Source organism: Streptomyces sp. HUAS MG56, from assembly GCF_058673395.1.
The window spans coordinates 1,356,875-1,412,792 of record NZ_CM178722.1 but is presented as its reverse complement, the minus strand read 5'-3'; the positions used below and the strand labels follow the sequence as shown (position 1 = coordinate 1,412,792).

51 protein-coding genes and 3 pseudogenes (1 of these 54 only partly in view) are annotated in these 55,918 nt (G+C 71.0%); 26 read left to right on the top strand and 28 right to left on the bottom strand.

From position 1 onward, the window contains the following. Nucleotides 1–127: 127 nt before the first annotated feature. On the top strand, nt 128–319 hold the full coding sequence (locus AC4OXY_RS07025) for a hypothetical protein (RefSeq protein WP_356031226.1): 192 nt from the start codon (nt 128–130) through the stop codon (nt 317–319). Nucleotides 320–487: 168 nt separating this feature from the next. Here AC4OXY_RS07025 and AC4OXY_RS07020 read toward each other — a convergent pair whose 3' ends face one another. The 5 genes and pseudogenes from AC4OXY_RS07020 to AC4OXY_RS07000 all read right to left on the bottom strand — a co-directional run. Next, complete coding sequence (locus tag AC4OXY_RS07020; RefSeq protein WP_491993453.1) at nt 488–2,761, bottom strand: transglycosylase domain-containing protein; 2,274 nt, start codon at nt 2,759–2,761, stop codon at nt 488–490. Between the two features lie 475 nt (nt 2,762–3,236). After that, entirely contained in the window at nt 3,237–4,487 is a 1,251-nt protein-coding gene (locus tag AC4OXY_RS07015; protein ID WP_491993452.1) for a permease, read from the bottom strand. Nucleotides 4,488–4,668: 181 nt separating this feature from the next. After that, nucleotides 4,669–5,565 (bottom strand): SgcJ/EcaC family oxidoreductase, encoded by an 897-nt coding sequence (locus tag AC4OXY_RS07010; protein ID WP_356031222.1) that lies wholly within the window; start codon nt 5,563–5,565, stop codon nt 4,669–4,671. 5 nt (nt 5,566–5,570) lie between these two features. Continuing rightward, nucleotides 5,571–6,260, bottom strand: a complete 690-nt coding sequence (locus AC4OXY_RS07005) for a hypothetical protein (protein WP_356031220.1) — start codon at nt 6,258–6,260, stop codon at nt 5,571–5,573. A 324-nt stretch (nt 6,261–6,584) separates the two neighbouring features. Further along, nucleotides 6,585–6,875, bottom strand: a pseudogene (locus AC4OXY_RS07000) (MBL fold metallo-hydrolase); the annotation flags it as partial. 289 nt (nt 6,876–7,164) lie between these two features. Between AC4OXY_RS07000 and AC4OXY_RS06995 the strand changes: the two are divergent. From AC4OXY_RS06995 to AC4OXY_RS06970, 6 genes are all read left to right on the top strand, one after another. Next, nucleotides 7,165–8,307 carry a substrate-binding domain-containing protein gene (locus tag AC4OXY_RS06995; RefSeq protein WP_356031218.1) on the top strand — a complete coding sequence of 381 codons (1,143 nt, stop codon included), beginning with the start codon at nt 7,165–7,167 and terminating at the stop codon, nt 8,305–8,307. 112 nt (nt 8,308–8,419) lie between these two features. Then, nucleotides 8,420–9,772 carry an ABC transporter substrate-binding protein gene (locus tag AC4OXY_RS06990; protein ID WP_491993451.1) on the top strand — a complete coding sequence of 451 codons (1,353 nt, stop codon included), beginning with the start codon at nt 8,420–8,422 and terminating at the stop codon, nt 9,770–9,772. 29 nt (nt 9,773–9,801) lie between these two features. Beyond that, nucleotides 9,802–10,785, top strand: coding sequence for a carbohydrate ABC transporter permease (locus AC4OXY_RS06985; protein WP_491993450.1), 984 nt, complete (start codon nt 9,802–9,804; stop codon nt 10,783–10,785). Further along, nucleotides 10,782–11,645, top strand: coding sequence for a carbohydrate ABC transporter permease (locus tag AC4OXY_RS06980; RefSeq protein WP_491993449.1), 864 nt, complete (start codon nt 10,782–10,784; stop codon nt 11,643–11,645). Before AC4OXY_RS06985 ends, AC4OXY_RS06980 begins: the two co-directional genes overlap by 4 nt. 23 nt (nt 11,646–11,668) lie before the next feature. Continuing rightward, entirely contained in the window at nt 11,669–12,649 is a 981-nt protein-coding gene (locus tag AC4OXY_RS06975; RefSeq protein WP_491993448.1) for a hydroxyacid dehydrogenase, read from the top strand. Then, a complete protein-coding gene (locus tag AC4OXY_RS06970) occupies nt 12,646–14,532 on the top strand; it encodes a DUF2264 domain-containing protein (protein WP_491993447.1) in 1,887 nt (628 codons plus the stop codon). Before AC4OXY_RS06975 ends, AC4OXY_RS06970 begins: the two co-directional genes overlap by 4 nt. A 255-nt stretch (nt 14,533–14,787) precedes the next feature. Here the strand turns inward: AC4OXY_RS06970 and AC4OXY_RS06965 are convergent. Further along, nucleotides 14,788–15,225: pseudogene (locus AC4OXY_RS06965) on the bottom strand (hypothetical protein); the annotation flags it as partial. Then, nucleotides 15,176–15,409, bottom strand: a pseudogene (locus AC4OXY_RS06960) (hypothetical protein); the annotation flags it as partial. The pseudogenes AC4OXY_RS06965 and AC4OXY_RS06960, both read right to left, overlap by 50 nt. Between AC4OXY_RS06960 and AC4OXY_RS06955 the strand changes: the two are divergent. Both AC4OXY_RS06955 and AC4OXY_RS06950 read left to right on the top strand, forming a co-directional pair. Next, nucleotides 15,381–15,839 carry a type 1 periplasmic-binding domain-containing protein gene (locus AC4OXY_RS06955; RefSeq protein ID WP_491994801.1) on the top strand — a complete coding sequence of 153 codons (459 nt, stop codon included), beginning with the start codon at nt 15,381–15,383 and terminating at the stop codon, nt 15,837–15,839. The pseudogene AC4OXY_RS06960 and the gene AC4OXY_RS06955 sit on opposite strands and share 29 nt — an antisense overlap. A 338-nt stretch (nt 15,840–16,177) precedes the next feature. After that, on the top strand, nt 16,178–16,855 hold the full coding sequence (locus AC4OXY_RS06950) for a LysM peptidoglycan-binding domain-containing protein (protein ID WP_356031208.1): 678 nt from the start codon (nt 16,178–16,180) through the stop codon (nt 16,853–16,855). A 484-nt stretch (nt 16,856–17,339) separates the two neighbouring features. On the opposite strand, the gene AC4OXY_RS06945 is transcribed toward AC4OXY_RS06950, so the two are convergent. Together AC4OXY_RS06945 and AC4OXY_RS06940 are read right to left on the bottom strand one after the other, a co-directional pair. After that, nucleotides 17,340–18,371 carry a medium chain dehydrogenase/reductase family protein gene (locus tag AC4OXY_RS06945; RefSeq protein WP_362822297.1) on the bottom strand — a complete coding sequence of 344 codons (1,032 nt, stop codon included), beginning with the start codon at nt 18,369–18,371 and terminating at the stop codon, nt 17,340–17,342. A 163-nt stretch (nt 18,372–18,534) separates the two neighbouring features. Beyond that, the gene (locus AC4OXY_RS06940; RefSeq protein ID WP_356031205.1) at nt 18,535–19,863 is read right to left on the bottom strand and encodes an alpha/beta fold hydrolase; all 1,329 of its coding nucleotides are present in this window, start codon (nt 19,861–19,863) and stop codon (nt 18,535–18,537) included. A gap of 66 nt (nt 19,864–19,929) precedes the next feature. On the opposite strand from AC4OXY_RS06940, the gene AC4OXY_RS06935 reads away from it, so the two are divergent. Then, nucleotides 19,930–20,547, top strand: a complete 618-nt coding sequence (locus AC4OXY_RS06935; RefSeq protein WP_491993446.1) for a TetR/AcrR family transcriptional regulator — start codon at nt 19,930–19,932, stop codon at nt 20,545–20,547. Between the two features lie 94 nt (nt 20,548–20,641). Here AC4OXY_RS06935 and AC4OXY_RS06930 read toward each other — a convergent pair whose 3' ends face one another. Next, nucleotides 20,642–22,336: a hypothetical protein gene (locus AC4OXY_RS06930; protein WP_491993445.1), complete on the bottom strand. Its 1,695-nt coding sequence runs from the start codon at nt 22,334–22,336 to the stop codon at nt 20,642–20,644. 195 nt (nt 22,337–22,531) lie between these two features. Here AC4OXY_RS06930 and AC4OXY_RS06925 point away from each other — a divergent pair, with 195 nt between their 5' ends. Next, entirely contained in the window at nt 22,532–23,437 is a 906-nt protein-coding gene (locus AC4OXY_RS06925; RefSeq protein WP_491993444.1) for a polysaccharide deacetylase family protein, read from the top strand. 53 nt (nt 23,438–23,490) lie between these two features. On the opposite strand, the gene AC4OXY_RS06920 is transcribed toward AC4OXY_RS06925, so the two are convergent. Then, nucleotides 23,491–23,673, bottom strand: coding sequence for a hypothetical protein (locus AC4OXY_RS06920; RefSeq protein WP_402068100.1), 183 nt, complete (start codon nt 23,671–23,673; stop codon nt 23,491–23,493). Between the two features lie 264 nt (nt 23,674–23,937). Beyond that, the gene (locus AC4OXY_RS06915) at nt 23,938–24,498 is read right to left on the bottom strand and encodes a GNAT family N-acetyltransferase (RefSeq protein ID WP_356031199.1); all 561 of its coding nucleotides are present in this window, start codon (nt 24,496–24,498) and stop codon (nt 23,938–23,940) included. Nucleotides 24,499–24,571: 73 nt separating this feature from the next. Between AC4OXY_RS06915 and AC4OXY_RS06910 the strand changes: the two genes are divergently transcribed. Together AC4OXY_RS06910 and AC4OXY_RS06905 are read left to right on the top strand one after the other, a co-directional pair. Beyond that, nucleotides 24,572–24,715, top strand: coding sequence for a hypothetical protein (locus tag AC4OXY_RS06910; protein WP_491993443.1), 144 nt, complete (start codon nt 24,572–24,574; stop codon nt 24,713–24,715). Between the two features lie 230 nt (nt 24,716–24,945). Continuing rightward, a complete protein-coding gene (locus AC4OXY_RS06905; protein WP_356031196.1) occupies nt 24,946–25,470 on the top strand; it encodes a hypothetical protein in 525 nt (174 codons plus the stop codon). Nucleotides 25,471–25,481: 11 nt separating this feature from the next. Here AC4OXY_RS06905 and pstS read toward each other — a convergent pair whose 3' ends face one another. Next, nucleotides 25,482–26,615 (bottom strand): phosphate ABC transporter substrate-binding protein PstS, encoded by a 1,134-nt coding sequence (gene pstS, locus AC4OXY_RS06900; RefSeq protein ID WP_356031195.1) that lies wholly within the window; start codon nt 26,613–26,615, stop codon nt 25,482–25,484. A 343-nt stretch (nt 26,616–26,958) separates the two neighbouring features. On the opposite strand from pstS, the gene AC4OXY_RS06895 reads away from it, so the two are divergent. Together AC4OXY_RS06895 and AC4OXY_RS06890 are read left to right on the top strand one after the other, a co-directional pair. Continuing rightward, nucleotides 26,959–28,284, top strand: a complete 1,326-nt coding sequence (locus tag AC4OXY_RS06895) for an aminotransferase class I/II-fold pyridoxal phosphate-dependent enzyme (RefSeq protein ID WP_491993442.1) — start codon at nt 26,959–26,961, stop codon at nt 28,282–28,284. A gap of 27 nt (nt 28,285–28,311) precedes the next feature. Further along, entirely contained in the window at nt 28,312–29,205 is an 894-nt protein-coding gene (locus AC4OXY_RS06890) for a dihydrodipicolinate synthase family protein (RefSeq protein ID WP_491993441.1), read from the top strand. Nucleotides 29,206–29,271: 66 nt separating this feature from the next. Here the strand turns inward: AC4OXY_RS06890 and AC4OXY_RS06885 are convergent, their stop codons facing one another. Next, nucleotides 29,272–29,844: a helix-turn-helix domain-containing protein gene (locus tag AC4OXY_RS06885; protein ID WP_402068091.1), complete on the bottom strand. Its 573-nt coding sequence runs from the start codon at nt 29,842–29,844 to the stop codon at nt 29,272–29,274. Between the two features lie 116 nt (nt 29,845–29,960). Between AC4OXY_RS06885 and AC4OXY_RS06880 the strand changes: the two genes are divergently transcribed. From AC4OXY_RS06880 to AC4OXY_RS06870, 3 genes are all read left to right on the top strand, one after another. Further along, entirely contained in the window at nt 29,961–30,797 is an 837-nt protein-coding gene (locus tag AC4OXY_RS06880) for an EamA family transporter (RefSeq protein WP_491993440.1), read from the top strand. A 444-nt stretch (nt 30,798–31,241) separates the two neighbouring features. Then, nucleotides 31,242–31,949 carry a B3/B4 domain-containing protein gene (locus AC4OXY_RS06875; protein ID WP_356031188.1) on the top strand — a complete coding sequence of 236 codons (708 nt, stop codon included), beginning with the start codon at nt 31,242–31,244 and terminating at the stop codon, nt 31,947–31,949. 136 nt (nt 31,950–32,085) lie between these two features. Further along, a complete protein-coding gene (locus AC4OXY_RS06870) occupies nt 32,086–32,472 on the top strand; it encodes a nuclear transport factor 2 family protein (RefSeq protein WP_356031186.1) in 387 nt (128 codons plus the stop codon). 27 nt (nt 32,473–32,499) lie between these two features. Here the strand turns inward: AC4OXY_RS06870 and AC4OXY_RS06865 are convergent, their stop codons facing one another. Next, nucleotides 32,500–33,465 (bottom strand): DUF1152 domain-containing protein, encoded by a 966-nt coding sequence (locus AC4OXY_RS06865; protein ID WP_356031184.1) that lies wholly within the window; start codon nt 33,463–33,465, stop codon nt 32,500–32,502. Nucleotides 33,466–33,899: 434 nt separating this feature from the next. After that, nucleotides 33,900–34,625: an SDR family oxidoreductase gene (locus tag AC4OXY_RS06860; RefSeq protein WP_356031183.1), complete on the bottom strand. Its 726-nt coding sequence runs from the start codon at nt 34,623–34,625 to the stop codon at nt 33,900–33,902. A 106-nt stretch (nt 34,626–34,731) separates the two neighbouring features. Between AC4OXY_RS06860 and AC4OXY_RS06855 the strand changes: the two genes are divergently transcribed. Further along, entirely contained in the window at nt 34,732–35,580 is an 849-nt protein-coding gene (locus tag AC4OXY_RS06855) for a LysR family transcriptional regulator (RefSeq protein WP_356031181.1), read from the top strand. Between the two features lie 60 nt (nt 35,581–35,640). Here the strand turns inward: AC4OXY_RS06855 and AC4OXY_RS06850 are convergent, their stop codons facing one another. Continuing rightward, nucleotides 35,641–36,480, bottom strand: coding sequence for an NmrA family NAD(P)-binding protein (locus AC4OXY_RS06850; RefSeq protein WP_491993439.1), 840 nt, complete (start codon nt 36,478–36,480; stop codon nt 35,641–35,643). Beyond that, nucleotides 36,477–36,905, bottom strand: coding sequence for a nuclear transport factor 2 family protein (locus AC4OXY_RS06845; protein ID WP_491993438.1), 429 nt, complete (start codon nt 36,903–36,905; stop codon nt 36,477–36,479). The genes AC4OXY_RS06850 and AC4OXY_RS06845 overlap by 4 nt, the downstream gene beginning before the upstream one ends. A gap of 93 nt (nt 36,906–36,998) precedes the next feature. On the opposite strand from AC4OXY_RS06845, the gene AC4OXY_RS06840 reads away from it, so the two are divergent. Next, the gene (locus AC4OXY_RS06840) at nt 36,999–37,607 is read left to right on the top strand and encodes a TetR/AcrR family transcriptional regulator (protein WP_402068079.1); all 609 of its coding nucleotides are present in this window, start codon (nt 36,999–37,001) and stop codon (nt 37,605–37,607) included. Between the two features lie 177 nt (nt 37,608–37,784). Here the strand turns inward: AC4OXY_RS06840 and AC4OXY_RS06835 are convergent, their stop codons facing one another. Then, nucleotides 37,785–38,708, bottom strand: a complete 924-nt coding sequence (locus AC4OXY_RS06835) for an NAD-dependent protein deacetylase (protein WP_356031175.1) — start codon at nt 38,706–38,708, stop codon at nt 37,785–37,787. 155 nt (nt 38,709–38,863) lie between these two features. Here AC4OXY_RS06835 and AC4OXY_RS06830 point away from each other — a divergent pair, with 155 nt between their 5' ends. Continuing rightward, entirely contained in the window at nt 38,864–39,526 is a 663-nt protein-coding gene (locus AC4OXY_RS06830; protein WP_356031174.1) for a DUF998 domain-containing protein, read from the top strand. 51 nt (nt 39,527–39,577) lie between these two features. On the opposite strand, the gene AC4OXY_RS06825 is transcribed toward AC4OXY_RS06830, so the two are convergent. Next, nucleotides 39,578–40,450: a phenylalanine 4-monooxygenase gene (locus tag AC4OXY_RS06825; RefSeq protein WP_356031172.1), complete on the bottom strand. Its 873-nt coding sequence runs from the start codon at nt 40,448–40,450 to the stop codon at nt 39,578–39,580. Nucleotides 40,451–40,587: 137 nt separating this feature from the next. After that, nucleotides 40,588–41,856, bottom strand: coding sequence for an MFS transporter (locus tag AC4OXY_RS06820; RefSeq protein ID WP_491993437.1), 1,269 nt, complete (start codon nt 41,854–41,856; stop codon nt 40,588–40,590). Nucleotides 41,857–41,989: 133 nt separating this feature from the next. Between AC4OXY_RS06820 and AC4OXY_RS06815 the strand changes: the two genes are divergently transcribed. Continuing rightward, a complete protein-coding gene (locus tag AC4OXY_RS06815) occupies nt 41,990–42,925 on the top strand; it encodes a LysR family transcriptional regulator (protein ID WP_376294780.1) in 936 nt (311 codons plus the stop codon). A gap of 61 nt (nt 42,926–42,986) precedes the next feature. Here the strand turns inward: AC4OXY_RS06815 and AC4OXY_RS06810 are convergent, their stop codons facing one another. The 3 genes from AC4OXY_RS06810 to AC4OXY_RS06800 form a co-directional block, all read right to left on the bottom strand. Beyond that, nucleotides 42,987–44,717, bottom strand: coding sequence for a DEAD/DEAH box helicase (locus AC4OXY_RS06810; RefSeq protein WP_402068071.1), 1,731 nt, complete (start codon nt 44,715–44,717; stop codon nt 42,987–42,989). Nucleotides 44,718–44,804: 87 nt separating this feature from the next. After that, a complete protein-coding gene (locus tag AC4OXY_RS06805; protein ID WP_071365560.1) occupies nt 44,805–45,008 on the bottom strand; it encodes a cold-shock protein in 204 nt (67 codons plus the stop codon). Nucleotides 45,009–45,180: 172 nt separating this feature from the next. Further along, nucleotides 45,181–47,097: an alpha/beta fold hydrolase gene (locus AC4OXY_RS06800; protein ID WP_491993436.1), complete on the bottom strand. Its 1,917-nt coding sequence runs from the start codon at nt 47,095–47,097 to the stop codon at nt 45,181–45,183. 419 nt (nt 47,098–47,516) lie between these two features. Here AC4OXY_RS06800 and AC4OXY_RS06795 point away from each other — a divergent pair, with 419 nt between their 5' ends. Next, nucleotides 47,517–48,725 (top strand): cytochrome P450, encoded by a 1,209-nt coding sequence (locus AC4OXY_RS06795; RefSeq protein WP_491993435.1) that lies wholly within the window; start codon nt 47,517–47,519, stop codon nt 48,723–48,725. 225 nt (nt 48,726–48,950) lie between these two features. Here the strand turns inward: AC4OXY_RS06795 and AC4OXY_RS06790 are convergent, their stop codons facing one another. Next, nucleotides 48,951–50,273: a carboxypeptidase regulatory-like domain-containing protein gene (locus AC4OXY_RS06790; protein ID WP_491993434.1), complete on the bottom strand. Its 1,323-nt coding sequence runs from the start codon at nt 50,271–50,273 to the stop codon at nt 48,951–48,953. Nucleotides 50,274–50,415: 142 nt separating this feature from the next. On the opposite strand from AC4OXY_RS06790, the gene AC4OXY_RS06785 reads away from it, so the two are divergent. Further along, nucleotides 50,416–50,985 carry a TetR/AcrR family transcriptional regulator gene (locus tag AC4OXY_RS06785; RefSeq protein ID WP_356031160.1) on the top strand — a complete coding sequence of 190 codons (570 nt, stop codon included), beginning with the start codon at nt 50,416–50,418 and terminating at the stop codon, nt 50,983–50,985. Nucleotides 50,986–51,153: 168 nt separating this feature from the next. On the opposite strand, the gene AC4OXY_RS06780 is transcribed toward AC4OXY_RS06785, so the two are convergent. Next, nucleotides 51,154–51,990, bottom strand: a complete 837-nt coding sequence (locus AC4OXY_RS06780) for a maleylpyruvate isomerase family mycothiol-dependent enzyme (protein WP_491993433.1) — start codon at nt 51,988–51,990, stop codon at nt 51,154–51,156. Nucleotides 51,991–52,101: 111 nt separating this feature from the next. Further along, on the bottom strand, nt 52,102–52,755 hold the full coding sequence (locus tag AC4OXY_RS06775; protein ID WP_362822327.1) for a TetR/AcrR family transcriptional regulator: 654 nt from the start codon (nt 52,753–52,755) through the stop codon (nt 52,102–52,104). A 150-nt stretch (nt 52,756–52,905) separates the two neighbouring features. Between AC4OXY_RS06775 and AC4OXY_RS06770 the strand changes: the two genes are divergently transcribed. Both AC4OXY_RS06770 and AC4OXY_RS06765 read left to right on the top strand, forming a co-directional pair. Continuing rightward, nucleotides 52,906–54,264, top strand: a complete 1,359-nt coding sequence (locus AC4OXY_RS06770; RefSeq protein ID WP_491993432.1) for a lanthionine synthetase LanC family protein — start codon at nt 52,906–52,908, stop codon at nt 54,262–54,264. A 58-nt stretch (nt 54,265–54,322) separates the two neighbouring features. Next, complete coding sequence (locus tag AC4OXY_RS06765) at nt 54,323–55,279, top strand: hypothetical protein (RefSeq protein WP_491993431.1); 957 nt, start codon at nt 54,323–54,325, stop codon at nt 55,277–55,279. 15 nt (nt 55,280–55,294) lie between these two features. Here AC4OXY_RS06765 and AC4OXY_RS06760 read toward each other — a convergent pair whose 3' ends face one another. Continuing rightward, nucleotides 55,295–55,918: the 3' portion of a substrate-binding domain-containing protein gene (locus tag AC4OXY_RS06760; RefSeq protein ID WP_491993430.1), read on the bottom strand. Its footprint extends 540 nt past the window's final position; the window shows 624 of its 1,164 coding nt (coding positions 541–1,164); the start codon falls outside the window, past its right edge; its stop codon occupies nt 55,295–55,297.

Genomic DNA, 55,918 nt, shown 5'->3' with positions numbered 1-55,918 from the left:
ACGGTGAGCGTGTCGAAGTTGTGGTGCGTCCCTGTGAGTGATATTCGGCCCCGGTCGGTTCGGCGGGCTGTGAGGCGGTCATCTCCTGAGGCGATCGATCCTTCTGACACAAAGGAGTGTGATGCGCGTGCGTACTGTTCTCGCTGCCGTCGTCCTTGCCGCCGCAGCGGCCTTCGGAGGCGCGACCCCCGCGGCAGCCCACAGCGGCTCCGCCCCGAGCACCACCGACGACGCCTCGGGCTTCCCGCTCCTGGAAACGCCGGTGAGCCTCATCTGCCACGTCGACGACGTGCTCGGCAACGCCCCCGCCTGCGACTGACAGGGGACCAGGAGACCTCGCCGGCTCGCGCACCGCCTACGTCGTGATGGGCGTCCTCACGGTCGTGCAGACGGAGGGCCCGGCCACGGCACCGAGGCCCCGGCTCGGGGGAGCCGGGGCCTCGGTGTCAGGTGTGCGGAGCGCGCAGTTCGTGCCGTCCGGGGGCTGTCAGGGATGCCGGCCGGGCCGGGTGGGGCTGGGCGACGTGCCGCCGTTGGTGCCGCTGGTCGTCCCGCCCGTCGTGCCACTCGTGGTCCCGTCGGTGGTGCCGCCGGTGGCGCCACCGAGCAGGCCGCCGTTGCCTGCGCCGCCGGTGGTGCCGCCGGTGCCGCCGGTGGTGGTGCCGGTGGTGTCCGTCGGGCTCGGGCTGACGCAGTTCTTCTTGTGGTGGCGGCAGGCCCCGTCGGAGGAGCCCGGTGTGCCCTGCTTGGTCGGCTTGGCCGAGGGCTTGGTCGCGGTCGGGGAGGGGGTGGCCGTCGGAGTGCCGAACTCGTTCGCGCCCTGGCCCAGTGTGGGTGCGGGCGGGAACTGCTGGACGGGTTGTCCCTGGAGGGCGTCGGTCATGTAGCCGGTCCACACCTCGGTGGGCATGTCGGCGCCGAAGACCTTGGAGAAGCCGCCGACGCCCTTCATCGACTGGAGGCCGGAGTTCTTCGGGTCCTCCTTGAACATGCTGACCGCCGTGACCATTTGCGGGGTGTAGCCGATGAACCAGGCGGACTTGTAGTCGTCGGTCGTACCGGTCTTGCCGGCCACCGGGCGGCCCAGCGCCTGGGCGTTGGTGCCGGTTCCGCTCTTCACGACACCTTGCAGGACGTTGGTGACGGTGTCGGCGGTCGAGGAGGGCATGGCGGTGATGCCCTTGGGCGCCTCGAAGCCGGGCAGCTGATGGCCGTTGGCGACGACCTTGGTCACCGAGTACGGCTCGTGCTGGACGCCGCTGGCGTCGAAGGTGGCGTACGCGTCGGCCATGCGGATCGCCGAGGGGGTGGAGGTGCCGATGTAGAAGCCCGGGGTGTCGTACTGAAGGCTCTTGCGCAGCAGACCCGCCTTGAGGGCCTCGCCCTCCACATTGTTGTAGCCGACGTACTCGCCGAGCTGGACGTAGGGGGTGTTGACCGACTGTTCCATCGCCTTGCGCAGTGTGATGTAACCCCACTTCGTGGGCACGTCGTTGCGCTGGTGCAGGAGGCCCGAGGGGTCGCTCGGGTCCGGCATCTCCTGGCCCTGCTGGTTCTTGATGGTGATGCCGTCGTCGCCGTTGAACTTGGAGTCCGGGGTGATCGGCGAGGCCGGCTGCCCCGGAGAGAGGACGGCGCCGTGGTCGAGGCCGGCGGCCAGGTCGAAGGGCTTGAAGGTGGAGCCGACCGGCACACCGGTGGCGTCGGCGTTGTTGGTCCAGTGGCCCTTGTTCCAGCCCGCACCGCCGTACAGGGCCACGACCGCGCCGCTGGACGGATCGACGGACGCCGCGCCGACCTGGACGTCCTTGTCGGCCGAGCGGTGCTTCGGGTCGAGGTGCTTGTTCTCCATCGCCGCCACGGACGCCGACAGCGCGTTCACCTTCTTCTTGTTGAAGGTGGTGTAGATCTGGTAGCCGCCGTTGCCCAACTGCTGGTCCGTGAGGGACGTATGGGCTTCGACGTACTTCTCGGCGGTCTGCACCAGATAGCCGGTCTGCCCGGACATCCCCGCCGACGGGGAGTAGGGCTTGGGTGTCGGGAATCCGGCGGCCAGGTACTGCTGTTCCTGCGCGGCGGTGATCTTGTTGATCTTGGCCATGCGGTCCAGCACGTACTTCCAGCGCCCGGTGGCCTGGGCCTTGGCCTGGGGGTCGGTGTCGGCGTGCATGAGCAGGCTCGGCTCGTTGACCGTGGCGGCGATGAAGGCACCCTGGCTGACGGTCAGTTGGGAGGCGTGCTCGTGGTAGTAGGTGCGCGCCGCGGCCTCGATGCCGTAGGCGTCACGGCCGTAGTAGCAGCTGTTGAGATAGCCCTGGAGGATCTGCTGCTTGGACAGCTGGCCACCGATCTTCAGGGAGATCATGATCTCCCTCAGCTTGCGGGTGACCGACTGGTCCTGGGTCAGGTAGGTGTTCTTCACGAACTGCTGGGTGATGGTGGACCCGGACTGCACCTCGCCGCCGGAGGCCATGTGGTACACGGCGCGGAGCATGCCCTGTGTGTCGATGCCGGGGTCGGTGTAGAAGGTGGCGTTCTCCGCGGCGAGGAAGTCCCACTGCACCGGCTTGGGAACCTGGGAGAGGTCGACGTTCTGGCGGTTGGTCGACCCCTGCGTCGTCATGATCGAGCCGTCCGACCAGTAGTACGTGTTGCTCTGCGCCTGTGTGCTGGGGTTCACACTGGGGATCGTCGTCGTGGCGTAGGCGTACCCGAACAGGCCCACCACGCAGCCCAGGAACAGCAGGAACGTGCCGGACACCAGCTTCCACGAGGGAAGCCACCGCCGAAAGCCCTGTCTGTGCGCTTGCGGGTAGTTGATGAAGCGGCGCCGGCCGGAACGCCCGGCCTGTGCACGCCGAGTACCCGCCGCGGCACGCCCTGTGTCCGTCGCACCGCCCGCCTCCGCCGGGCGACGTCGTCGTCCGCCGTCCCCCCGGGCAGCCCTGCGCGCCTCGGCCCGGCCGCCGTACGGCACGCCGTCCGAGCCGGACGGCCCGGTCCTCCCCGACGTCCGGCGCCGGTGTTCACTCATACTCGCCACTCCTCAGCCAGGCGTATGCCCCCACTGCTAGCAGCCGGCCCGTCCCGGCGCAGAGCCTGACGGGGGCTTGACCTGGGGTGGATTGCCGTTCCCGGCATCTCCTACAAGTTGTAAGACTAAGCGGTGCCCGGTGTGCGGGGACAACCGCCCCCGGGCAAAGTCCTGCGACGAGGGGAGATGGCCGTTCGGCGACCTATCCGCGGGGCCCGCCGTGCATGCCCTCGTGTCCATGTCCGTGCCCGTTTCCGCGCCTGTCACCGTGCACTTCTCCGTGCCTGTCCCCGTGCCCGTCGTCGTGTTCCTCTTCCTCGTGGTCCGGCGGGCCGCCCATCATGCGGAGCATCGCCGGACCACCGGTGCGCAGGAAGCGGACGAGCAGGGATGCGGCCAGCAGCAGGAAGGCGATGTTGAGCCAGGTGGTGTAGTTCCAGGTGATCCCTTCCTCGGGGATCCTGGCGTCGGCCTGGTCGGGGATGAGCCCGAGGCCGCCGAAGGCGAATTCCACGACATATCCGGCCACGGCGATCGCCGTGAAGAACGTGACCAGCAGGAAGACGGCCATCCGGGCGCCGTAGTACTTCCGGTAGATGTTCAGGATCGGCAGGATCAGCAGGTCGGCGTAGACGAAGGCGATGACGCCGCCGAAGCTGATGCCGCCCTTCCACAGCACCACGGCAAGCGGCACATTGCCGATGGAACAGACGAAGGTGGCGATTGCCACCAGCGGCCCGATCAGGGGCCCGATCAGCCTGGCCGCCAGTGGGTGGTCGGCCAGGAAGAACGTGCGCCAGAAGTCGTCCGGCACCCACGCCGCGATCGCCCCGGCGATCAGCAGCCCCGCCACCAGGTCGCGCAGGATCGCCGCCCATTCCATGACGAAGATGTGCGACACGGACGTCAGGCCGTCCCGGGAGAAGAGCCGCCGGGCGAATCCGCCCTCACCGCCCACGGACATGTCCATCGCCGCGTGCCCCTCCATGGAGCCCGCCAGTCCGCGCTCGGCCTGCTCCCGCGCCCGGCGCAGCAACCGCTCGCGCAGCAGGACCCGGAACAGCAGGGCGAGCACGACGATCATGATCGGGCCGCCGACGAACTCCGCGGCGGTGAACTGCCACCCCATCAGCAGGGCCAGGATCACACCCAGCTCGATCACCAGGTTGGTGGAGGCGATCTCGAAAGCCATGGCCGCGGTGAAGTCGGCGCCCTTGCGGAACAGCGACCGGGCGAGCGCGACAGCGGCGTAGGAACAGGACGAGGAGGCCGCGCCGAGGCCCGCGGACAGGGCGAGCGTACGGGGCCGGTCGTCGCCGAGGAGCCGTACGACCGTCTCGCGGCGCACCACCGCCTGGACGACCGCGGAGAGGGTGAAGCCGAGGATCAAGGCCCAGGTGATCTCCCAGGTCATCGACCCGGCAAGGGAGAGCGCGTGCCCGATCGCATGCATGGTGCCTGCCCTTCGCTGTCGACCGCCGCCGTCGGGACCGGAGTCTATACCCCCTCGGGGTATTTGAGGCCGGGCGTGTGCTGGTGCAGGGCGTTCGCGCCGTGGTCGGGCGAAGAAGGTGCGGTTCTGGCGCACGATGGTGTTGGCGGGCGATCGGTGGCGGGCGGTCGGTGGCAGCTGGTCAGGTTCCGGAGGGGTCGGGCTTCGGGCGCGGGCCGCCGAAGCCGTGTGCCGAGAGGTCGAACCAGTTTCCCTCCGGATCCATGGCCCGGTACTCGGCGAAGGGGCGGCCGGTGAAGCGTTCCGCGGGTTTCGGAGTGCCCGCCGCAACCAGTGCCTCGGACGTGGCTGCCGTGTCCTCGACGTGGAAGCCGAAGTGGTTCATTCCCACCGGGGTCTCGCCGTCGAGCTGGTGCTTGATCAGGGCGAGGGACAGATATCCGTCGGAGAGGAAGCAACTGCCGTCCGGATCACGGTGGAAGAGTTCCATCGCGAAGACCGAGGAGTAGAACTCGGCGAGCTTCTCCGGGTCGCGGGCCACGATGGCCAGGTGGCGGAGTTTGGGCCGCCCGATGGGTTCGTTCATGGCGGAATCCTTCGCGTCGAGGACGTGCTCGGTCGGGCGGGGTGCGGGGACCATGTTGTGGAACGCCCTGATCAGCCAGCGACGTTCCGGTGTCCGCTCCACGACGGCCAATGCGTGCGTGGAGGTGAGCGGTTCGCCGCTGCGGGCGGTGATGGTCGACTCCGCCTCGACCGTGGCCAGACCGGGGCGCAGGAAGCGGACGGACACGACCTGGGCGTCGAGGAGCGTTCCGGCGAACGGCCCCTGGAACAGGGCCTCGTGTCCCGCCTCGATGCCGCTGCGGCCGGCCGGCTTCTCGCCTCGTACGGTGGTGAAGTCGCAGTCCTCCGTGAAGCTCGCGGCGAAGAGCGCGGCGTCACCCGCCGCCCAGCCACGGGTCATCCGCGACCACAGGGCCCGGATCTCCTGAACGTCGTCCCCGGCACCGCCGTCCCGGGTGTGTTCGCGGGCGCCGTGCGAGCCCGGGGTGTGGGCTTCTTCGGGCTGATGCATCGTTCTCACACCTTCAGCAGGGCGCTCGTTCGGACGAGCAGGGCGAGTTCGGGGCAGCCGGTGTCCTCGGACCGGTGCGGGAAAGGCGGGGCCCAGGCTGCCAGGGAGTGGTAGTACGCGCCGCCGCGGTGCTCCAGGTAGCAGATGAGGTTGAGGGGCCATCCGGTCCGCCCGAAGAGATGGCGGTCCATGGGCGTCGGGCGCTCACTGAGCACCTGACCCCGTTCCGACGGCGGACCCAACCGGTGCCAGTCCGGGTGCATGTGGATGGAGCCGAGCAGATCCATCCCCAGGGCGTCGGCCTCGCGGGACGCGCGGAGGAGGTCGCGGGAGTCCATCCACCAGCCGCGGTGCTCGTTCTCGTAGGCCGGTCCGAACGTCGGCACGATCGTCTCGCGGAACTCCCGTCGGGCCGACGGATCGGTCGTGCGGGCGTTCCGGCCGAAGGTGATGCGCCGTACGTGGTACGTCGTCGTCTCCGCGTGGCCGAGCAGCAGGGCGAAACAGGGCAACGGGGCCTGGGCCGTGATGAGTTGATACTCGCCGACGGCGGCTGCGAGGAAGTCTGCGAGTGCCTGGTCGTCCAGCAGGACGGTGGGAGGAGCGGGGGCAGCGCCGAGATCGGCGGAGCCCTCGGGAGCGCTACATCGGGTGTTCGGTAACGCCGGTTCGGGTGTGTTCGCCGTTACGGACATGGGGGGTGGGTCTCCGTTGAGGTGGGGTGGGGAGGCCGGAGGAGGGGTGAAGGCGAGGGGGGAGCGGGTGACCGCGAGTTTACTTGAGAGTTCACAATCTTCGCCCCGGTCGGGGTGAAGCGTGGGGTATTCCCTATGCGACATAGGGGAGTTGGGAGTTCGCCACCATCCCCGAGGTCAGCAACTACTGGCGCTGAGCGGCCTCCCGGGCCTCGCCGCCTGTGTCCGACGCGGGGCCAGTGGGGATCGGCGGGGACGGGTGAGAGTCGGTAGGCGGGCCCGTGCGAGACGACGTGGCCGGCTGTGGGGGTGCGAAGTGGGTGCCCAGGCGGGGTTGGCGCGTTGCTTGCCGTTGCCGATGCCGGTGTCGACCAGGATGTGCAGCCCGTCGAGGGTGAAGGCGAAGCTGTGGCTGTCGATGTGCAGGATGCCGGAGTCGTCGGCGAAGTGGGGGCGCAGCCAGTCCTGCCCGGCGACGAGGTCCGGGGTCGCGTCGGGCAGTAGCCATGCTCCGGTCGTGGATGGGAGGGGGACCTCGTCGATGCGGTGGACGGTGACGCCGCCCACGGTCCAGGAGGGGGCGGTGGTCGGGTCGGTGGCCGGTGGAGTGCTCATGAACGGGCGCTTCCTTCGGTCTCGTCACGGAAGATCGTCGCGGGTCGGTGCGGCGTCCTCGCGCTGGAGCATGGGGTTTGCTTCAGGCCGCCGTAGATCGTCCGCCACCGCGCACGCCGCCGTGCGAGAGCTCGCCTCGGACGTGGGCCGGGCCGCCCCGAGGGGCGTCCCGCCGGCGACGGCACGGTCAACACCGGCGACCAGCACCCCGGCACCCCCTGGCTATGCTGCCGACGAAACGTTCAGCGAAGCGCTCAAACGGACAGCGGGTTGTGAGGGGGCCATCGGCATGCGCGAACCGGTCGATCTCAGGCGGCAGCGGATCCTCGCCGCGGTGCAGTCGCGCGGTGGGATCCGGGTCAGCGATCTCGCGGCGGAGCTCGCGGTGTCGGTGGTGACCGTACGGCGCGATGTGGAGGAGCTGGCCCGTGCGGGCAAGCTGCGCCGCGGCCATGGTGTGGCCCGCCCGGTGCTGCCCGAGACGGAGCGCCCGGCCGCCCCCGCGCCGCGTTCGGCGAACGGCGGTCCGGTCGCGGTCGTGGTGCCCGAGCGCCATGCGTATCTGTACGAGGCGTTGCACGGCGCCCGGACTGTGTTCGAGGAGGCCGGGACCCGTATCGCGCTGCACATCGCACCGGCTGCCCCGGGGGCCGAACAGCCGCTCGTGGAGCGCGCGTTGGCCGAGGGGGCGCGAGGCCTGCTGATCGCGCCGCGCTGGCGCAGCCGCACCACGGAGGAGGCGGATTACTCCTGGCTGTCGCGCCTGGACGTGCCCGTGGTGGTGATGGAACGCAGGCCGCGGCGCGGCAGCGCACTGCACGCCGTGGACACCGTCTGCACGGACCACTGGTACGGCATCCATCTCGCCGTCGGCCACCTCACGGAGCTGGGCCATCGGCGTATCGTGCTCGCCGCGCGCGACGACAGTCCGACGGCCCGCGCCATCCGTGCCGCGTTCACCGAGATCGCCGCCGACCACCCGGACGTCGACAAGTGGGCCGTGGCGCTCAGTTCGCCCGGCGCGGTGCCCGACCGGGCGGCGGCCACCACGGAGACACCGGTCGAACTCCCTTCAATTCTGGCCGAGTTGGGTGCGACGGCCGCCGTGCTGCACGGCGACGTGGACGCCTTGATGCTGGTGCAGTCGCTGCGCGACAACGGCGTGCGGGTTCCCGAGGACTGCTCCGTGATCGCGTACGACGACGTGGTCGCGGCGCTCGGCAGTACCCCGCTGACGGCGGTGTCCCCGCCGAAGGCGGACGTCGGTCGTGCGGCGGCGGAGCTGCTGCTGCGCCGGCTCGACCCGCGGGACCCCGAGGGGGCGAGCGCGCCCGTGCGGCGGCTGGAGTTGCTGCCGTCGCTGAAGGTCCGCGGCTCGACGCAGGCGCCGCGCACATCCGCGACCCCGGAGTCAACTGCCCTAGCGAAGTGAGCGTTTGACCGTTCTATTTTCCTCTGATTGATCTATTGACCAGGTTCATTCAGTCGCTCAGTATTCCCGTGACCCGAACACGCAGGATCCGCACGAGCCGCGGGAGGCGCCCATGCCTGGTCGACAGAGCCGTCGATCCGTGCTCGCCGCGATCACCGCGCTGCCGCTGACGGGCGCACTGAGCGCGTGCAGCGGAAACGACAGCGCGTCCCTCCGATCCGGGAGCAGCAGTAAGTCCGGCAGGAAAGGCGCGACCACCATCACGTTCTGGTCCGCCCTGCGCGGCAGCCAGCAGGTGGTGGACGCGTTCAACAAGACGCACGACGACATCCAGGTCGACTTCGAGCAGATCCCCTCCGGCACACAGGGCGGGTATCTGAAGCTGAGCAACGCGGCACGCGCGGGCAACGCCCCCGACGTCGCCACCATCGAGTACCCCCAGCTGCCGGGCTTCGCGATCGACGGGGTCGCCCGCGACATCACCTCGCTGGTCGGTGCAGGCCTGCGGGCGAAACTGCTGCCCCAGTCGCTGGGCCAGACGACCTTCGGGAAGCGCACGTACAGCGTGCCGCTCGACACCGAGCCCATGGTGCTGCACTACCGCAAGGATCTGTTCGACCAGCTCGGCCTCGATGTCCCCACCACCTGGGACGAGTTCGCCGACCTGGCCCGCACGGTGCGCCGCACGGGCGGCGGCCGCCGGATCGCCGTGTTCCCCACCGACGGCATGCCGCAGATGGCCGCCTGGTGCTGGCAGGCCGGGGCGCAGTGGTTCGACATCTCCCAGGGCGCCTGGAACGTGTCCATGACGGACGCCCCGACCCGGAAGGTCGCCGCGTACTGGCAGCGGCTCATCGACGAGGACCTCGTCCACTGCAACTCCACCACCGCCCGCCTCTACGACGCGCAGATCGGCAAAGGCCAGGTCCTGACCCGGCTCAGCGGCGCCTGGGACGCGGGCGCGCAGATGAAAGGGCATCCGGAGCAGAAGGGCCAGTGGCGTGTCGCGCCGCTGCCGCAGTGGACCCCGGACCAGCCGGCGCTCGGCACGCACGGCGGCTCGACGTTCGCCGTCACGAAGGACAGCAGGCACCCCGAGGCCGCCATGGAGTTCATCGAGTGGCAGGTCGCGCACCCCGACGCCCTCAGGGCCCGGCTGTCCAGCGGCGCGAGCAGCCAGTACCCGGCCGCGACCGGACTCGTGTCCGTGGGGCGTGCCGCGTTCGACCGCGCCTACTACGGCGGTCAGGACATCTACCGGCTGTTCGAGGAGGAGGCTTACAAGATCCGCGACGGCTGGGTGTGGGGCCCGCGCATGACCGCCACCGGCTACGTCATGCAGGACGCGTTCGCCCGGGCGGGAGCCGGCTCCGGCACGATCCTGTCCGCCATGCGCGCCGCACAAGACGGCACGATGCCCGATCTCAAGGCGCTGGGCCTCGCCACCACCCAGCACTCGACGTGACCGCCCGCACTCCGAGAGGCAGGTGACCCATGACCGCGACAGCCCGCGTCACGACGCCGCGGACCGCCCCGGCACAGCCGGCGGACGGCTCCCGGCGCACGGCACAGCGTGCGGCGAAGCGCCGTCGTAACGGCGCCGCGGGCGTCCTCATGACGCCGTTCTTCGTCCTCCTCACCCTCGTCTTCCTGCTCCCGGTCGGCACGGCGGTGTGGCTGAGCTTCTTCAGCGACGACCATCCGGGCCTCGGCTTCGGCCCGGCGCGCACCGTGTTCGTCGGCCTGCGCTCGTACTCCGTTGTGCTCACCGACCCGACGTTCCTGTCCGGGCTCGCCACGGTCGGGCTGTACTGCCTGATCTACATCCCGCTGATGGTGACCGGCTCCCTGGCGCTCGCCCTGCTGCTCGACTCCGGCGTCGTCCGGCTGCGCGCCTGGGCCCAGTTGGGCCTGTTCCTGCCGCACGCGGTGCCCGGCATCATCGCCGCCCTGATCTGGCTGTACCTGTACACACCCGGCATCAGCCCCGTCATCGAGGCGCTCGGCAAGGCCGACGTCACGGTGGACTTCCTCGGCCTGCACACCACGCTGCCGTCGATCGTGAACATCGCCCTGTGGAGCAACGTCGGCTACAACATGGTCGTCTTCTACGCGGCCCTCCAGGCGGTGCCCCGTGAAGTACTGGAGGCGTCCGTGGTCGACGGCGCGGGGCCGGTGCGCACCGCGCTCCAGGTCAAGGCACCGCTCGTACGCTCCTCGATCGTCATGGTCGCGATGTTCACGCTGATCTGGGCGCTGCAACTGTTCACCGAGCCGATGCTGCTCCACCAGTCCTCACAGATGATCAACACCCGGTTCTCGCCCAGCATGTACATCTACGACGCCGCCTTCAGCCGCAACAACTACTCGCTCGCGGCCGCCGCCTCCGTGATCCTCCTGGTCATCACCATCGCCCTCTCCTACGGGGTCACCCGCTGGACCAACCGCGTCGACTCGGCCGAGGTGAGCGCCCGATGAGCGCCACGGACCGGACCCTGACACGCCCGCGGATGCTGGGCCGGGCGACCGTCAACGTCGTCGTCGCGGTCTCCGTCCTGTACACCGTGCTGCCGGTGGTGTGGCTGCTGCTCGCCGCGACGAAGTCCCGCGACGCCCTGTTCAGCAGCAGCATCCTGTCGTTCCGCGACTTCTCCCTCGTCCGCAACATCGAGGACCTGTTCGCCATGGACGGCGGACTGTACGGCCGCTGGTACGGCAACAGCCTGCTGTACGCCGTCCTGGGCGGGGCGCTCGGCGCGCTGATCAGCGTCGCCTGCGGGTACGCCTTCGACAAGTACCACTTCCGGCACAAGGAGAAGCTCTTCGGGCTCGTGCTGGCCGCCGTCATGGTGCCGCAGACGGTGCTCGCGCTGCCGCTGTACCTCATCGCGTCCGAGACCGGTGTCGTGAACACCTTCTGGTCGGTGTTCATCCCGGTCCTGTTCAACCCCTTCGGCGTGTACCTGGGCCGCATCTTCGCCCAGGGCTATGTGCCCGACGAGATCCTGGAAGCCGCGCGGGTCGACGGCGCCGGCGAGCTGACGACCTGCATACGTGTGTCGCTGCGCATGCTGGGCCCCGGTCTGGTCACGGTCTTCCTGTTCCAGCTGACGGCGATCTGGAACAATTTCTTCCTGCCGATGGTGATGCTGTCCAACCAGAACCTGTATCCCGTGAGCCTGGGGCTGTACCAGTGGAACAGCCAGGCGTCCGTCTCGCCCGAGTACTACCCGGTGGTGATCATGGGCTCGCTCCTCGCCGTCCTTCCGCTCATCGTCGCGTTCGCCCTCCTCCAGCGCTTCTGGCGGTCCGGCCTGACAGTGGGGGCGGTCAAGTGACCAGGCCCCGCGCGGCGTTGGCCATGTCGCGCCAAGCGGCGGCCGCCGTCTTCCCCCCGCGGTCGCTGGCCGCGCTCGGGGACGTGTGCGACCTGGCGCCGCTGCCGGTCCTGGACGACCTGACGACCGTACGGGCGAAGGACGTCCTCGGCGATGTCGAGCTGCTCGTCACCGGCTGGGGATGCCCGGGCCTCGACGCGGACGTCCTCGCGGCGGCGCCCCGGCTCGCGTGCGTGGTGCACGCGGCCGGTTCGGTGCGCGGCCACATCACCGACGCCTGCTGGGAACGGGGCATCGAGGTGTCCTCGGCGGCCGCGGCCAACGCGCTGCCCGTCGCCGAGTACACACTCGCCATGATCCTGCTGCACGGAAAACACGTACTGGAACGCGCCCGCGACTTCCGGCGGACACGTGAGCGGGCCGACTGGCTGAGCACCTCGCACGAGGTCGGCAACTACCGTCGCACGGTGGGCATCCTCTCCGCCTCCCTCATCGGCCGGCGCGTCATCGAACTGCTGCGCCCCTTCGACCACGAAGTGCTGCTGCACGACCCGTACGTCACCGGGGCCGAGGCCGCCGAGCTGGGCGTCCGATGGGTGCCCCTGCCCGAACTCTTCGCCCGCAGCGACCTGTTGAGTGTCCACACCCCGCTGCTGCCCGCCACCCGCGGACTCGTCGGCCGCGAACTGCTGGACGCGATGCGGCCGGGAGCAGTGCTGATCAACACCTCGCGCGGCGCCGTCGTCGACCAGGACGCGCTCACCGACGTGGTGCGCGCGGGCCGCGTCCGGGCGGTGCTCGATGTGACGGACCCCGAGGTCCTGCCCGCCGACCACCCCCTGTGGGACTGCCCGAACGCACTGATCACGCCCCACCTCGCCGGCTCCCAGGGCAACGAATGGGAGCGGCTCGCCGACACGGCCGTCGGCGAGGTGGCCAGGTGGGCCGCGGGCGACGGCCTCGCCCACCCCGTACGACGCGAAAGGCTGGCCTTCCTCGCATGAGCATCCCGATCGAACTCCCGCCGGACGACCGGGAATCGAGCCCGTACACCGGCTATACCCGCGCCCACTGGGAGGCCGTCGCCGACGGGCTGCTCGGCGCCGCCTGGCGCTGGGCGACCCCCGGCGGCGCCCTGCTCGACCTGCCGGGCCGCCCCTCCAGGTCCGGCGTCCGCTCGGACGGCCTGGAGGGCTATGCCCGTACGTTCCTGGCGGCCGGCTTCCGGGTCGCGGGCGCCGGCGGCAAGGACCCGCACGGCTGGCTGGAGCGGTACGCGACCGGCCTCGCGTCCGGCACCCGCACACCCGGCCGGAACGACACCGAGTCATGGCCGCTGATCCTCGACCACCATGTACAGGGCCAGCCGATGGTCGAGTCGGCGTCGGTGGCGCTCGGCCTGTCACTGACCAGGCCGTGGCTGTGGGACCGGCTCGACGGCGACGTACAGGACCGGGCCGAGACGTGGCTGCGCGGCGCCGTCACGCACACCCCCGCGCCGAACAACTGGTACCTCTTCCCGTTCACGGTGGCGTCGTTCCTGGAGTCCGCAGGCCGCGGCGACGCCGCGACGGCGCGGGCCCGGGAGCGCGCGCTCGACCTGATGGAGACGTGGTACCGGGGCGACGGCTGGTACGCGGACGGCGACGGCCGGGCCTTCGACCACTACAACGGGTGGGCGCTGCACCTGTATCCGCTGCTCCACGCCCATCTGACGGGCGACACGGCGCTGTCGCAGCGGTTCGGGCCGCGGCTGCGCGAGCACCTGGAGGGCTTCTCGCTCCTCTTCGGCGCCGACGGGGCGCCGATCCACTTCGGGCGTTCGCTGACCTACCGGTTCGCGGCGTCGGCGGCGGTCGGCATGGGTGCCGTCACCGGCCACACCCCGCTGCCCCCGGGCACGTCTCGCCGCCTGATCAGCGGAAACCTGCGCTACTTCCTCGACCGGGGCGCGGTCACCGACGAAGGGCTCCTCAGCCTCGGCTGGCACGGCCCGCACACCGCCACGCTGCAAACCTACTCCGGACCCGCGTCGCCCTACTGGGCGTCGAAGGCCTTCGTCGCCCTGCTCGCGGCTGAGGACGACCCGCTGTGGACGGCGACCGAGGAGGCGGCCCCGAGCGACGGCCTCGACCGGGTGCTCGCGCTGCCCGCCCCCGGACTGCTCGTCCAGTCCACCAGGGCCGACGGCATCGTGCGTCTGCACAACCACGGCAGCGACCATGTCCGTCCGCACGAGGGTGAATCCGCCGCGGAGGACGACCCGTTGTACGGCCGCCAGGCGTACTCCACGCACACCGGCCCCACATCGCGGGCCAACGTCGCCGACAACCATGTGTCCGTGGAGGTCGGCGGCGTGGCAAGTGTGCGTCGGCGCATCCATCCACTGGGCGCGGGACAGGGCGACGGATGGGGCTGGGCGGCGTCCTGGCACCGGCCGGTGTTCCTGTCCGGACCGCCGATGGTGCCGGGCCTGCGCGTCGAGAGCGTGACCGTGGCACGCGGCCACCACGAACTGCGGATCCACCGGGTGACCGGGGCGCCCCACGGCGCACGGGTCACCCTCACCGGATGGGCCACGCGGGCGCTCCGCTCCGAGCTGACGGGGGTGCACGGCTGGGCGGGGGCGGACCAGGTACGCGCGCCCGAGGGCACGGCCTACGAGCCATGGGTGCGGATGCCCAGGCTCTCGGCGGAGGTCCAGGGAACGGCGGTGCTCGTCGCGCTGGCCGCCCTGGGAGCCGACGCCGGTGATGATGCCGAGGCCCCGCCGCTCGCCGCCGCCGTGGCCGAAGTGAGGTGGCTGGACGGCGAGTTGCGTGTGCGCTGGGCAGACGGCCCGCAGACCGTCGTGACCTTCGACCCGCTCCGGGTGCGGACGGTATAGGCTCCGCGCACGTCGTGCTTCCCCTCCAGGGGACGAAGGCGGCCACTGGCGGCGGTGCCGCCGTGGCTGGTGCCCATGTTCTGGATGCCGAGGGGCAGGCCGCTCTTCTGGTCGACGTTCTTGTACGGGCCGGAACCGGCCGCTCCTCCGCGCACCCACCTGGCCGGCGCCCGGGGAGCCGGAGGCGTCACCGCTGCCGTCCTCACGGTTGGCCCAGGCGTGGTAGGGCACTGCCGTCAGTTCGATCAGGTCGCCCTCGGCCGGGCGCTGAGTGGTCGCGGCGGTCTCGGTGGTCTCGGCGGGGGAGGAGCCCGGAGAGAGGTACGGGGTGTACGGCCGCCAGCCGGGGTCCGGGACATGGCGTCGGCGGCCCGCGGCCGTGATCGTCGTGACGCCTCCGAGCAGGTCGGGGCGCTGCTTGACGGCGAGGGGGCGGGTGGGGTCGAGAACGATGTCGTCCAGGCCGCCGCCGGGGTGGTCGGCCTGCTCCAGGCAGTGGACGAGGGGACCGCGCTCGATGGCCACGCACCCGCGTAACGGCGTCCATGCGCGGGTCGGCAGCGGTGAGGCGGGGATCGAGGACGAGTTCCAGGACCACCTGGTCGCCGGGAGCCCGGACGCGGTGCAGGCGCAGCCAGCCGTCGGTGACGGGGGCGTCCGTCCGGTCGTACGATTCGGTGCCGCAGCGCACATGGAACTCGCGGCGCCAGTGGGGGATGCGCAGGGACAGCGTCCGGGGGCGGTCGTCCGGGGTTTCCTCGACGGTGAGGACGATGGCGCCGATCCAGGGGTACTCGGTGGCGCAGCTGAGGGTGATGCCGTCGCCGGTGTAGGTACCGGTCTCGGTCCTGCTGTGCGACACCCGAGGCGACTCCATCCGCGAACAGCACCACCTGCGCAACCTCATGGACCGCCGCGTCGACGGCATCATCGTCGCCGGCCGCCGCACCGACCCGCGCCCGCCGCTGACGGGTATCACGGGCCTGGAGACGGTCCCCGTGGTCCACGCGCTCTCACCGTCCACGGACCCCGGCGACATGTCCGTGGTCACGGACGACAAGGGCGGCGCCGAGCTGGCCGCGGAGCACCGGCTGGCCACCGGCCGCACCCGCATCGCCCACATCACCGGTCCCGAGCACCACGCGGCCGCCCGCGACCGGGCCCGCCACACCGTGGCGCACCTCGAACAGGCGGGCCTGGCGCTGTCCACCGGCCGTGTCCACTTCGGCGAGTGGAGCGAGGCATGGGGCCGCCGCGCCGCCGACGCGGTGCTGCGTACGGCGCCCGACACGGACGCCTTCTTTTGAGATTCACGGGCATATGTCCCATTTGAACCCATATGCAAATAAAGCTTGATACGTCATTGTTTGGCCCGCTAGAGCGCTTCGCTCGATACAGGTGACTCAATTCACCTACGACGCGTCTTAGTGCTGTAAACGGCGCGTAAATCCCCCAATTCCCGCGCCCGCGCGCCGCGCGAATCCGACCGGACAACGACGTTGCTTAGTAAAGTAGGGAATTGTCGATTTATTCCCGGCGGGCTAACAATGTGCGCGCCGCAGTGCACCACTGGACGAAAAGTGGTGCAGCTTGCCGAGGGAACCGGCAACTGCGGGTCATGCAAATTCTGGAAGAGGACCGCTCCATGCCCCTTCATGCCCGCAAGCGCCCCACCCGGGCGCGCCGCCGTATCGCCGTCACCGTCGGCACCCTCGCCATGATCTCCGTCGCCGCCCTGGGCACAGCCCAGGCCGCCCCCGCCGCCTCTGCTGCGACGACCTACACCGTCCGGCCCGGCGACCACCTGGCCTCCATAGCCCGCGCCCAGCACGTGCCCGGCGGCTGGCTCGCCATCGCGACGGCCAACCACCTCGCGAGCCCCTACGCCCTCCAGCCGGGACAGGTCCTCACCCTGCCCGCCGGATCGACCCCCGCCGCTCAGCCGGCAACCACCACGAAGGCCGCGTCCCCGTCCCCCACGACGCCCGGCAGCCAGTCGTACACCAACAACCTGGACGGCTGGATCAAGCACGCGCTGGCGATCATGGCCCAGAACGGCATCCCCGGTAGCTACAACGGGATCTACCGCAACGTGATGCGGGAATCCTCCGGCAACCCCAACGCCATCAACCTCTGGGACTCCAACGCAGCCGCCGGTACGCCCTCCATCGGCCTGCTCCAGGTGATTCAGCCCACCTTCACCGCTTACCACGTGTCGGGCACCTCGACGAATATCTACGACCCCGTCGCCAACATCACCGCCGCGTGCAACTACGCCTTCCACCGCTACGGCTCCATCGACAACGTCAACGGTCCCTACTGACAGGGAATTACCGCTCCAAGTAACTCCCGAAGCTCGCGGTCACGGCGGCACTTGCCCGCCGTGACCGCGAGTTGCATCGTCAAAGCACCGACCAGTCCCCGTACGTGGCGACGGGCCGAACCTTCGCACAGTCCCTGGTCCTTAGGGGGGTTCATGCGCCGCGCCGTCGGGGCCGGCCGCGGTGAGGCGTTGGAGCGGGGGTCCTGGGCGTAGTTGATCTGGTCGGTGCACTTCACTCCGGGCGCCTTCTCACGTGGCTTCTCCCTCCCTTGGAGTTCCGCACGGCTGGGGGCGGTCAGCGGTGATCTGGTGGCGGTTGTGGAAGGTGATGCCTATGGGGGTGAGGGGGGCCGAGCGCGTCGGCGACGGCGATGACGCAGACCGGAGTTGCTGCGACGCGGGCCGGGCGGAGCGTCATCGTGTCGGTCCCCAGGATGACGGGATGTGGGCGGAGTTCGGGGGACGGGGGATTGGGGAGGGTGGGTCAGGGAGTCAGGACGACCTTGCCGGTGACGGTTCCGGACTCCGCCAGGCGCAGGGCCTCGGCAGCCCTGGCGAGCGGCAGTTGGGCGGCGATGGGGGCGGTGATGTCGCCGCGGCCCAGAGCGGAGAAGACCTCGGTGAGGTCGGCATGCAGCCGGGCGCGGAAGCGATCCTTGTGGAGCTTCTGGCCGGCCCAGATGTTGTAGAAGTGGGCGCGGCGGCCGTTGGGCAGGGTGTTCCAGAGCCAGGTACGGGCGAGGATCTTCAGGACGGGCCACTGCTTGGAGCCGCTGTCGTCACGGGTGGAGGCGCTGCCGTAGGAGACCAGGGTGCCGCCGGGGGCGAGCAGGTGCCAGGAGTCGATGACGCTGCGCCCGCCGACGTGATCGAAGACGGCGTCCACTCCGCCGGGGGCCAGCTCACGGACCCGGGCCGGCACGTTCGCCGTGCGGTAGTCGACCGGGGTGACGCCGAGGTCCCGTAGTGCGTCGTGGTGCCGGGCGGAGGCGGTGCCGATCACCTTCACACCGGCTGCGCGGGCGAGTTGGACCAGGATCAGGCCCACGCCGCCGCCGGCCCCGTGCACCAGGACTGTCTGCCCGGCGCGCACACGGGCCGTGCCGTGCAGCATCTGCCAGGCGGTGATGCCGTTGACCACGACGGTCTCGGCCTCGGTCGCGCTCAGACCGTCGGGGACCTCGACCGCGTCCTGCGCCTCGACGACCACGTGGCTGGCCCAGCCGCCGACCTTGACCAGCGCCGCCACGCGGCGCCCGGCCAGGGCCGGGTCGACTCCCTGGCCGGTCGACAGCACCCGGCCCACCAGGTCGTAGCCGGGCACGAACGGGAACGGGGGCTGGTCGTAGTACCGCCCGCGGCGCATCTGCTGCTCGGCGAAGGAGACCCCGGTCGCCTCCATGGCGATCACGATCTGTCCCGGGCCGGGCTCCGGGACGGCGGCGCCGCGGACTTGCAGTCCTTCCGGGTCCACGATGCCCGGCAGAACGACTTCGACGAAGGGGTGGTTGCTCACGACCACCCTCCCTTCTCTAGTGGCTGTCGCGTTCGTTAGAAGTTCTAACACGACCACTCGCGATGGTCAATCGCAACCGTGATACCTTCTAACAACGCCGCCCGCCGCCTGAGCCCGCGTCGGCGTCAGGGGCGGCGCAGGCCTCCGCAGAGGCTTCGCCCGCTCACCTGTGGGCACGGAGGAAGGCCGGGATGTCGGATCGGGTCGGGTAGTCGGGCAGCGGTGCGGCTTTGTTCTGGAGGAACGCGGTGATGACGGCTGCTGCTCGTTCGTCGTTGTCACCCAGGCCGTTCCACATGTGATGGCCGACGCCGGGCATGTACTGGGTGCGCCGCACGGCGGGGTCGTCGGCGAGGACGGTGGTCTCCCATTGGCGCACCTGGGAGGAGCACTCGGCGATCATCAGCATCGCGGGCGTCCGGGAGCGCCTCAGTTGCCGGGCGATGGAGGGGGAGTCCTTGACCGTCTGCTGGACACGGAGGCTGGCGGCGGCGCTGAAGGAGAAGTTCCGCGCGGTGTCCTCGACCGGGATGCGGTGCGCGTCGCGGGCGCAGTAGCCGGACGCGGTGTCGCTGCCGAGGTCGGCTGCGGTGAGGGCGTTGTCGCCCTCGGCCTGTCCCACCAGTCCGTTGTCCGGGCTGAGCAGTCCGAGCCGCATGAGGCCGAACGCGACGGCGTAGCGCGGGACGTGCGTCGAGCGCGGTCCGGTCATGGGCGGTGCGATGCCGCGCGCCGACGGCCGGCCCTTCTGCCCCGCGATCCGTGTGGTGGGACCGTCCATCGGGCCGGGTTCGGCGATGATCGCCCGGTGCAGGCGGGCGGCGACGGCCGGGTCGGCCAGCGCGCGGGTGAGCACGACGGCGCCTGAGGAGAATCCCAGCACATCGCTGCTGCCCAGCCGGTCGAGGAAGGCCCCGAGATCGCGGACGGACCGGTCGATCGAGTACTGGCCCATGGGCAGCGGCTCGCTCCGCCCGCCACCGGCCTGCTCGTAGGCGTACACGTCGTAGCCCTGCCCCGCCAGGCGCTGGAGGAAGTGGTGGTCGAGCACCGAGATGCCGCGCACCGGACCGCCGTTGAGATAGACGAGCGGGACGCGGTGCCGGGGCCCGTGGCCGGTGGGCGGGTAGTGGTAGACGGCGACCCGGCTGCCCGTGGACAGGCTCCAGTGCTCGGTGGTCACGAACGGCAGTGCGGGCGGGTGGCGGCGCGTCGTGGGGACGGTCGGGACGCACACCGACAGCGTCAGGGCGGCCGCGACGAGCACCGGCAGGAACGGCACGAGCCGCCCCCGCCAGGTCCGGCGGCGGCCTCGCCGCAACGCCGCGACGAGCGCGATCCCGAGGGTCGCGGACCATGCGGCGAACCCCGATCCCGCGCCGTCGGTGGCGACGATCAACGCCAGGAAGACGGCGACCAGCACGAGGACCGCGGCGGCAGCCGCCAGCAGGCGGCCGACGAGGCGGACGGTACGTATGACGGACGACGGCACGGCAATCCCCCAGGTTTCAAAACACCGTTTCAAAACGATGTTATCAGGGTGGGTACACTGCTCCCCGTGGGAAGGCCGAGAACGAACGACGCCGCCGTCAGAGAGCGGCTCGTGGCATGCGCGACCGAGATGTTCGCCACCCGTCCCCGCGAGTCGGTCACGGTCCGCGCGCTGGCCACCGCGGCCGGGACGTCGACGGCGGCGGTGTACACGCTGTTCGACGGCAAGGACGGGCTGGTCGGCGAGGTCCGCGACCGGGCGGTGGCCGGCCTGTTCCAGGACCTGTCGACGGCCCCGACCTCCGACGACGCACTCGACGACCTGCACGAGCTGGCCGCCGCATACCGTCGCTGGGGACGCGAGCACCGCCACCTGTACACGGTGTTGTTCGGCGGTGCGCAGTCCTTCGACCCGTCCGGCAGGGTCGGCGACCGCGACCCCGTACGACTGCTCGTCGCGGCGATCGACCGCGCCGTGGCGGACCACACCCTCGCGGGCGACACGACACTGATCGCCGTGTCGCTGTGGGTCGCCCTGCACGGAGTCGTGACCCTCGAACTCGCCGGCGCCCTCGACGACACCGCGGCCGAGACCGCGTTCGGGTCGACGATCGGCGCCGTACTGCGCGGCTGGGCAACTCCCGCCGCACCCACCGGCCTTCGCCGCGCCGGCACCGCGCCCTGACGCGGATGCCCGGTCCTGTACCTAGACCTGTTGTCCTGCCCGGACTCGGCAACCATGGCCGACGGCGACGCAGGTTTCATCCGCCGCGAAGTGCTCAGCGCGCGTGCGAACAGCACCCTTCTTGAGGCGCGGCACCGGCGACGGACTCCGTACGGCAGAAGCAGGACGCTTCGATCGGTACGTCCGCCATCGCGGCGGCGATCTTCAGCTGCTGCGCCACGATCTGGGCCTCGCCCGCCCTGCCGAGCCGCACGAGGCACTCGTGGAGGCCGTGCAACGCCCAGACGTTGCCCGGGTGTTGCTGTGCGCGTGGCAGGGTGTCGTCGAGTCCGAGATCGGCCCGGTAGACGGCTTCGGCCTCCGCCACCAGGCCCTGTTCGAGGAGCAGCGCGCCGTATGCGTGCCGGGTGGGCTGCATCCACCCCCACGGCTCGTCGTACGGAAGGCCGTCGTCCAGCTCGATCGACCGGCGCAGGGCGGCGAACGCGGCCTCGTGGCGCCCCTTGCGGTAGTCCAGCTCCCCGTCCAGCATGTGCGCGGCGATCGCCAGGATGTCCGCGCAGGTGTTGTTGAACAGCATCCGGGTCTCCGGGACCCGGGCGGCGGCCTCGCGGAAGAGCTCACGTTCCGCGTCGGCGTCGTCGGTCCGGTTCGACGCGGAGAGCGCGACACCGCGTGCGTACCGCAGCATCGCCGTGGTCACGCAGTACAAGCGCGCGTCGGCGGGCATCGGCAGGGCCAGGATGTCGTCCCAGCGCCCGAAGCGGATGAGCACGTGCACCCGCATCGCGAGGAAGCCCTCCAACCAGTCCGCCATCGGTGGGCTGTCCACGCGCAGCAGTTCCTCGGGCACGGCCGCTTCAAGCCGGTCCGCCGTTTCGAGCGCGTCCTGGAAGCGGCCGAGGAACATCGCGCCGTAGATCTTGAAGTGGTAGTTGTGGCAGCGGTACAGGGTGTAGAAGTTCATCGCCCCGGCCCTGGCATGGAACTTCTCGTCGGCTGCGATCGCCTCGGTGTTGTCGGAGATCACCCGGCGATAGTCGCCGCAGAGCACTTCCAGGTGCGAGGGCATGTGCTGGAGATGGCCCGCGTCCGGCACCAGACCGCGCAGCCGGTCGCCCACCGGCAGGGCCGCTTCGGGCGTCGGGGACATCTCCATCAGATGGATGTAGAGATGAAGGAGGCCCGGGTGCCGGGTGCCCGCCTCCGTGGCGATCGCCCGCTCCAGTACGGCCCTGGCCTCGACGGTGCGCGACCCCGGGGCCGGCGTGCCCGTGCGGATGTCCCACAGCCGCCAGGGCGTGAGGTTCATCAGGGCGTCGGCGTACAGGGTGGCCACGTCGAGGTCGTCGGCCGCCATCTGATGGACGGCCCGCATGCTGTCGGCGTAGCCCGTGTTCCACACGGAACAGTCCTCGACGTCCGGGGCCTGGGCCTGTGGATAGCGGGCACTCAGCGCACCGATGAGGGCTCGCTCGACCGGCTTGGCGCCGACGGCCTTCGCCTGTGCGCGCCGCACCGCGGCATGCGCACGCTCCACCGTCCGTCCCAGGTCCTGTGCGTCGAAGAACTCCCAGGGTTTGTTGTAGTTGGGGCCGAGCGCGTAGGCCAAACCCCACTCGGCCATGGCACAGTCGGGATCCGCCGCGACGGCGGCCTCGAAACAGCGGACGGCCTCTTCGTGATTGAAGGCATACGTCCAGTTCAGCCCGCGGTCGAACCACGTCTGTGCCTCGGGGGACGACGTCGTCACGCGCCGGCCGTGGCTGCCGAGGTCGTAGTAGCGCATACGAACTCCTCAAGGCTGACGGCCACCGTCCCGGTCGCGGGGAGGGTGCGACGGTGACCAGGGGAGACGACCCTATGCCGAACCCCGGGGCCCAGCAGCCCTGACTCACGACCCGGTGCCATGTAGTGAATTCACACCTGACTATTGATCGCTTCTTTGGTTTGCCGGTCTATCGTCTCAACAGATCATGATCGAATGTCAGCTGAGGTCGACACGGTGAAGCGAATGATGGGCCGGGGAAAGCGGTACAGGCCGGTGACGTGGACGCTCGCGGGAACAGCCGCGGCCGTCCTGGCGGCCGGCGGTTGCAGCACGAGCGGCGGCGGATCCGGTCATGCGCCGCTCCCCTCGGAAAGCGGCAGGCCAACGGGCGCCCCCGGCAACGCGTCCGGAGCTGCCGACACCGCGGCCGCGTGGCACAGGTGGGGCCTGAATCCGCTGCCGGCCGCGCCGCCGCCCCCGGCCGACAAGCCGGTGAAACTCGCCGCCACCGGAACCGTTCCGGTCCTCACGCATATACCGACCACGCAGAAGGTCGTGTTCATCACGGTCGACGACGGTCAGGAAAAGGACCCCAAGTTCATCGAGATGATGCGGGACCTGAACATCCCGATCACGATGTTCCTGATGAACGACGCCATCAAGTCGGACTACGCGTACTTCAAACCGCTTCAGGCGCTGGGCAACCACATCCAGAACCACACCCTGCACCATCCGGTCATGAGCACCGTCCCTCTGGCGCGCCAGAAGGAAGAGGTGTGCGGCGACCAGAAGATCCTCACCAAGGAGTACGGCACCGCGCCACTGCTGTTCCGCCCGCCCTACGGCGCGTACAACGAGAACACCAGGATCGCGGTGGGGGAGTGCGGACCCCGCGCGATCGTGTGGTGGCGGGAATCCATGCAGATCCGCAACATGCAGTACCAGGACGCACGCAAGAAGCTGCGCGCCGGTGACATCATCCTCGCGCACTTCCGCGGGCCCAGTGAACTCAAGGGGGCCACGATGACGCAGATGTTCACCAACCTGCTCAGGCGCATCCAGGAGCAGGGATTCGCAGTGGCACGCCTGGAGGACTACATCCAGCCACCGGCCGGATGAGCCCTGGTTCCCCCAGTTCGTAGGCGTCCGGCGTGGGCCGGGCGCAGACCGGGTCAGCCACCGCCGTTCGTGGCGGTGAGCTTTTCGACGACGGTCTCGTCCGGGCCGACGAGGCGCCCGTCGCCGGAGTGGATCTCCCAGGGGCTCAGCGGGCGTCCGTTCCGCCGGTCGAGGAGTCGCGAGTGAGCCTCCACGGAGTCGAAGCAGTGCGTCTCGCCCCACGGGCGCAGTGCCACGGTGGCGGGGAAGAGCGCCTGCCCCTTGTCCGTGAGTACGCGACGACGGGATGGCCAGGGGTGTCCGCCGTGGGGGCGGCGTTCAGTTGCGCCGCCCTGCTGCTGTGGGCGATGCCCCGGTGCGTCGGGAGCGGCGGGCGCGAGTGAGCAGGGCTCGGCGCCACGTCTGTCCAGTTGCGAACCGCGTGCGCAAACCATTCCGAGCAGCCCCGGGCTGATCCGAGGCCCCCTCGACCTGTCCCGTTCAAGGCGCCCCGGCGGCGGTCAGCCCGACAACTGGCCCTCGTGCAGAATCCGTTGGAACAGACGGTGGTCCCGCCACTCGCCGTTGATGTGCAGATAGCGTGGAGCCATGCCGATCGGCTCGAAACCGTTCTTCGCCAGCACCCGTTGCGAGGGGACGTTGTCGAGGAGCGTGGTGGCCTCGATGCGGTGCAGGCCGATGACGTCGCGGGCCGTGTGGCAGACGCTCGCCACCGCCGCGCCGGCCAGTCCCCGGCCCTGGCGGTCGGCGGCCACCCAGTACCCCAGGGACGCGCTGCGGAAGGGCCCGAAGACCAGGCTCGTGAGGGTGACCGTGCCGACGATCGTGCCGTCGCTCTCCAACACCCAGGGCACGAGGCGGCGTTCCGTGAACTCACTCAGACGCTCGGCCGTGCGCTCGGCCTGCCCCGCGACGGTGAAGAAGCTGTCCGGACGGCGAGGTTCCCAAGGAGCCAGATACTCCCGGTTCGCCACATACGCGGCGTGCAGCGCTTCCGCGTCGCTGACGGAAACAAGCCGCAACACCGCGCCGCCCGGCAGTACTTCAGGAGGAATGATCACCTCGGCACTCTAGTACCGCGATGTCACGTCGCTCCCTCTGCTCGGCTCCTGCGGCACCTCCATCCCGATCTCGGTGTACATCGGCCTGGCCGCCCTCATCACCGTGATCGCCGTCCTCGCCGCCCGCGAAGCCCGCGGCAGCGATCTCGCGGCCATCGAGGCGGACGGCACCACCGCTCAGCCCGCCTCGGAGCAGCCGACGGCGGCCTCCGCCTGAGCCGTGAGACGACGTGACCGAGCAGAGGGGCCGGGGCAAGGGGCCGTCCCAGGCCGCGGGATCCGGCCCCTCACCTGATCCGCCTGCTCGACCCCTTCACCCTTGCCGCGCGTCGACACGGGGGCTCCCGCGCGCTCCACCCGGTAATTCACGGGCGGTGTGTCCGGCGTGCGTCCTATCGTGTCCGCGGACGCCCGGGGCGGGGCGGGGTCGATGGGAGGGGCGGCGGAGTGCCGGACGCGTACCAGGTCATGCTCGATGCCGAGTTGAGCAAGGCGTTCGACGTGTGGTCCGGCTATCTGGACGCCGACACCGGCGAGGATCCCCAGGTCCGTGCCCGACTGCGCTCCACGTGGGAACGGGCTCGTGCGGCGGCCGCCGAAGGCGATCTCGTGTCCGCGCGTGCCGCGGTGACGGACCTGTACGACGAGGCCCGGGAAGCACGCCTTCCCTGGGCTCCCGCATTGCCCCGTCCCCGGGAGGCGGACGAGCAGGCGCGTGACTACGCCAAGGACGAGCTGCGTGAAGCCCTTCCCCCGCCCGTGCGCGACGCTCTCGGGATCATCGCGATCTCCCTCTCGGTCACGGCCCGCCGACTCCAGTCCCTCCCCGGGCTCGACTGCGGCACCCGTCAGGACATCCTCTACATCACGGCCCGCGCCAGGATGGCTCTCGACCTCGCCCACCCGAGAGCAGCCCGGCGTGAACTCGAACGCCTGAAGGTAATTGCGCGGCGCTGGAGCACCGAGCCCTGAAGGCCCGCGGGCTAGGACAGGGTGCTGATCCTGCTGCGGACCTTTTCCACGATCGTGGCCGGGAGCGTCGCGTAGCCCTGGAAGCTCAAGTCCTCCTGGCCCCTCCTACCGGAGACGTACGTCAGGAACGCCTTGGTGGCGGACCACGTCGCCGCCTTGTTGCCCTTGTCGCAGACGATCTCGTACGTGACCATGTCGATCGGATAGGCGCCGGCGGCCTTGGTCCCATAGTCCAGCTTCAGTACGAGGTCGTCGCCGGGGCCCGCGACGCTGGAGCCGGCGATCGCCTTGGACGCCGTGAGAACGCTGGCGTCGACCGGGGCCGGGGCTCCGGTGGCGATCGAGACCGTGGGAACGCCATGGGCCAGGGCATGCGACAGCTCGACGTAGCCGATCCCACCGGTGGTGTTCTTCACCTGTTCGGCGAGGCCCGAGGAACCCTTCGCGGACTGGCCGCCCTTGGCCATCCACACCTTGTCGTGCCCGTGCGGCCAGGCCCCCGGGGCGGCGGCGCTGAGGTAGGAGGTGAAGTTGTCCGTCGTACCGGACGAATCGGAACGGTGCGATGTCCGGATCGGTGTCGAGGGCAGTGTGGTGCCGGGGTTGAGCTTCGCGATCGCCGGATCGTTCCACTTCGTGATCCGCGAGTCGAAGACCTTGGCCAGGGTGGGTGCGTCCAGGACCAGTTTGCTGACGCCTGGCAGGTTGAAGCCGATCGCGATCGGGCCGCCGACCATCGGCAGGTGCACTGCCTGACCGCCGCCGGAGCACACACTCCTGGACTGGTCGACCTGTGCGGCGCTCAGCGCGGAGTCGGAACCCGCGAAGGCGGTTCTGCCCTTCAGGAAATCGGTCTGACCGGCACCGGAGCCGTTCCCTACATAGGTGATCTTGGTACCGGGACACGCCCGCATGTAGTTCTCGATCCAGAACTTCATCGCGAACTCCTGCGCGGTCGAGCCGGAAGCCGGCACCGCGGCCGCCCTGCCGCAGGCGATCCCGGTGGGGGCGGGCGAGGGCGCCGCGGACGGTGTACTGGCGGGCCGGGAACTGCCGGTGGAGCCGCACGCCGTCAGCAACAGGGCACCGCAGACCACCGCCGCTCCGACCGCCGGGCTGCGCGGCCCGCTCTTTGGCTGAAGCACTCTTCGGCTCTCCTTCTTGCGGACCGCCGGGGTCGGCCCGGTACGGGGGTGTGGCGCCGCGTGATCCCTGTGGCCTGCATGGGTAGCGACAGCTGTACTCACTATATGCAATCACATCACTACTTTTAGTGATGCATGCGGTGCTTGCGGGGTGGGTTGGGCATCTTGCTCTTGCAGGGTGAGGAGATGATCAGTCAGCCCTGCGATCGTCTGGTCGCGCCGCATCGGGAGAGCGCCGGGAAGTGTGTTGTCGGCCCGCTCTGGGTCCGGTGGATCGCCTCTCTCGCGGTAGCGCATAGTTTGGCATAGGACAAAATGTTAGGGTGCCCGCGGAGGTGATCACGTGCTGGTCAGCGGTACGACCGCGGCGGAGATCGCCGGCAGTGTGCGGGATCAGGTCGCGTCCGGCGAGCTGGCGCCACGGGCGGTGCTGCCGCCGGTGCGGGTGCTCGCCGCCGAGCTGGGAGTGAACCGGAACACGGTCGCCCTGGCATACCGGCGGCTCGTCGAAGCCGGGGTGGCGGAGACCCGGGGCCGTGGCGGCACGGTGATCGCCGAGGTGCCGCAGCTGGCCCGCGAGGGCGTCGGGGCCGACGGCGACTCCGTCGACCTGGCAAGCGGCAACCCCGATCCCGAACTGCTGCCGGACATCCTGGCCGCGGCCCGTGGCGGCCGCTACCGCCGGCCCCTGTACGGCATGCCCGCCGTCGACCCGGACCTGGCCGAGTGGGCCTCCAACGACTTCGCCGAAGATATCGAGCAGCCGTTCCGGACACTGGTGACGCACGGAGCGGTCGACGCCACCGAGCGGCTCCTGAACGCCCATCTCACCCGCGGCGACCTGGTGGCGATCGAGGACCCCTGCTTCCTGGCGAGCATCGGCACGCTGCGGCTGAACGGCTACCGGCCGGCCCCGGTCCGGGTCGACGGCGCGGGCATGCGTCCCGACGCCTTGCGGGCCGCCCTTGAGGACGGTGCCCGAGCGGTCGTCTGCACGCCGCGCGCCCACAATCCGACCGGTGCGAGCCTCACCGAGGAACGGGCGGCCGACCTGCGCGCGATCCTCGCGGACCACCCCCAGGTCCTGGTGATCGAGGACGACCACTTCTCGGCTGTCTCCGCGCGGCCGTACCAGCGGATCACGCCCCCGAGTACCGCGCGTTGGGCTCTGGTGCGGTCCGTGTCCAAGTTCCTCGGCCCGGACCTGCGGCTCGCCCTCGTCGCCGCCGACACGGAGAGCGCCCTGCGCCTGGAGGCGCGGTTGAGCGCCGGGACCACATGGGTCAGCCACCTCCTGCAGCACATCGCCCACGCGCTGCTGCTCGACCCCGGCGTCCATGAACTGCACGAACGGGCCCGCGAAGCCTACGCGCACCGCAGTGGTCTGCTCGTCCGGCGGCTGCGCGCTCACGGTGTCGAGGTGCCCTGCCGGCCCGACGGGCTGAACGTATGGGTCGAGCTCGACGTCGACAGCCGGTCAGCGGTCCAGGCCCTGGCGCAGCGGGGCTGGGCCGTACGACCCGGCGGCCTCTTCGTCCGTGAACCGTCCGCCCACCCGGAGGCGATCCGGGTCACCAGCTCCACCGTCACCGAGTCGCAGGCCGAGGCGTTCGCCGCCGAACTCGCCGCGGTCGTCGCCGACTTGCGCGCGGCGAACCGGCAACCGTGACCGGCCCTCCCCTCCGAAGGAGTCACCATGTTCCAGGGCCTCAGCGCCTTCCCCCTCACGCCCACCCGTGAGGACGGCATCGACGGCACGGCGTACGCCGCGCTCGTCGCCCGCCTCGCTGCCGCCGGAGTCGACTCCATCGGCGCGCTCGGCTCCACCGGCGGCTACGCCTACCTCACCCGGGAGCAGCGCGCTCACGCCGTGCGGATCGCGGTCGAGGCCGCCGACGGGGTCCCTGTCCTGGCCGGGATCGGCGCGCTGCGCACCTCACACGTGCTCGCGCTGGCCGAGGACGCTCAGCAGGCCGGGGTCTCCGCCGTGCTGCTCGCCCCGATGACGTACCAGCCGCTCACCGAGGACGAGGTGTTCGGTCTGTTCGAGGATGTCACCCGCGAGCTGTCGGTGCCCTTGTGCGTGTACGACAATCCCGGCACCACACATGTGCACTTCAGCGACGAACTGCACGGCCGGATCGCGCAGTTGCCGAACGTGGGATCGATCAAGATCCCCGGCGTGCCCGGGGACCCGGCACAGGCGAGGGCCCGTGTGGACGCCCTGCGGGCGCTGATCCCGGACACGGTCACCATCGGCGTGAGCGGCGACTGGCTGGCCGCGCTCGGTCTCAACGCCGGGTGCGACGCCTGGTACTCGGTCATCGGCGGCACGTTCCCGCAGACTGCCCTCGCCCTCACCCGTGCCGCCCGGAGCGGTGACGCGTCACGCGCGACGGACCTGTCCGACGCACTTGAGCCGCTGTGGGCGCTGTTCCGCCGCCACGGCAGCCTGCGCGTCATGTCCGCCGCCGCGTCCCACCTCGGGCTGACGGGGGAACCGAACCTGCCGCGCCCCTTGCGCGGCCTGGACGAGAGCGTGCGGCACGACGTGGTCACCGTGCTGAACACCCTCGGGCTCACCGCCTGAGCGGGCACCCCGCGCGCACCACGAATCGTCGGCACATCTCGTCGGCACATCACGACCGGAATGCCATCACGGGGCCGGTGGCAGGTGGACCGTCATGATCAGGTGGCAGGTCTCGGTGCCCGAGCCGCGGTAGGTGTGCGCGGTGTCGCCGTCGAACGTGGCAGTCCGGCCGGCCTCCAGGATGTGCTCGCTGCCGTCGACGACCAGGGTCATCACGCCTGAGGTGACACTGATCGTCTCCACGACCCCGGCCTGGTGGGGATGGCTCGGATACTCCTCGCCCGGCTCCAGCCGCCAGCGCCACACCTCGACCGGGGCCGGGCCCGAGGTCGTCAGCATGAGCCGGGCCTCGCCGCCCAGTTCGCCGGTCCACAGCGGGGCCACGTCGTCGACGGCCGCGATCCGGACCCTGCCCTCGTGCGGCCCCTGCATGAGGGCGGACACCGAGATGCCGAGGGTGTCGGCGAGCCGGACCAGGGTGGCCAGGTTGGGGTTGCCCTGTGCCTTCTCCAGGGCGACCAGGGCGCCCTTGCTGACCTGGGCGCGCCGGCCGAGTTCCTCCAGGGACAGGCCCGCGCGGACCCGGGCCGTCCGGACGTTGTGTGCGACCGTCCGCAGAGCGGCGCCTGTCTCGGCCACCTGATCACCATCCTCGTACGCTGGTCGGAGTGATGGACTACACGGTCGTTTTGTTGACACGCGTCGGTCGATTCGTTGTACCGTGTAGCCGTTCCATTGATAGTAAGGGATGTGCTGTGATCGCTCTGCTGCTGGCCCTGGGCAGCTCTCTCGCCTACGGATGCGCCGATTTCCTGGGCGGCCTGGGGGCCCGAAAGGCCCATGTGCTGCGCACCGTGATGGTCGCGGCGCCGGCCAGCCTCGCCGTGGAGCTGCTGCTGTGGCCGGTGCTCGGCGCCTCGTTCAGCGGCGCGGCCCTCGGCTGGGGTGCGGCGTCCGGGGTCGCCTCGGCGGCCGCGTTCGTCCTGCTCTACCGCACCCTGGCGATCGGCCCGATGAACGTGCTCTCGCCCGTCACCGCGCTGGTCTCCGCCGCACTGCCCGTGGGCGTCGGTCTGCTCCAGGGCGAGCACCTGAGCACCGCCAGACTGGTGGGTCTGCCGCTCGCGCTGGTCGCGGTGGTGCTGGTCAGCGCCGGACACGGCACGGGCCCGGTGCGTCCCTCGCGCACGGCGCTGCTGCTGGCCTTCGGCGCGGGCGCGGCCATCGCGCTCCAGCTGATCTGCCTGCACCAGGCACCCGCCGACAGCGGGGTGGCGCCGCTGATCATGGGCCGCGCGGTCTCCTCGGCCGTCACCCTGGCCGCTGCCGGTGCGCTGCGCCGCAGGCTCGGCGACGAGCGGCCCGCGTACGGGATGTCGGCCGCGGCGGGTGTGCTGGACTCCATGGCGAACCTGCTCTTCCTGCTCGCCGCCCGCAGCGGTGACCTCACCGTCGTCGCCGTGATCACCGCCCTCTACCCGGCAGGAACGGTCCTGCTCGCCCGCGGCGTCCTCGCCGAACGCATCCACCGCGGCCAACTGGTCGGTCTGGGCACCGCGTTCGCCGCGGTCAGTCTGCTGGCCCTCGCCTGACCCCTGTACGTCCGCCCCCGTAGCCGTCCCCACGGAAGGCGACCGGAATGTTCATCGAGAGCTGTGACGCCGGTCCCGGTCTCGGCGAGGCCGAATGGCCCACCTGGATCGCCGACGACCATGACGCACCCAGCCCGGCGAGGCCGAGGCGGACCTGCTGCGCCGTGGACCAGCCTTCGTACGACCGGCCGCGCTCCGGCATTGTGCGGCCCACGCTCCGAAATCGCCGACGTACGCGCCAAGTTCACGTATGACGACCACCGGCCGGCCGAGCACCGCACTGCCGTCGCCGACCGCCCCACAGCGCGGGACCGCGGCCCTCGACGCGGCCACCGTGGGCCGACAACGCTGCGTCGGCGCGATCGTGCAGCCTGGACCGCGTCGGCCCCTGGAAGCCCTGCCCCCGCCCGGCCACCCACCCCACACACGAATCGGAACCCGCCCATGACCGTCTTCCGCATCGCCCCCGCCGTCGCCGACGCCTTCCCCGGCACCCTCATCGCGGTGGTCACCGCCACCGGCCTGCGCGGCCGTGAGCCCTGGCCGCACACCGTCACCGCCCTGGAGGAGCTGGAACAGCAGCTCGCCGACGGCAGTTGGACCCCCGCCGACGAGGCCGACCCCCGGATCGAGGCCTGGCACACCGCCTACCGAGCCTTCGGCACCAACCCGCGCCGCATCCGGCCCAGCGTCGACGCGCTCGGCCGCCGCATGGCGAAGAAGGGCGGTCTGCCGCGCATCAACCCGGCCGTCGACTCCTACAACGCCGTCTCCGTGCGCCACGGCCTGCCCTGCGGCGCCTTCGACCTCGACCACGTCACCGGTGCCGTCGACATCCGCCACGCCGACGGCACCGAGTCCTTCACCCCGCTCGGCGAGCCCGACACCGTCGAGACCCCGAAGCCGGGCGAGATCGTCTACGCGGACAGCGAGATCGTCCTGACCCGGCACTGGAACCACCGCGACGCCCACCGCACCCGCGTCACCGAGGACTCCACCCGCGTCGCCTTCGTCCTGGAGACCCTCCACGCCGACCGGGACGGCGACCTCCTCAAGGTCGCGGCCGACGAACTCCAGGGCCTCCTCGCCCCGCACGCCCGGCAGACGGCCGTGCACTACCTCAGCCCGCAACAGCCCCAGGCGACGGCCTGATTCCGTGGCGCCGTGCCGTGCCGCACTCCACGCTCGGCACGCCTCACTGAGTGGGATGCGGATTCAAGGGGGAAGGATTGATGCGCCCGGTGTTCGTCGTCCTGGACCCGTCAGGGAGAGGGAGAGAGGTCAGGCCATGCCCGACTCGCCGCAGATCGATGTCGTCCGCCGCTTCTACGACGCCAAGGGGGACCTCGCGGTGATCAGGTCGCTGGTCGCGCCCGACGCGCAGTGGGACGTGGTGGAGGGGTTCCCGAACGGCGGTGTGTACGACGGGCTGGACAGCATCGTCGACGACTTCTTCGGCTTCTTGTCCCTGTTCTCCAGCTTCCGGGCCGTCGCCGACGAGTTCCACGAGGCCGGCGACCGCGTCATCACACTCGGCCGCTACGTCGGCGTCACACACGGCGGACGGGACGTCACCTCGCGGTTCGCCCATTTCTTCACGCTGCGGGACGGCTTGATCGTGCGGCTTCAGCAGACCAACGACACCCTGCCCATCGCCCGCGCGCTGGAGGAATGACGGCACGCTGCCGGGTTGCCCGCACGGTCAGTGCGGGAAGGCGCGAGGGGGTCGCTGGCGGGGCAGTTCCTCGCGGAAGTCGGAGATGGCGGTGCTGATCTGGCGCATCAGGACCGTGTGTTCCAGGCGGTCGAGGTAGAGGTTCGCGTGTGCCAGGGCGGGCAGGTCGACGCAGAAGTACAGCCCCATGAGCGGGTTGACGAACAGTTCGCTGCCGCGGGTGCGTTCGGTGAACCGTACGTCGCCGAACTCTCCCCGTACGGCTGCGGCGACGGATCCGTGCACGATGCTGGGATGACTGGCATGGCAGTCCTGGGCGTGGGCGACCGCGTCGAGATAGGCGGCGCCCTCAAGGCTTTCGCGGGGCAGTGAGAACGCGCCCAGGTAGCCGCCCGAGCGGTCCAGGCGGGCCAGGTTCTCCAGCACGAGGGCATGGTTGACACCGTGGTAGGCGTCCACTCCGAAGCCCACGCACGCCACGAGCCGGTGCGCGACCTCGTCCAGCCCGGCGACCGCCGCGAGGCTGGCCATGTCCTCCTCCGGTGTGCCGAGCCCGTGTTCGTCCCCCCGCATCAGGATGTCGGTGCCGCCGTCCACCAGCACGACTGCGTCCACCCCGCCGAGGTGGTCCAGCAGTGCCCGGTAGGCGGCACGCAACGGCTGGACGCCCGTGAGGGGAAAGGCGTAGACGGTGTCGGGCAGTTCGCGCGTGCGCAGCCAGCGGGCGAGCGAGCGCTCGGGGAAGTAGTCGCCGCGCAGCGGGGTGTCCGGGCGCACGGCGGCGACGTCCTGTGCGACCCAGGAGTCGAGGTCCAGGCCGTACAGGTCGGAGAAGGACAGGCTGGCCAGGTGGACCTCCGCCCCGGCCGAACGCAGGGCGAGGGCCAGGGGCAGTCCGGCGTAGACGTCGAAGCCCCCGCCCGCACCGGCGACGAGGACCCGGCGCGCCGCGCGCAGGCGGGTGAAGAAGGCGGGCTCACGCAACGAGAACATCAGCAGAACCTAACAAGGCCGGTGCGCCACCCGGACAGCGGTCCGGTCAACGAGCGGCTCCGGTGCCGGACTTGGGACGAGCCGGAACCCGGTCTCCGCTCGCAGGGAGTGGCCGACGCCGCGAAACCAAGCGGCGGGCATGCAGCGGATCGCCGACGAGGCCCAGGTGCCTCGTCTCACCGTCCACCGCGGCTCCCCCTGCGGCGCAACGGCACATCAGGGCAGGAACGCGCCCGGCACGAGCCGGGCCGGTCACGACACCGTCCAGGGCCGCCTCCGTCATCGTCGACGGCCTCCGCCGCCCGCACAGGACTGAACGCCCCAGACGCGCCAGCGCAGGCACCCTGCACCTGGCGCCCCTCGTACTGGGCTCGGGCACGCCACTGCTCACCGGCGGAGTGCCGCGCTCGCCGGTGCGGCGTACGGTCACCTCGTCACCAGGGCACTTCCCCCGCGTCCTCGAAGAACCCGCCGGTCGGACCGTCGGCGGGCAGGGCCGCGAGCCGGATCGCGACCGCCGCGCCCTGTTCCGGGGTGCGCACACCGCGGAAACCGTTGAGGTCGGTCGCGCAGAAGCCGGGACAGGCGGCGTTGATCAGGATGTTCGTGTCCTTCAGTTCCTTGGCGTACTGGACGGTGACGGCGTTGAGGAAGGTCTTCGACGGCGCGTAAGCGACGGAGATCGGACCTGTTTCGGCGCCGGGAGTGGTCTGGCGGGTGAGGGAGCCGACGCTGCTGGACATGTTCACGATGCGCGGCGACGGCGAGCGGCGCAGCAACGGCAGCATCGCGTTGGTGACGCGGATGACTCCGATCACGTTGGTCTGCACGGCCGCCAGCACCGTCGAGGGGTCGACCGTGGTGGGCGTCTGTGGCGCGTTTCCCGTGATCCCGGCGTTGTTGACCAGCACGTCGAGGCGTCCGGCGCGGTCCTCGATCAGCCCGGCGGCGGCTGCCACGCTCGCGTCGTCGGTCACGTCGAGCGGTACGCCGAAGGCGTCGACGCCGGCCGCCAGCAGCTTCGCCACGGCGGCCTCGCGCCGCTCCTCGTCCCGGGCGCCGACTCCGACGCTCCAGCCGAGGGCGCCCAGACCGGCCGCGATCTCGTAGCCGATTCCCTTGTTCGCGCCGGTGACCAGCGCGATCGTCTGTTCGTTCATACGGCCGATCCTCTCCGGGCCTCGCCGGATCCGGCCAACACCGAATGGGTGGGCAGCGATACCTGACGGGTATCGACCCCGGTCGGGGGCCGGGTAGCATCGCGGTGTGGAGACACGGGAGCTGCGGTACTTCGTCGCCGTCGCCGAGGAGTTGCACTTCGGGAGGGCCGCGCAGCGGCTCGGCATCGCGCAGCCTCCGCTGTCGCGGGCGATCCATCAGCTCGAACGGCGTCTGGGGGCGTCGCTGCTGGAACGCACCAGCCGCACGGTCACCCTGACCGAGGCCGGGTCGGTGCTCCTGCGGGAGGCCCGGGCGGCGCTGGACGCGGTCGAGGCCGCCGAGCGTCGTACCCGCCGCGCCGCCCTCGCCGCGACCGGCCGGCCCGGCGTGGTCCTCGCCACGAAGGCCGGCGCCTCCAGCGAACTGCTGGCGAAACTGCTCGACGCCTACGCCGCCGAACCCGATGCGGTCACCGTGGACCTGCTCCTGTGCGGGATCGGCGAGCAGGAACGACTGCTGCGCGACGGCCGGGCCGACGTGGCCCTGCTGCACCTGCCGTTCGACACCGCAGCCGGCTTCGACATCGAGGAACTGCGTACGGAGGGGCAGGTCGTGGTCCTGCCGGCCGGGCATCCCCTCACCGGCCGGACCCATGTACGGATGGCCGAGGTCACCGCGCTGTCCGACCTGCCGCTGCCGCGCTGGCCGGGCCCCGACGGCGCGTACCCCGAGGGCCCGGGGCCGCGGGCCCGCGACCATGCGCAACTGCTCCAGCTGATCGCGCTCGGCCGCGCCTGCTGGATCGCGCCGGAGTCGTGCCGGGCGCAGCTGAGCGAGGATCTCGCCGCCGTGCCGGTGCTGGACGCGCCGGCGGTCACGACGGTGATCGCGTGGCCGCCCCACAGCCGCTCCCGAGCCGTCGCGGGCCTCGTCCGGGCTGCGACACGTCACTGAACGCCCGCCCGCACCTCCCCTCACGCACCCGCCGGCCGGATGCCGCGTCGCCGACGTGATTCAGCCGTGGCGCCCCAGTTCCCGCTGCGCCACCTCGCGGAAGCTGTTCGGCGGGCGTCCGGTGAGGCGCTGGACGGTGTCGGTGATCCGGTCCTCGGCTCCCTGGGCGATGGCGCGGTCCATGCCGGCCAGCATCGTGGCGAACTCCAGCGGCATCTGCGCGGCGAGGCGGTCGCGCAACTGCTCGTACGTCAGATGCCGGTGCGCCACGCGGCGGCCGCTGACCTCGGTGAGGATGGCGGCGATGTCGTCGTGGCCGAGGGTCTGCGGGCCGGTCAGGACGAGGTCGGCATGGAGCGCGCGGTCGTCGGTCAGGGCGTGTACGGCCACGGCGGCGATGTCGTCGGCGTCGACGAATCCGATCCGTCCGGTACCGGCCGCGGTCCGGATGACGCCGTCCTCGCGGATGCTGCGGGCGTGGGCGTGCGTGCCGGTGAAGTTCTGCATGAACCAGGAGGGCCGCAGCACCGCCCACTCGTCGAACAGGTCGGGCAGACGGCGGTGCACGGCTCCCACTCCCGGTCCCCCCTCGGGGATGGCCGACGAACTGAGCAGTACCGCACGTCGCAGACCGGCGGCCCGAGCCTCGCGGAGGAAGGGCAGCATGACCGCGGCCGGGTCCGGGTCGCCCGGGGGCGGGACGAGGTAGACGCGGTCGGTCTCCGCGAGGGCGGGACCGAAGGTGGCGGGGTCGTACCAGTCGAAGCGGACCGGCTCCGTGCCCGGGAGCCGGGTGGCCCGTCGGCTCCCCGCCCTGACGAGGTGGCCGGCGGCGGCCAGGGCGGCGGTCGTGCGCCGGCCGGTGGTGCCCGTGGCCCCGATGACCAGGGTGTGGCTCATCGCGCACCGTTCCCGGCGAAGTCCAGGCCGGGCTGCTGGACGGCGAGGGGGTTCCAGTAGTCCCGGTAGGAGGTGAACTGTCCCTCGCGGACGGTCACCACGGCGATGTAGGTCATGTCGAACGGCGCCCCTGTCTCGACCAGAAGGCCCAGGCCGCGCATCTCGGCCACGACGGTCCGCACGTCGGTGGTCCGGTGGATCCGCAGGTCGGGGAAGTCGTGCAGGTCGATGTGGTCGGGGTAGCCGCTCATGTAGGCGGCGATCGCCTCCCGGCCCTCCAGCCGTCGAGGCCAGCCCGGCGGCGCGAAGGGGAACCCCATCACGCCGTCCTCGGCCCACAGGGCGGTCCAGGCGTCAATGTCCTTGTCGAGGAGCAGCCGCAGGCTGTGACGGTACAGCTGTTCCGGCGAGCGGTGCGTGGGCATGGGTGCCTCCGTCCCATACGATCCGGACCCGCGGTCCGGTTTGGTGGACGCTACGATACGGACCACGGGTCCGGATCGCAAAGGAGGAACCACGTGACCGAGCGCCGACCGCGCAAGGACGCCCTGCGCAACCGTGCGGCCGTCTTCACCGCCGCCGACACGCTCTTCGCCCAGTGCCAGAGCCCCGACGGCGTCACCATGGCCGACATCGCGGCGGCGGCCGGGGTCGGCAAGGCCACCCTCTTCCGTGCCTTCGGTGATCGCACCGGGCTGATCCGCGCGCTCTACGAAGCGCGACTCGAACCGATCATGAACGCCGTCGCGGACGGCCCGCCGCCCTTGGGCCCCGCCGCCCCGCCACTGGAGCGCGTCCCGGCCCTGCTCGACGCCGTCCTGTGTCTGAAACTGGACAACCGTCACCTCGCACTCGCCCTGGAGCAGACCGGCGCGGACAACCCCTACGCCACCGCGCACTACGAGGGCTGGCACGCGCTGCTCCGGGACACGCTGGACCGCATTCCGGGCCTGGCCGACAGCGACTTCACCGCCCATGCCCTGCTCGCCGCCACCCGCGCCGACCTCGTCGCATACCTGACCGACGGCAAGGGCACGCCCCGCGAGGAACTGCGAGAGAAATTGGCGAAGTTCACCGCCTCCGTCCTCAACACCGGCTCCGGACAAGGGCCGGCCGCCGAACACTGACAACGCCCAGGACGGGTCGGCTTCCGAAGTCAGCCGTCCGGATCATGCCCGACGGAACGCACCCCTTCGAGCCCCGTCCGCGGGAAGAACGCGTAACCCCAGCGCGCCTCCCAAGTGTCCGACATCGACCAGGCCGAAGAACTCAGTGTGCCGCTCCGCCGAGCGGTGAACAGCGCTTTACGGCGCTGAGGGCGTCACCGGTTCTGCCGTCGGGCCGCCGTCGACGGGGATGCCCAGTCGGCCGGCCACGGTGGTGAGGGCGTCGCCCAGCGGAAGTGCGACCCGGGTGAGGGCGTGCCCGTCGCCCCGGGTCGGGTCCCGGTTGACGATCAGGACCGGTTTCCCGGCCTGGGCCGCCTGGCGGACGAACCGGAGTCCGGACATCACCGTCAGTGAGGAGCCCAGGACCAGCAGCGAGGTCGCCGCACGGACCAGCGCACGGCAGTGCTCCACCCGCTGCGGCGGAACGGCCTCGCCGAAGAACACCACGTCCGGCTTGAGGATGCCGCCGCACACCGAACAGGGCAGGACACGGAAGTCCCCGACCTGTTCGTCGCTGAGGTCGGCGTCGCCGTCCGGGTTGATCCCGGCGGCCACCGGCTCGAAGCCCGCGTTGGCCTCCTCCAGCCGCCTGGCGAGTTCGTGGCGCGGGCTGAGGGCGCCGCAGGAAAGGCAGACGACCCGGTCCAGACCTCCGTGGAGTTCCACGACGCCGTCGGTGCCGGCGGCCTGGTGCAGGCCGTCGACGTTCTGGGTGATCACACCCGCGAGCAGGCCGTGGCGCCCGAACGCGGCCACGGCCCGGTGCCCGGCGTTGGGACGGGCGCGACCGAAGGTGCGCCAGCCGAGGTGGCTGCGCGCCCAGTAACGGCGCCGCGCCCGGCCGCTGGTGGTGAATTCCTGGTACGTCATCGGGGTGTGCCGGCTCAGGCTCCCGCCCTCGCCCCGGTAATCGGGGATGCCCGACTCGGTGGAGATGCCCGCACCGCTGAGCACCAGCACACCGCCCGTGCGCAGCACATCGGCGACCGGCTTCAGATCCGTGGTGCCCGGCGGCAGGTCCTCGGTGGGGGTCCAGCTCAGAGTAGGGCGCATGCGCATACCGCCAGGGTACGAAACCGGCAGCCGTCCTCCGCTCGTACCGTGGCCGCGGGGCGGGTCTGCCCCACCTCGTGCCCGGGGGCCTGCCGGAGTGTCCGAGGCCGGCCGTGCATGATCCGCTGTTCGCACGTGAACCGTGTGAGAAGGGCGGAGAGTTGAAGGCTCGGATCGGATACGTCGCGTGGGTCGCGGGTGTAGCGCAGTTCTTCGTGGCCCACGTGATCGTCGAGTCGGCCTGGAGCAGGCCGTACAGTTGGGCGCGGAACAACATCAGCGACTTGGGCAACGTTCACTGCGCGCTGCAGTCGGCACCAGAACCACGCTATGTCTGCTCGCCCGAACACGGCGTGATGAACGCCTCGTTCGTGGCTCTGGGGACGCTCCTGGTCGTCGGTGCCGTCTGCGCCGGGACCGTGTGGGGCAGAGGCGCGACCGCGAGGGTGGGCCGGTCTCTGGTGGCCTGCGCCGGAGTGGGGTTCGCGGTGGCCGGGCTGGCGCCTGCGGACGTCCACGAGAACCAGCATGTCCTCGGTGCGCTGCTCATCATGGCCGCGGGCAACATCGGCCTTGTGCTGACGGGCGTCGGCCTGGCGGATGAAGCGCCGGGGCCGCTGCGCTGGGCGACCAGTCTGCTGGGAGCGACGGCGATCACGTCGTTCGGGCTCTTCCTCTCCCACCGCTACCTCGGACTCGGCATGGGAGGCATGGAGCGGGCCGCGGCGTTTCCCCTCCTGGCGTGGGCGCTGTTCATCGGTGTCCGCGGCCTGCTCCACCGGGCGACTCGCACGGAGCCGCACCATGACCCGGTGCGGGCCTGACGGCCGCTGGTCCAGCGTGCGTTGACATGCGCTGAGCCGTCGAACGGCGCTCTACGGTCTGCCGGCGCAGGGCTGGGGTGCGGTGTCGTCGCCGAGCCTGTCCAGGAAGCCGGCGAGGGTGTCGGTGACCTCGTCGAGGGTGCGGGCGGCGAAGAGGACGGGCTGGTAGCCGCCGACGTCGTAGGGGGTGGCGAGCATGGCGTCGATGTCCAGCCGGCGGATGCGGGATGCGTGCAGCCGGCGGATCTCTCCGTAGGAGGAGAGCAGGGCCGCGCCGTAGGCCTTGGGCGCTCCGTTCTCCTCCAGGACGCCGTACTCAAGCGTGAACCAGTACACGTCGCTGATCATCTGGAGGACGTCCTTGCGCTCGATGCGCTCCGCGGCTTGGCCGAACAGGCGGTAGATGTCGGCGAAGGCGGGGGAGGAGAGGTGGATCCCGTGCCCGAAGACGTCGTGGATGATGTCGGGCTCGGGGGTGAACAGCGGCACGGCCGGGTGGCGCACGAACTGGACGGCGTGGAAGTAGCCGGCCGCCATCGAACCCAGGAACCGTTTGTTCGCGACGACTCCTCCCGCGAGGGTGAAGTCGAAGCCGGTCAGCCGGCGTAGGTGGGAGCCGACCTCGGCGTGCTGCGGGATGTGGTCGGCAGGGATGGGAGCCTGGTCCCGGGCGCCGAGCGCGGCGCGGCAGGCATGCTCGTCCTGGGCGCCGAGCAGCGCCCGGTGCACGGTCCGCCAGGTCCGCTCCTCGCCCTCGCTGTAGTCGACCGTCGGGTAGGGGTCACCGACCCGGTGACCGCGGGCGGCCGCGGCGATCGTCCTGCGCCGCAGCAGGTACCCCGGATCGCTCAGCCCAGGGTGCTGGACAGCCACGCCCAGCCGGCCGTCGGCCGCTATGGGCGTGCGCACGGGAATACCGCTCACGCACCCGATCCTCCCATCGGGCAGAAGGGCACACATCTCGGCACGCGGTCGCCGGACAGGATGTGGCGCGATCAAGGCGGTGACCGACTCCGGGGCGCCCGCTCGTGCCCTCGGCGAAGGTTTTCGGCGGAGCGCTGTTACGGGGTGACCCGACCCGGCTCCGGCTCGGGGACAGCCGCTGGCGCGCGGCGGGGGAGCAGCAGCGGGGTCGCCAGCAGGAGCACGCCGGCCAGGCCGATGGCCGTACGCGGACCGAGCAGGCCGCCCAGCACACCCCAGACGGCCGTCAGGAGCGCGGCCGAGGCCTTGGTCGTCACCGTCCAGGCGGACAGTGTGCGGGTGACCCGGTCGGTCGCGGTGCGGTCGAGGCGGTAGGTGGCGTAGACGGGGTTGAAGACCCCGCAGCAGAAGATGAGCCCGAGTTCCACGCCCATCACCAGCAGCAGCCCGCCGGTGCCCGGCCCGAGGAAAGCCAGGCCGACGGGCCAGAGCGCGCGCAGCGCCCCGACCACGACCAGGGTCCGGTGCTGCCCGTACCGGGTGACGAGCGGTCGGGCCAGCCGCGAACCGAGCAGTCCGCCGATCGAGGGCGCGGCGAAGGCGAGGCCGTACTGCCACGGCGTGAACCCGAGTGGACCGAGCATCAGGACGGCCAGCAGTGGCTGGGTGGCCATCACCAGGCCGTTGAACAAGGCGGTGTTGAAGAACAGCGGGCGCAGTGCCGTGTCGGCGAGGATGTACCGCCAGCCGTCGAGCAGGTCCACGGCCCGCATGCGCGTGGCCTCCCGGCGCTCGGGCCGCGGCTCGTGGCCGCCCGTCGCGCGGATGCCCAGGGCCGAGAGCAGGTAGCTGACCGCGTCGGCCACCACCGTCGCCACCGGACCCAGGAGCCCGATCGCCGCGCCGCCCAGCGGGGGTCCGATGATCGTGGTCGTCCAGGCCGTGGACTCGAACCGGGCGTTGGCGACGAGCAGGTCCTCGGCCGGCAGCAGCGTCTTCAGGTACGCGCCGGACGCGGCGCGGAAGGTGATGTCCGCCGCCGCGACGACGACGGAGACCAGCAGGAGCTGAAGGAAGCCGAGCACGCGGAGCGCGTACGCGACAGGGATCGTCAGCAGCGCCGCGAACCGCACCAGGTCCATCGCGATCAGCACCGGCCGCTTGCGGCGGAACTCCACCCACGGACCGAGCGGCACAGCCACGGCCGCGCCCACCGCAGCCCCCACGGAGGAGAGCGCGGCGACCTCGGCGGGTCCGGCGTGCAGCACCCGGACGGCGATCAGCGGGAACGCGCCGAAGGCGAGCCACGTGCCGAGCGCGCTCGTCCCGTACGCTCCCCAGAGCCATCCGAACGGCCGCCCCAGCCGACGTCCCAGCAGATGCCCCAGTCGGTCCCCGCTCTTCATGTCCGATGCTCCTCGCCACTCACCCGCACAACCGATCCGCGACCGGAATCATCAAAGCGAGCGCCGTAGCCTGGGATCAAACAACCACGGGGCTCTCGGATACAACCAGGAGTTGTACCCATAGGCTGTCGACATGGACCTCGACACCGTCCGGACCTTCGTCGCCGCCGCCGACGCGGGGCAGTTCCAGGAAGCCGCCGCCGAGCTGGCGGTCACCCAGCAAGCCGTCTCCAAGCGCATCGCCGCGCTGGAGCGCACCCTCGGTGTGCGGCTGTTCACCCGCACCGCGCGCGGCGCCGAGCTCACCATCGACGGGCAGGCGTTCCTGCCCCACGCGCGCGAGCTGCTGCGCGTCGCCGAGCGTGCGGTCGCGTCCGTGCGCACCGGCCGCCGTCCCCTGCGCGTCGACATGATCTCCTCACGCGGCGCGGCGTCGGGCCTGATGCGCGGCTTCCACCACGCGCACCCCGAGATCGACCTCGACGTGCTGATGCTGCTCGACATCGAGACGGCCGTCGCCGCCATCCGATCCGGCGCGATCGACGCGTCCTTCCGCGCCGTCGCCGCACCCGGCCGGCCCCTTCCCGAGGACATCGAGTCCGTCCGGGTGCTCGACGAGCCGCTCCAGCTCATGACCGGCCCCGCCCACGCGCTGGCGGGCGCCCGCTCGGTGACGATGGCTCAGCTCGTCGGGCACCGGATCTGGATGCCCGGCATCGTCCCGGGCTCGGAATGGGCCGCCTACTACGACGACCTCGTCGCCGAGTTCGGCCTCACCATCGAGGCGACCGGCCCCAACTTCGGCTCCGACGCGCTCCTCGACACCGTCGCCGACACCCCGGCCCTGGCCACCTTCATGAGCGAGCAGACGCGCCTCGTCTGGCCCGCCGGGCACGGCCTGCGCCGGATCCCGGTGACCGACCCGACGCCCGTCTACCCGCACTCGCTCCTGTGGCACCGCGACAACCCCCACCCGGCCCTGGCCACGCTGCGCGCTCACCTCGCCGCCACGGCGTCCGGTCACGACGCGGCCGGGACCTGGACGCCGCACTGGGTGCTTCCGCGCTGAGCGTCGCCGCGTCCGGGCTCACCGCGGCCGGATGGGCTCGCCCGACAGCACCCGATCAGGCTCAGGTGGCGGAGGGACGACGGCCGCCTCGGCGGTCGGAGTTACGGCTTCTGGCTCCGGCGGCGCCACCCGTGGCTGCGCCGGGCGCCGTCCGCCGGCCGGATCCGCGCACAGCCTTGCCGGAGGCGGTGCCGGTTGCCCCATCGGTGGCTGCCTGGCGGGCGGAACCGCGGCCGCCGGCGCCACTGCCCGCGGCCCCACCGGAGCCCGCCCGGCGGGCCGAACCGCGCCGGGCGGTTGCGGAGGTGCCCTCGGAGGCCTTCGTCCCGGCCGCGGCCTGACGCTCGGAGCCCCGGCTCGCCGTGCTGTTGGCAGCACCCGTCGTGGGCTTGGCCCCGCCGCCGTTACGGCGTCGGCGGCCGGATCGCCTGCCGGGCTTGGTGCCGGTGCCGGTCTTCTGGTCCGGGCCGGACGCCGGCGGTGTCGCCTGCTGGGGGACCTCGATGGTGACGGCCACGCCGGAGGGCTCGCGGGCGCCGGTGATCGTGGCCAGTGCCGCGTCGCTGGAGGTGATGCGGGCCGTCCGGGGGCGGATGCCCGCGTCCGACATGAGCCGGGTGACGTCGTGCTTCTGCGTGGGCAGGACCAGCGTGACCACACTGCCGGAGCCGCCGGCGCGGGCCGTGCGACCCCCGCGGTGGAGGTAGTCCTTGTGGTCGGTGGGGGGATCGACGTTCACGACGAGGTCGAGGTCGTCGACATGTATGCCCCGGGCCGCGACGTTGGTCGCCACCAGGGCGGTGACCTGGCCGTTCTTGAACTGTTCCAGGGTGCGGTTGCGCTGCGGCTGGGAGCGGCCCCCGTGCAGTGCGGCCGCGCGGACGCCGACGGCCAGGAGCCGCTTGGCGAGCCGGTCGGCGGACCTCTTGGTGTCGAGGAAGAGGATGACCCGGCCGTCACGGGCCGCGATGCGCGTGGTGACGGCCTTCTTGTCGGTCTCGTCCTGGACGTGGAGCACGTGGTGCTCCATGGTGGTCACCGCTCCCGCGGAGGGGTCCACGGACTGGACCACCGGGTCGGTCAGGAACTGCCGCACCAGACGGTCGATGTTGCGGTCGAGCGTGGCCGAGAAGAGCAGGCGCTGTCCGTCGGGCCGCACGCGCTGCATCAGCCTGGTGATCTGCGGCAGGAAGCCCATGTCGGTCATCTGGTCGGCTTCGTCCAGCACCGTGATGCGCACCTGGTCGAGAACGCAGTCGCCGCGTTCCACGAGGTCGTTGAGTCTGCCGGGGGTCGCCACGAGGACCTCGGCGCCGCGGCGGAGCGTGCCGGCCTGCTTGGTGATGGACAGCCCGCCGACCACGGTGGCCAGTCGCAGGTTCACGGCCGTGGCGTAGGGGGTGAGCGCGTCCGTCACCTGCTGGGCGAGTTCACGGGTGGGCACCAGCACGAGGGCGAGGGGAGCCTTGGACTCCGCCCGCAGTCCCGCCGTGCGGGCGAGGAGCGCCAGCCCGAACGCGAGGGTCTTGCCGGAGCCGGTGCGTCCCCGTCCCAGCAGGTCACGACCGGCGAGCGAGTTCGGCAGTGTGGCGGCCTGGATGGGGAACGGGACGGTCACGCCCTGCGCGGTGAGGGTCTTCAGCAGCCCTGCGGGCATGTCCAGAGCGGCGAAGTCCTCGACGGCGGGAAGAGCGGGTGTGGTGCTTTCCGGCAGCCGGAATTCCCTCGGCGCGGACACGGCCGGTGAGGGTGACGAGGCGCGCCGGTTCGGCTTCTGGGGCCTGCGGGACATGCGGTGGTCTGCCTTCCTGGGAACAGCACAAACCGGGGTCCGCACCATGACGGTATGGACCCCGGTGAGCGGATACGCGTCCGGCGATCAGGCGGGGATGATGTTCTCCGCCTGCGGGCCCTTCTGGCCCTGCGTGACGTCGAAGGAGACCCGCTGGCCCTCCTGGAGCTCACGGAAGCCCTGGGTCGCGATGTTCGAGTAGTGCGCGAAGACGTCGGGGCCGCCGCCGTCCTGCTGGATGAAGCCGAAACCCTTTTCGGCGTTGAACCACTTCACGGTTCCCTGAGCCATGATCTTCTCCTTCTGTAGGCAGAGGCCCCATCCGGAGACGCCGGAAAAACAAATAATGCGCCTGAAGGAGAAACATTCCTGTCAGGCGCACATAGGTTCATGGGTACCACAACTGCAACTCCGGAACCCTAGCACAGCCCGGCATCAGCAGTCCTCCGTTCCGGGCGATCAGTCAGAGCAGCGCCGGGCGCCGCCACTCCTGCCCGAGAACATGGTGGTCGAGGAAGTTCAGCACCGTCTCGTACATGATCCGGATGTGGTTCGGCGCTTCGACGGTGTGGCCCTCGGTCGGGAAGTGCAGGAACCTGACCGGCACACCGAGCCGCACCAGATCGCTGTGCAGGCTCAGCGCCTGGCCCATCGACACGCGGTGATCCCGGCCTCCGTGGACGATCAGCATCGGCGTCTTCATCCTCGCCGCGTCGAGGTGGGTCGAATCGGCGTCGTACCGCTCGCGCCGAGTCCGCGGGTCGCCGAAGATCTTGCGGAAGTAGGCGTGCATGTCCGTGCCCGTCTGCAGCGCCTCCAGGTTCCACATCGCGGCGGCCGAGACGATCGCCTTGAAGCGGTCGGTGCCGGTCGCGGCCCGGTTGGCCAGGTAGCCGCCGTAGGACCAGCCGGCGAAGGCGGTCCGGGCCGCGTCGAGGTCGGCGCGTGCCAGTGCCGCGTCTGCCAGCGCGATGACGTCACGGTAGGGCCGACCGCCGTACTGGCCCCGGCCGCGTTCTTGCATCCGCTGCCCGTAGCCGGTGGACAGGGCCGGGTCCGGCAGGAGTACCGCGTAGCCGCGGGCAGCGAACGGCCAGGGGTTCCACGACGACGTCCAGGCACTCCAGGACGCCTGCGGCCCTCCGTGCGGGATGACGACCAAGGGGGCCGGTCGCTCGGCCGAGGCGTCTTCGGGCAGGACGAGCCAGGCGCGCAGCGGGAAGCCGTCGTCCCCCTGGGCGTGTACCTCGGTCAGGGTGCCGGGAAGCGAGCGGAGCTCGTCGGCGGCGTTGAGGAAGACGGGTTGCTGATCGGGCGTGGCGGCATCCAGGCGGACCACGCGGGGCGGGCTGTCGATCGCGCTGCGCAGCCCGTAGAGAGTGGCTCCGTCGGATGTCACGCAGAGCGAGGCGTAGGTGCCGGAGGAGGTCAGGCGGGTGATCGTGCCGTCCGCGTCGCGGCGGAAGACCGGGCAGTGCCCCCGCTCGTCTCCGGTGAACCACATCGTCGGGTCCCCGGGGACCGGCGAGAGGACCGCACGTCCCGGCCATGGCCAGTTGTCGAACTCCGGCAGCAGGTCGGTCTCTTCGCCGGACTCCAGGTCGAACGCGACGAGCGTGACGCGCCATTCGGTGTCGTAGGTCTCTTCCCGCTGACGCTGGCAGACCAGAGTCGAACCGTCGGGCGTGAACGCCAGGCGGTAGTACTGATGGCCGGGGCGTGAAAAGGTCCGGCGCCGCATGCCGGTCGCCGCGTCGGCGACGACCACGGTGTTGGTGTCGGGGTCGCGGCCGGTCGCGGCCCGTGTGTAGGCCACCAGCGACCCGTCCGGAGACATCGCGGTGTGGGCGGTGCCCGCCAGGCCCTGGCTCCCGGCGATCACCGCAGGCCCGTCGGAGCGCAGGACGAGCGTGTGCGGTTCGTCAGGTCCGAGGGCGGCACTCCAGGCGCCGGTCGCGGTCTCCTCGTAGAGGGCCGCGTCGACCATGGCACGCTCGCGCGCACGCCGAGCCGCGGCGTATGTCCCGGTGTCCGCCGTGCCAGGCAGCAGATCGGCGGTGAGAGCGATCGCGTCGGCATGTGCCGCGCAGGTGAACGCGGATATTCCCCCCGGGTGTCGGGCAATCCGTCTCGCCTCGCCGTTCTCGGGCATCGCCCACAGCGACACATCCTGACTGTCGGGCTCATCACCGGCGGGGTCCGTGCGAGCCCGGCCGGAGAGGAACAACAGCGTCCCATCAGCGGCGAACGCCGGAGCGAAGTCACCCTCTACGGACCGAGCCACGAGGCGGCTCTCGTCCTTGCCCGAGGGATCGACCTCCCAGAGCCTCGTCACGTGCCCGGTGCCCGCCTCGTCGACCGACTGCACGGAGGCGATCAAGCGTGTTCCATCGGGTGCCAGAACCAACCCGGTCAGGCGAGAACGCGCCGCCAACAGCTCATGGAACGTGGCAGCTTCATCAGGTTCGTAGAACATGGCGATCATCCTGCCCGCCGTACTCGATCTGCGGCAGGGCGCCGCCCACGGAGCCGGCTCCTGGGGAACCGCGTTCCCGCTCGTCCTCGCCGACGTCGGATGCGATGACACGCTGTGGCGTCCGGGCTCGACCTCGCCGGAGAGACCGTCGTCGGTGATGCGCGCTCGTCGGCGTCGGGCAGGCGATCCAGGCGGACCGGTGCCGGGTGTCAGCCGTTGGTCACTGCGGTGTCAGTGGGGGGTGCTGGTGTGGTCCGGTTGGGGCGCCCGCCGCCGGGGATGCCGGATGGGGCGGGTATGCGTACGAGATGAAGGGATGGATCATGCCCGCTGTGTACACCAGTGCGCTCGACTGGCCGCTGGCCCGTACGTGTCCGATGTCGCCGCCGCCTGCCCTCGGCGTGGTCCGTGACGGCCCGCCGGCGCGGGTCCGTCTGCCGGCAGGCGCCGGCGCGGAACAGCTGGTCTGGTTGATCACCCGCTACGAGGAGGTGAAGGCCGCGCTCAAGGACCCCCGGCTGAGCGCCGACGAGACCCGGCCCGGCTTTCCGTTGCGCATCCCCGTGCCCGCCGACGACCGGCCGAGCGGATTCCTGCGCATGGACGATCCGGAGCACGGTCGGCTGCGCAGGATGGTCGCCCCCGAGTTCACCGTGCGCCGGGTACGCGCGCTGCGCCCCCGCATCCAGGAGCTGACCGACCGGGCGGCCGACGCGCTGGCAGCCGGGCCGCAACCCGCGGACCTGGTAAGGGACTTCGCCGCAAAGGTGTCGGCCCTGGTCATCGCCCGGCTGATGGGGATTCCGGACGAGCACACCGCGTTCTTCCTGGAGCAGACCCAGATCCTGCTCACGGACGACGACCCGGCGCTCTCCCTCGCGGCGCACCACCGCATCGTCGGCTTCCTCGACGAGAACGCGCGCGCCAAGGAGCAGGATCCCGGTGACGACCTGGTCAGTCGTCTCGTCCGTGACCACGTGGCCACCGGCGAACTCGACCGTGCCGATCTCCTGGCCATCCTCAAGCTGCTGCTCATCGCCGGCCACGAGTCGACCGCCACGCAGATCGCGGTCAGCACCCTGAGCCTGCTGACCGATGACGCACTGCGCGCCGAGGTCCTGGCCGAAAGCGGGGCTCTGTTGCCGAAGTTCGTGGAGGAGTCGATGCGTTTCTGGTCGATCATCCAGGACGGCGTCGTGCGTCAGGCCACCGAGGACGTCCGGATCGGCGAGACGCTGGTCAGGGAGGGCGAGTCGGTGATGATCAGCCTTGTCGCCGCCAACCACGACGCCACCGTCTTCCCCGACCCCGAACGCCTCGACATCCACCGCGATGCCTCGGGCCATCTGCTGTGGGGCCATGGCGCCCACTTCTGCCTCGGCGCGTCGCTGGGCCGGCTGGAGGTGACACTCGCTCTCGACTCCCTCTTCGCCAGGCTGCCGACCCTCCGCCTGGCCTGCGAGGCGTCCCGGCTCCGTTTTCGCGAGAACCCCGTCTTCCACTGCCTCGCCGAACTGCCCGTCGCCTGGTGACCGACCGTGCGAAACGCTCCGAGGAGCGCTGCGCCGCGCCGTCCAACGGAGGGATGGCTCTCACCGCCGAGCCCGCTTCGGGCGCGGGAGGCACACCGGGACCAAGGCGTCCGTGGCAACCGAGCCCGACCATGGGCTTCGATCAGTCGTTCCACGTCCACGGCGCCGCCCAGCGACTGCGGCGTGGACGACATTCCGATCACTCTGCCTTCACCGCCCGGACGATCACGCTCGGCCGGTGTGAGCCGGGTGGGCCGGCGACCCGCTGCGACGGTCGTGCATGGTGAAGTCGCTCCGGACGGCCGTACCGGACTGCAACAGCTTCTGGTGAACGACCGGATTCCGCCCGGGGTATGAGGCCACGACGCTGATGTACCCCTCGGGCAGGCCGGTCACGGCGTACTGGCCCCGCACGTTCGTCGAGGTCCGCACCAACTGTCGGCCGCCGGCGTCCATGATGGTCACCACGGCGTGGCGGAGGGGCTGTTGCCCGTCGTCGCGCACGGTGCCTTCGAGCATCGGCAACTGCTCGCCGAAATGGTGCGGGTGGACCGGAAGCGCCGTGGGTGAGGGTGCCTCCACGGACGGGTCCTCCACCGGCGGCTCCGGAACGTCCTCCCGCCCGCTTTCCCCGGGCGGTCGTACGGCCGCGCGGTGGTGCCGCCATGCGTCGAGGCCCAACAGGGTCATGCCTGCCGCGATCCACGCGCACAGTACGAGGACCGGCCTGAGCACTCCCACGTCGTTGAAGTACAGGACCCCCCGCAGGGCGTCGACCGCGTTGCCCAGGGGCATGACGGCGTGCAGGCCCTGGAAGAACGCCGGCAGGAGCTGGACGGGGGCGACGCCACTGGAGGGGACGCTCAGCACGATGTACAGACCCAGGCCCGCGAGAGGGAAGAACTGCTTGGTGAAAGGCGCCATGCCGAGGGAGAACGTGGCCACCGCCGTGCTGAGCAGGAAGGCGATGCCCAGGGCCGAGGGCTCGTAGGGGAAGTAGCCCAGCCCTGCGCCGACGAAGAAGCCCACCACGCTGAAGAGGGCAGAGGCCGCCACGATCGCGAGCATCTTCTTGCGGCGGTTGAACGTCACTGCTCTCAGCAGGGTCGTGGCGAGTATGTAGCCGGGGACGTTCCAGGCGACTGCGAAGTACACCGGGGTCGTGCCGTTTTCGTCCTTGCTCACGGTGGGCGCCACGTCCGTGATCGTGAGCTTCTGGTGATGGCGCGCCGCGACCGTCGCGAACCCCTTGGCGAGCGCCTGCTCAAGTGCCGTGCCGTTGGCCTCGGCCACGTACAGCACGGCGTTTCTCCCCTGGGCCGCGTAGCCGGCCACGGCCGTACGGTCCAGCACCGCCCGGCGGGCCTCGCGGGCGTCCGCCGCGGCGGTGACGTCGAACCAACCAGGGTGCCGCTGTTGCAGCGAGGCGTCGACCTTGCGTTCCAGCGCGAGGTCCGCGATCACCACCTTCGCGTGGTGCGGCCGAGGCTCGTGGAAGGCCGTGGGGAAGCAGAACAGCAGGCCGAGGAAGAGCAGTGTCGGGATCATCAGGGCTTCCGCCAGTGTCCTGGCCGAGGACATGCCCCGCTGACGCTCGATCCGGTGTCTCACAGAACCACCCGATTAATGTACCGATCGGAACATCTATTCCTGCTGGACAATACATGTACCGGTCGGTACGGTCAAAGTCGTGGCCCGACCCGTCAACGCCGAAAAGCGCACCGAACTGCTGAAGCAGGTGGTGCACTACCTGCAGCACCACGGCCTCGCGCAGATGTCGCTGAGTCCGCTCGCCGAGTCGATCGGCACCACCAAGCGCATGCTTCTGTACTACTTCGGCAGCCGCGAGAACCTGCTGGCCCAGGCGTTGGCGGCCTGCCGTCCCGACGCCCGCGCGATGTTCGACGACGTCCAGGACGCCGCCGGCCTGCGCACGGCTGCCCAGGGCCTGTGGGAAGCGATGACCGTCGGAGAGCAGTCCCGGTCGATCCGTATGCTGCTGCAGCTGCTCAGCCTGGCCGCCACCGATCCGGAGCAGTACGGCAGCCTCGCCGCCGACAGCGTCGAGGTGATGGTCGGCCCCATCGCCGACGCGTATGCGCGGCTGGGTCATTCGCCGCAGCAGGCGCGGGCGGGGGCGACCCTGCTCGTCTCCGGCCTGCGGGGGCTGTGCCAGGACCGCCTGGTGACCCATGACGCCGCCCGTACGGACGCGGCCGCCCGCCGCCTCATCAGGGACGCGGTGACGTCGGACGGCTGAGGCGTGCTGCGGTCGGCCCGACCGCGTCGGGACTGGGGGATCTCCTCGATCCCCGGTCCGGGTCGGGCTGCGGCGGACGTGGGCCGCCGGGCCGCTCGTTTCAGGGTGTCGTCGGCTGCTCCGGCCCGGCGGGTCCGGTGTGCCGTGCACGGCCGCCCGGGACGTGGTTCAGGGCGCGGTGAACAGCGTCGGGAAGCGGGTGGCCAGCCATGGCCGGGAGCCCCAAGTGAGGACCTGTCCCCGGGCGATGGCGCGCCAGGGATTCAGCCGGCCCAGCGCGATGAGCAGGAAGGCGACGGGATCGAGCAGGATGGTGCAGTGCGGGCGCCGGAGTGGTGCCCCTGGTGTCACGGGCGTCACCTGCACGGCGCCGTCGGCCAGAGAGACGCCGAATGCCGCGCCGCCGCGCAGCAGGATCCGGTAACGGGCCGTGAGCCCGGCCGTGACCGCGGGGTTCGTGACACGAGGCATGGCCGAGAGCATGAACGGCATGCACAGGCCCACCCGTGTCCGGTCGACCATGTGCGGACGCTGCAGGGCGCGAGCCAGGTCGTAGCCGTGGCCGAGCATGTGCGTGAGCAGGTACGACGCGAGGACGGACCGGTCCATCAGCCCCATGGGCGTGGCCGGCGCCGGGCCGTCGGCCTCGTGGTGCGACAGCGCGTCCAGGAACGCCTCGGCCTGCTCCGTGATCATCGTCGCGAGAGGCTCCGCCCGGCGCTCCGTGAAGACGGCGAGGGACTCCGCGTTGGCCCTGGCGAGGCTCTCGGGCGTTCCGTCGCCGTAGGGGCGCTCCCGGCCGGCTGCGAGGTCGGCCATCAGCTCGTTGGCCATGGCCAGGTGGGCGGCCGCCTCGCCGACGGTCCACCGCGACCCCGGCACGGCACGCCCTGTGTCGCCCGCGCTCCGCACCAGCGTGGCGATCTCCTCGGCGGTGTCCCGGATCGCCCGTGCGAGCCCCTCGGGTATGGGCCACGAGCCGTCCGGCTGTCCCGTCGTGTGCACGTTGCCTGCTCCGCTCCCCACTTGCCCGGCACGCCCCACGTGCCTGTGGCGCTGGAACCCAACCAGACTCGGGGGCGCGCGGCAAGCCCCCGTGCGCCCGCGGATACGGCGTCAGGTCCGGGGTGACAGCAGGTCGTCCAGTTCGGCCGCGAAGAGGAGTGCCGGGTCGAAGCCCATTCCGGTGAAGTGGCCGGCGAGTTCCAGGGACAGCACGCCGTGCAGCCGGGTCCAGAAGGTGAGGGCCCGGTGGAGGGCCGTGGGCGGGGCGGGGTGGCCCTCGGCCCAGTGCCGGTTGCCCTCCAGGTGGGTGCTGAACGGTGTCGCGGGCCGGTCCTCGGCGAGCGCCGTGCATGCGTCGAGCAGGGTCGTCATGATCTGGTCGGCGAGGCCCGTCGTGTCCTCGGGGGCGTGGTAGCCGGGTACGGGGGTGCCGTAGATGAGGAAGTACCGCTGCGGGTCGGCCAGGGCCCAGTCGCGCAGGGCGTGCGCCAGCCCGGCCAGGTCGGCGCCGGTGTCGGAGGCCGCACGGAAGGTTTCGGCGAGGCTGCGGTACGCGTCCCGGACGAGTTCGGTGATCAGCTCGTCGCGGCCGGCGAAATAGCGGTAGAGCGCGGGCCCGCTCATGCCCATCTGCTTGGCGACCGCGTTGAGGGAGAGCGCGGGCACGCCCGCCGTGGCGATCTGCTCCCAGGCGCGTTCCTTGATCTCCGCCTGCACTTGGGCGCGATAGCGCTCCCGGGGCGTCTGCGCACCGGTGTCGCCCATGCCCTGCCACCCCGTTCCCGCACCATTGGCTACACATTGAAGGTTCCGTTAGAAGTTATCACGGAACGTCCTGGCCGGCCCTCCGCGACCGCCGGACCGGCCACACCGCACCGGACGGGCCGGTGCATCCGGCGGTTGTAGCGTGGCCTGGTGAGAAGCGACGCATATCGGGATGTGGGCGAGGCCGCGTGGTCGTGGGTGCTGGACCACGTGCGCGAGGACGAGGGCCCGTGGCTGGTGCAGGCGGTGGTGGAGGGCGGTCCTGAGGCCACGTCACCTGCCCAGGACCGCGACTCGCTGTACGCGGGGATCGCCGGCCTGGCCCCGGTGCTGGCCGAGATCGCGCAGTACCGGGAGCTGAGCGCGCGGGAAACGGCACTGGCGACCGGCATCGTGACCAGGCTGTCGGCCCAGGCCGGGCAGCGAACGGAACCCTCGCTGTACGACGGCCTCGCGGGCGACGCGACGGCGCTCAGACTGCTCGCCCCGGGCGAGGAAGCGGTGGCACTGCGGCGGCTGGCCGCCCTGGCGACCGGCGACGGATGGAAGACCACGCTCGACTTCGAGCCGGGCTCCGACGCGCCCCTCACCGACGTCGTCATGGGCACCGCGGGCGTGGTGATGACGGCGGTCTGGGCGAAGAGCGAGTTCACAGACGAGATCGCGACGACGGGAGGCGAGGCCCTGCTGCGGGCGGCGGACCGAACGGAGGCGGGCCTCGACTGGGGCATGACGCCGGGGGCGGCGTCGAGGGCGCCGAACTACTCGCACGGAACCGCCGGGGTCGCGGCCGCTCTGGCGGTCGCGGGCGCCGCCCTGGGCCGCGAGGACTTCGTCGAGGCAGCGGTGGCGGGCGCCCGGCACGTCCTCTCGGTGGGGTCGTTGAAGGACGCGGGCTTCGTCGTCCCGCACACGATCCCGCCGTCGCGCCGGGAGGTGGAACCGGTGACGTACACGTGGTGCCACGGCCCGGCGGGCACCTCGCACCTGTTCACCGCGCTGGCGCACGCAGGGGTCACGGAGGTGGCGGGCCACGACGTCGACGAACTGCGGCACCGCTGTATGACCTCGATCCTCACCTCGGGTCTGCCGGAACGCCTCCGTCCCGGCTTCTGGGACAACGACGGCCGCTGCTGCGGAACGGCGGGCGTCGGAGACGTCCTGCTGGACACGGCCCAGGACTGCCGGGCGCCGGAGAGGAGGCAGACCCTGCTGCGGGCAGCGCACAGGATGGGCGACGCGTTGGTCGGCCGGGTCATCAGGGATGACGCGGGCGCCCGTTGGCGCTTTCTGGAACACCGCGAGGACCCGCCGCTGCTGCCGCCCGGCACGACGTGGATGCAGGGCGCGGCAGGCATCGCGGCCTACCTTCTGCGCCTCGCCCGGTACGGCGAGACCGGCCCCGACGCCCCGGTCGTCGACCGCCCGGACCAGTGGTGGGCCGTGCCGGCACACCTGCGCACTACACGTGCGGGCGCAGGAGCGACCAGTCCCATTCGAGACAAGTAATCCATAACGATCTCGGCCCAGGCCTTGTGTGAGGCGTGGCGCCCTCTAGCCTCCGTGCATGGCTTTTCTTTCAAGTCGTCGCAGACGATCCCGCCTTGCTCCGGAACTCGACGACGAGGACCTGGGCAGGCTGATGAAGAACCTGCTGGCGACCGCGAGGACGAGCGCGATCGCGATGACCGACATGTGCGTGGCGCAGATGTCCCGTCTGCTGGAGCAGGCCCCGGACGACTGGGACCGCCGGGCGCACCGCATGGGCGTCCTGGCCGAGTTCCTGGCGGGATCGCGGCTGCCGCGGTCCTGGGCCACGCGCGAGCCGCGCAACGCGAACGCACTCGTGCTGTACGCATGGAGCGAGGTGGTCCACGCCCGCTCGCAGGGGAGGCTGGACGACGCGGCCGGCGTGGTCGACAGCTGTCTTCGGGCCGCCGAGCTCACCCCTCAGGACCCCACCCCGTGGGTGGTCCTCCTGACGGCGGCATGCCTGGAACGCTGGGAGCAGCAGCGGGTGTTCGGCGTGTGGAACGAGGTGCTCGCGCGCGACCGTTGGAACCGCGAGGCCTACCTCACCATGCTGCGCTATCTCACCCCGGAGCAAGCGGGGTCGCGCATGCAGGTCATGGAGTTCGTGGACGCCCTGGGCGCACGCATGCCCGCGAACGCTCCCTGCGCGGGTACGGAACTCACCGCCCAGGTCTTCCAGTACCACTCCGTCCTCGACCGGGGCGGCTTCGAGGCGCTGGTGGCGCGCAACCACTGGTCCCAGGCGACGGCCGCCCAGGCCCTCGACCGCGTGGCCCACACGTGGGTGCAGCCGGGATTCCTCCGTCACGCGCGGGCCCGTGCCGACCTCAATGTCCTTGCCTACACGCTGATGGCCGCCGACCGGCGCCACGAAGCCCGCGCGGCCTTCGAAGCGCTCGGCGGCATCGTCACCTCTTGGCCCTGGCAGGCCGGCGGCGACGCGCTGACCCAGTTCGAGGAGGCACAGCGCAGAGTGCCCCGCGACGGGTGATCCGACGTGTGGGCCTCATCTGCCCCAGATCCTCCGGTACGTCTCCCGGTAGCCCGGCGGGTCCCAGGTCGTGGCTCCGGCGCTGTCGGCGGCCGTCGCGACGTGGACGGGGGCGACGTAGCCGCTGGCAGGGCGGTGGGCGAAGGCGCGGTTGAACTCGTCGACGATCTGCCAGCCCTGCTGCGACAGCGGCTCAGGAACGGTGGCGGCCTGGTACTGGCCGCTGTTGATGCGCTGGAAGGCGGACGGGTCGCCGTCGCCCGCACCGATGTTGAACGGCGGGCCGGAGCCCTGCCTGCCGGCCGCGCGGAAGGCGGGGGCGGCGTCGGCGAAGTACAGGTCGTTGATGGCGACGGAGTGTGTCCACCTGTCCTGGTAGCGGGAGAGGAGGGTGGAGACCTCGCGCGGCGTGCGGCTGCTCGCGTCCGGGATCGGGATGTTCTCGTAGGCCAGCAGCCGCACGCCGGAACAGGTGGCGAGCTCCTTCCTGATCAGGTCGGACTTCTTCTTCGCGAACGGGATGGAGGCATCGGTGATGAGCACGACCCCGGCCCGGCCGTCGGAGTGCGCGATGATCCACTGCGCGCTGATGCCGGCGACGTCCTCGACCCGGGTGGTGACGTTGGTGAAGAGCTCGGG

Coding starts and splice junctions, on each gene's coding strand:
- AC4OXY_RS06845 (WP_491993438.1), bottom strand. CDS start 36,905: ATGCCCACGCACCGCTCGCCGGAACAGCTGTACCGTCACAGCCTGCGG.
- AC4OXY_RS06995 (WP_356031218.1), top strand. CDS start 7,165: ATGCGCGAACCGGTCGATCTCAGGCGGCAGCGGATCCTCGCCGCGGTG.
- AC4OXY_RS07015 (WP_491993452.1), bottom strand. CDS start 4,487: ATGCATGCGATCGGGCACGCGCTCTCCCTTGCCGGGTCGATGACCTGG.
- AC4OXY_RS06795 (WP_491993435.1), top strand. CDS start 47,517: ATGCCCGCTGTGTACACCAGTGCGCTCGACTGGCCGCTGGCCCGTACG.
- AC4OXY_RS06850 (WP_491993439.1), bottom strand. CDS start 36,480: ATGAGCCACACCCTGGTCATCGGGGCCACGGGCACCACCGGCCGGCGC.
- AC4OXY_RS06765 (WP_491993431.1), top strand. CDS start 54,323: ATGGCTTTTCTTTCAAGTCGTCGCAGACGATCCCGCCTTGCTCCGGAA.
- AC4OXY_RS06775 (WP_362822327.1), bottom strand. CDS start 52,755: ATGGGCGACACCGGTGCGCAGACGCCCCGGGAGCGCTATCGCGCCCAA.
- AC4OXY_RS06985 (WP_491993450.1), top strand. CDS start 9,802: ATGACCGCGACAGCCCGCGTCACGACGCCGCGGACCGCCCCGGCACAG.
- AC4OXY_RS07010 (WP_356031222.1), bottom strand. CDS start 5,565: ATGCATCAGCCCGAAGAAGCCCACACCCCGGGCTCGCACGGCGCCCGC.
- AC4OXY_RS06810 (WP_402068071.1), bottom strand. CDS start 44,717: ATGTCCCGCAGGCCCCAGAAGCCGAACCGGCGCGCCTCGTCACCCTCA.
- AC4OXY_RS06820 (WP_491993437.1), bottom strand. CDS start 41,856: ATGAAGAGCGGGGACCGACTGGGGCATCTGCTGGGACGTCGGCTGGGG.
- AC4OXY_RS06790 (WP_491993434.1), bottom strand. CDS start 50,273: ATGATCCCGACACTGCTCTTCCTCGGCCTGCTGTTCTGCTTCCCCACG.
- AC4OXY_RS06805 (WP_071365560.1), bottom strand. CDS start 45,008: ATGGCTCAGGGAACCGTGAAGTGGTTCAACGCCGAAAAGGGTTTCGGC.
- AC4OXY_RS06975 (WP_491993448.1), top strand. CDS start 11,669: ATGTCGCGCCAAGCGGCGGCCGCCGTCTTCCCCCCGCGGTCGCTGGCC.
- AC4OXY_RS06875 (WP_356031188.1), top strand. CDS start 31,242: ATGACCGTCTTCCGCATCGCCCCCGCCGTCGCCGACGCCTTCCCCGGC.
- AC4OXY_RS06860 (WP_356031183.1), bottom strand. CDS start 34,625: ATGAACGAACAGACGATCGCGCTGGTCACCGGCGCGAACAAGGGAATC.
- AC4OXY_RS06950 (WP_356031208.1), top strand. CDS start 16,178: ATGCCCCTTCATGCCCGCAAGCGCCCCACCCGGGCGCGCCGCCGTATC.
- AC4OXY_RS06990 (WP_491993451.1), top strand. CDS start 8,420: ATGCCTGGTCGACAGAGCCGTCGATCCGTGCTCGCCGCGATCACCGCG.
- AC4OXY_RS07005 (WP_356031220.1), bottom strand. CDS start 6,260: ATGTCCGTAACGGCGAACACACCCGAACCGGCGTTACCGAACACCCGA.
- AC4OXY_RS06930 (WP_491993445.1), bottom strand. CDS start 22,336: ATGCGCTACTACGACCTCGGCAGCCACGGCCGGCGCGTGACGACGTCG.
- AC4OXY_RS06925 (WP_491993444.1), top strand. CDS start 22,532: ATGTCAGCTGAGGTCGACACGGTGAAGCGAATGATGGGCCGGGGAAAG.
- AC4OXY_RS06890 (WP_491993441.1), top strand. CDS start 28,312: ATGTTCCAGGGCCTCAGCGCCTTCCCCCTCACGCCCACCCGTGAGGAC.
- AC4OXY_RS06865 (WP_356031184.1), bottom strand. CDS start 33,465: ATGTTCTCGTTGCGTGAGCCCGCCTTCTTCACCCGCCTGCGCGCGGCG.
- AC4OXY_RS06815 (WP_376294780.1), top strand. CDS start 41,990: ATGGACCTCGACACCGTCCGGACCTTCGTCGCCGCCGCCGACGCGGGG.
- AC4OXY_RS06835 (WP_356031175.1), bottom strand. CDS start 38,708: ATGCGCATGCGCCCTACTCTGAGCTGGACCCCCACCGAGGACCTGCCG.
- AC4OXY_RS06870 (WP_356031186.1), top strand. CDS start 32,086: ATGCCCGACTCGCCGCAGATCGATGTCGTCCGCCGCTTCTACGACGCC.
- AC4OXY_RS06970 (WP_491993447.1), top strand. CDS start 12,646: ATGAGCATCCCGATCGAACTCCCGCCGGACGACCGGGAATCGAGCCCG.
- AC4OXY_RS06980 (WP_491993449.1), top strand. CDS start 10,782: ATGAGCGCCACGGACCGGACCCTGACACGCCCGCGGATGCTGGGCCGG.